The organism is Glutamicibacter sp. FBE19 (assembly GCF_015524875.1).
Lineage (GTDB): Bacteria > Actinomycetota > Actinomycetes > Actinomycetales > Micrococcaceae > Glutamicibacter > Glutamicibacter halophytocola.
In genome coordinates, this window is record NZ_JACKQN010000003.1 from 57,672 (window position 1) to 115,342 (window position 57,671).

General features: G+C 53.2%; 44 protein-coding genes and 2 tRNA genes (1 of these 46 only partly in view). 37 read left to right on the forward strand and 9 right to left on the reverse strand.

Annotated elements, in window-relative coordinates; all coding sequences use genetic code 11:
• Window positions 1-545 precede the first annotated feature (545 nt).
• The 5 genes from H6F58_RS06095 to metG all read left to right on the forward strand — a co-directional run bounded on the left by H6F58_RS06095 (window position 546) and on the right by metG (window position 11,550).
• Complete coding sequence (locus H6F58_RS06095) at window positions 546-3,077, forward strand: glycosyltransferase (protein WP_195181339.1); 2,532 nt, start codon at window positions 546-548, stop codon at window positions 3,075-3,077.
• 196 nt (window positions 3,078-3,273) lie between these two features.
• Window positions 3,274-7,104, forward strand: coding sequence for a CDP-glycerol glycerophosphotransferase family protein (locus H6F58_RS06100; protein ID WP_195181340.1), 3,831 nt, complete (start codon window positions 3,274-3,276; stop codon window positions 7,102-7,104).
• An 85-nt stretch (window positions 7,105-7,189) separates the two neighbouring features.
• The gene (locus tag H6F58_RS06105; protein ID WP_195181341.1) at window positions 7,190-8,230 is read left to right on the forward strand and encodes an XcbB/CpsF family capsular polysaccharide biosynthesis protein; all 1,041 of its coding nucleotides are present in this window, start codon (window positions 7,190-7,192) and stop codon (window positions 8,228-8,230) included.
• A 704-nt stretch (window positions 8,231-8,934) separates the two neighbouring features.
• Window positions 8,935-9,942: an NYN domain-containing protein gene (locus tag H6F58_RS06110; RefSeq protein ID WP_195181342.1), complete on the forward strand. Its 1,008-nt coding sequence runs from the start codon at window positions 8,935-8,937 to the stop codon at window positions 9,940-9,942.
• 57 nt (window positions 9,943-9,999) lie between these two features.
• Window positions 10,000-11,550 carry a methionine--tRNA ligase gene (gene metG / locus H6F58_RS06115; protein WP_195181343.1) on the forward strand — a complete coding sequence of 517 codons (1,551 nt, stop codon included), beginning with the start codon at window positions 10,000-10,002 and terminating at the stop codon, window positions 11,548-11,550.
• Window positions 11,551-11,651: 101 nt separating this feature from the next.
• Here metG and H6F58_RS06120 read toward each other — a convergent pair whose 3' ends face one another.
• The gene (locus H6F58_RS06120; protein WP_195181344.1) at window positions 11,652-12,344 is read right to left on the reverse strand and encodes a response regulator transcription factor; all 693 of its coding nucleotides are present in this window, start codon (window positions 12,342-12,344) and stop codon (window positions 11,652-11,654) included.
• A 6-nt stretch (window positions 12,345-12,350) separates the two neighbouring features.
• Entirely contained in the window at window positions 12,351-13,427 is a 1,077-nt protein-coding gene (locus tag H6F58_RS06125; protein ID WP_244652384.1) for a histidine kinase, read from the reverse strand.
• Window positions 13,428-13,763: 336 nt separating this feature from the next.
• On the opposite strand from H6F58_RS06125, the gene H6F58_RS06130 reads away from it, so the two are divergent.
• The 10 genes from H6F58_RS06130 to thiL all read left to right on the forward strand — a co-directional run bounded on the left by H6F58_RS06130 (window position 13,764) and on the right by thiL (window position 24,730).
• Window positions 13,764-14,822, forward strand: coding sequence for a 3-isopropylmalate dehydrogenase (locus H6F58_RS06130; RefSeq protein ID WP_146274979.1), 1,059 nt, complete (start codon window positions 13,764-13,766; stop codon window positions 14,820-14,822).
• A gap of 114 nt (window positions 14,823-14,936) precedes the next feature.
• Window positions 14,937-16,031, forward strand: coding sequence for a branched-chain amino acid aminotransferase (locus H6F58_RS06135; protein WP_195181346.1), 1,095 nt, complete (start codon window positions 14,937-14,939; stop codon window positions 16,029-16,031).
• Between the two features lie 74 nt (window positions 16,032-16,105).
• Complete coding sequence (galE, locus tag H6F58_RS06140) at window positions 16,106-17,197, forward strand: UDP-glucose 4-epimerase GalE (RefSeq protein ID WP_195181347.1); 1,092 nt, start codon at window positions 16,106-16,108, stop codon at window positions 17,195-17,197.
• A gap of 15 nt (window positions 17,198-17,212) precedes the next feature.
• Window positions 17,213-17,977 carry a fumarylacetoacetate hydrolase family protein gene (locus H6F58_RS06145; RefSeq protein ID WP_195181348.1) on the forward strand — a complete coding sequence of 255 codons (765 nt, stop codon included), beginning with the start codon at window positions 17,213-17,215 and terminating at the stop codon, window positions 17,975-17,977.
• Between the two features lie 158 nt (window positions 17,978-18,135).
• Window positions 18,136-19,641, forward strand: a complete 1,506-nt coding sequence (gltX, locus tag H6F58_RS06150) for a glutamate--tRNA ligase (RefSeq protein ID WP_195181349.1) — start codon at window positions 18,136-18,138, stop codon at window positions 19,639-19,641.
• Window positions 19,642-20,009: 368 nt separating this feature from the next.
• Window positions 20,010-20,081 (forward strand) — tRNA-Gln (locus H6F58_RS06155).
• A 48-nt stretch (window positions 20,082-20,129) separates the two neighbouring features.
• Window positions 20,130-20,205: transfer RNA gene (locus H6F58_RS06160), tRNA-Glu, on the forward strand.
• A gap of 98 nt (window positions 20,206-20,303) precedes the next feature.
• A complete protein-coding gene (locus H6F58_RS06165; RefSeq protein ID WP_195181350.1) occupies window positions 20,304-22,073 on the forward strand; it encodes a GTPase in 1,770 nt (589 codons plus the stop codon).
• Window positions 22,074-22,138: 65 nt separating this feature from the next.
• Window positions 22,139-23,713 carry a GTPase gene (locus H6F58_RS06170; RefSeq protein WP_244652419.1) on the forward strand — a complete coding sequence of 525 codons (1,575 nt, stop codon included), beginning with the start codon at window positions 22,139-22,141 and terminating at the stop codon, window positions 23,711-23,713.
• A gap of 6 nt (window positions 23,714-23,719) precedes the next feature.
• A complete protein-coding gene (gene thiL / locus H6F58_RS06175) occupies window positions 23,720-24,730 on the forward strand; it encodes a thiamine-phosphate kinase (protein ID WP_348536377.1) in 1,011 nt (336 codons plus the stop codon).
• 27 nt (window positions 24,731-24,757) lie between these two features.
• Here thiL and H6F58_RS06180 read toward each other — a convergent pair whose 3' ends face one another.
• Window positions 24,758-25,483: an IclR family transcriptional regulator gene (locus H6F58_RS06180; RefSeq protein WP_060701426.1), complete on the reverse strand. Its 726-nt coding sequence runs from the start codon at window positions 25,481-25,483 to the stop codon at window positions 24,758-24,760.
• A 123-nt stretch (window positions 25,484-25,606) separates the two neighbouring features.
• On the opposite strand from H6F58_RS06180, the gene leuC reads away from it, so the two are divergent.
• The 6 genes from leuC to H6F58_RS06210 all read left to right on the forward strand — a co-directional run bounded on the left by leuC (window position 25,607) and on the right by H6F58_RS06210 (window position 32,210).
• Window positions 25,607-27,046, forward strand: coding sequence for a 3-isopropylmalate dehydratase large subunit (gene leuC, locus H6F58_RS06185; protein WP_195181556.1), 1,440 nt, complete (start codon window positions 25,607-25,609; stop codon window positions 27,044-27,046).
• A gap of 14 nt (window positions 27,047-27,060) precedes the next feature.
• Complete coding sequence (gene leuD, locus H6F58_RS06190) at window positions 27,061-27,666, forward strand: 3-isopropylmalate dehydratase small subunit (protein WP_060701427.1); 606 nt, start codon at window positions 27,061-27,063, stop codon at window positions 27,664-27,666.
• Between the two features lie 258 nt (window positions 27,667-27,924).
• Window positions 27,925-29,244 carry a UDP-N-acetylglucosamine 1-carboxyvinyltransferase gene (gene murA / locus H6F58_RS06195; RefSeq protein WP_060701428.1) on the forward strand — a complete coding sequence of 440 codons (1,320 nt, stop codon included), beginning with the start codon at window positions 27,925-27,927 and terminating at the stop codon, window positions 29,242-29,244.
• 17 nt (window positions 29,245-29,261) lie between these two features.
• On the forward strand, window positions 29,262-30,026 hold the full coding sequence (locus H6F58_RS06200) for a lysophospholipid acyltransferase family protein (protein ID WP_348536378.1): 765 nt from the start codon (window positions 29,262-29,264) through the stop codon (window positions 30,024-30,026).
• Between the two features lie 37 nt (window positions 30,027-30,063).
• A complete protein-coding gene (locus H6F58_RS06205) occupies window positions 30,064-31,098 on the forward strand; it encodes an NAD(P)H-dependent glycerol-3-phosphate dehydrogenase (protein ID WP_244652388.1) in 1,035 nt (344 codons plus the stop codon).
• The gene (locus tag H6F58_RS06210; protein WP_146274985.1) at window positions 31,098-32,210 is read left to right on the forward strand and encodes a D-alanine--D-alanine ligase family protein; all 1,113 of its coding nucleotides are present in this window, start codon (window positions 31,098-31,100) and stop codon (window positions 32,208-32,210) included. Before H6F58_RS06205 ends, H6F58_RS06210 begins: the two co-directional genes overlap by 1 nt.
• Before the next feature lie 81 nt (window positions 32,211-32,291).
• On the opposite strand, the gene H6F58_RS06215 is transcribed toward H6F58_RS06210, so the two are convergent.
• Complete coding sequence (locus H6F58_RS06215) at window positions 32,292-32,723, reverse strand: DUF3515 family protein (RefSeq protein WP_244652423.1); 432 nt, start codon at window positions 32,721-32,723, stop codon at window positions 32,292-32,294.
• 243 nt (window positions 32,724-32,966) lie between these two features.
• Here H6F58_RS06215 and H6F58_RS06220 point away from each other — a divergent pair, with 243 nt between their 5' ends.
• The 4 genes from H6F58_RS06220 to rsmD are packed head-to-tail and all read left to right on the forward strand — an operon-like array spanning window position 32,967 to window position 37,714.
• Complete coding sequence (locus H6F58_RS06220) at window positions 32,967-33,938, forward strand: LCP family protein (RefSeq protein ID WP_236995293.1); 972 nt, start codon at window positions 32,967-32,969, stop codon at window positions 33,936-33,938.
• Window positions 33,939-33,961: 23 nt separating this feature from the next.
• A complete protein-coding gene (locus H6F58_RS06225; RefSeq protein ID WP_060701432.1) occupies window positions 33,962-34,930 on the forward strand; it encodes a DAK2 domain-containing protein in 969 nt (322 codons plus the stop codon).
• Window positions 34,923-37,109: an ATP-dependent DNA helicase RecG gene (locus H6F58_RS06230; RefSeq protein WP_146274988.1), complete on the forward strand. Its 2,187-nt coding sequence runs from the start codon at window positions 34,923-34,925 to the stop codon at window positions 37,107-37,109. Before H6F58_RS06225 ends, H6F58_RS06230 begins: the two co-directional genes overlap by 8 nt.
• A 14-nt stretch (window positions 37,110-37,123) precedes the next feature.
• On the forward strand, window positions 37,124-37,714 hold the full coding sequence (gene rsmD / locus H6F58_RS06235; RefSeq protein WP_146274989.1) for a 16S rRNA (guanine(966)-N(2))-methyltransferase RsmD: 591 nt from the start codon (window positions 37,124-37,126) through the stop codon (window positions 37,712-37,714).
• Here the strand turns inward: rsmD and H6F58_RS06240 are convergent.
• Together H6F58_RS06240 and H6F58_RS06245 are read right to left on the reverse strand one after the other, a co-directional pair.
• Window positions 37,685-38,467: a fused MFS/spermidine synthase gene (locus H6F58_RS06240; RefSeq protein ID WP_146274990.1), complete on the reverse strand. Its 783-nt coding sequence runs from the start codon at window positions 38,465-38,467 to the stop codon at window positions 37,685-37,687. The two genes, rsmD and H6F58_RS06240, sit on opposite strands and share 30 nt — an antisense overlap.
• Window positions 38,464-39,675, reverse strand: coding sequence for an aminotransferase class I/II-fold pyridoxal phosphate-dependent enzyme (locus tag H6F58_RS06245; RefSeq protein WP_146274991.1), 1,212 nt, complete (start codon window positions 39,673-39,675; stop codon window positions 38,464-38,466). Before H6F58_RS06245 ends, H6F58_RS06240 begins: the two co-directional genes overlap by 4 nt.
• 112 nt (window positions 39,676-39,787) lie before the next feature.
• On the opposite strand from H6F58_RS06245, the gene coaD reads away from it, so the two are divergent.
• Together coaD and galU are read left to right on the forward strand one after the other, a co-directional pair.
• Entirely contained in the window at window positions 39,788-40,255 is a 468-nt protein-coding gene (coaD, locus tag H6F58_RS06250; RefSeq protein ID WP_146274992.1) for a pantetheine-phosphate adenylyltransferase, read from the forward strand.
• Between the two features lie 92 nt (window positions 40,256-40,347).
• On the forward strand, window positions 40,348-41,247 hold the full coding sequence (gene galU / locus H6F58_RS06255) for a UTP--glucose-1-phosphate uridylyltransferase GalU (protein WP_195181352.1): 900 nt from the start codon (window positions 40,348-40,350) through the stop codon (window positions 41,245-41,247).
• A 234-nt stretch (window positions 41,248-41,481) separates the two neighbouring features.
• On the opposite strand, the gene H6F58_RS06260 is transcribed toward galU, so the two are convergent.
• Window positions 41,482-42,201, reverse strand: a complete 720-nt coding sequence (locus tag H6F58_RS06260; RefSeq protein ID WP_195181353.1) for an SGNH/GDSL hydrolase family protein — start codon at window positions 42,199-42,201, stop codon at window positions 41,482-41,484.
• Between the two features lie 615 nt (window positions 42,202-42,816).
• On the opposite strand from H6F58_RS06260, the gene H6F58_RS06265 reads away from it, so the two are divergent.
• The 9 genes from H6F58_RS06265 (at window position 42,817) to H6F58_RS06305 (ending at window position 54,383) form a co-directional block, all read left to right on the forward strand.
• On the forward strand, window positions 42,817-43,887 hold the full coding sequence (locus H6F58_RS06265) for an LCP family protein (RefSeq protein WP_195181354.1): 1,071 nt from the start codon (window positions 42,817-42,819) through the stop codon (window positions 43,885-43,887).
• A 136-nt stretch (window positions 43,888-44,023) separates the two neighbouring features.
• A complete protein-coding gene (locus H6F58_RS06270) occupies window positions 44,024-44,872 on the forward strand; it encodes an ABC transporter permease (protein WP_195181355.1) in 849 nt (282 codons plus the stop codon).
• A 148-nt stretch (window positions 44,873-45,020) separates the two neighbouring features.
• Window positions 45,021-45,740 carry an ABC transporter ATP-binding protein gene (locus H6F58_RS06275; protein ID WP_195181559.1) on the forward strand — a complete coding sequence of 240 codons (720 nt, stop codon included), beginning with the start codon at window positions 45,021-45,023 and terminating at the stop codon, window positions 45,738-45,740.
• Window positions 45,741-45,747: 7 nt separating this feature from the next.
• Complete coding sequence (locus H6F58_RS06280) at window positions 45,748-46,785, forward strand: glycosyltransferase family 2 protein (protein ID WP_195181356.1); 1,038 nt, start codon at window positions 45,748-45,750, stop codon at window positions 46,783-46,785.
• Entirely contained in the window at window positions 46,782-47,603 is an 822-nt protein-coding gene (locus tag H6F58_RS06285) for a CDP-alcohol phosphatidyltransferase family protein (RefSeq protein ID WP_195181357.1), read from the forward strand. Before H6F58_RS06280 ends, H6F58_RS06285 begins: the two co-directional genes overlap by 4 nt.
• Before the next feature lie 85 nt (window positions 47,604-47,688).
• On the forward strand, window positions 47,689-48,534 hold the full coding sequence (locus tag H6F58_RS06290; protein WP_244652390.1) for a glycosyltransferase: 846 nt from the start codon (window positions 47,689-47,691) through the stop codon (window positions 48,532-48,534).
• Between the two features lie 241 nt (window positions 48,535-48,775).
• Entirely contained in the window at window positions 48,776-49,237 is a 462-nt protein-coding gene (locus tag H6F58_RS06295; RefSeq protein WP_060701445.1) for an adenylyltransferase/cytidyltransferase family protein, read from the forward strand.
• A gap of 48 nt (window positions 49,238-49,285) precedes the next feature.
• Entirely contained in the window at window positions 49,286-50,560 is a 1,275-nt protein-coding gene (locus tag H6F58_RS06300) for a CDP-glycerol glycerophosphotransferase family protein (protein WP_195181358.1), read from the forward strand.
• Window positions 50,561-50,858: 298 nt separating this feature from the next.
• Entirely contained in the window at window positions 50,859-54,383 is a 3,525-nt protein-coding gene (locus tag H6F58_RS06305) for a CDP-glycerol glycerophosphotransferase family protein (protein ID WP_195181359.1), read from the forward strand.
• 76 nt (window positions 54,384-54,459) lie between these two features.
• Here H6F58_RS06305 and H6F58_RS06310 read toward each other — a convergent pair whose 3' ends face one another.
• Window positions 54,460-55,674 (reverse strand): CDP-glycerol glycerophosphotransferase family protein, encoded by a 1,215-nt coding sequence (locus H6F58_RS06310; protein WP_195181360.1) that lies wholly within the window; start codon window positions 55,672-55,674, stop codon window positions 54,460-54,462.
• A gap of 136 nt (window positions 55,675-55,810) precedes the next feature.
• Window positions 55,811-57,046, reverse strand: a complete 1,236-nt coding sequence (locus H6F58_RS06315; RefSeq protein ID WP_195181361.1) for a CDP-glycerol glycerophosphotransferase family protein — start codon at window positions 57,044-57,046, stop codon at window positions 55,811-55,813.
• 432 nt (window positions 57,047-57,478) lie between these two features.
• Between H6F58_RS06315 and H6F58_RS06320 the strand changes: the two genes are divergently transcribed.
• Window positions 57,479-57,671 carry the start of a DUF177 domain-containing protein gene (locus H6F58_RS06320; protein WP_098945547.1) on the forward strand. It continues 329 nt past the right edge of the window, so 193 of the gene's 522 nt are visible here — the first part of the coding sequence; the start codon lies at window positions 57,479-57,481; its stop codon lies beyond the right edge, outside the window.

The following is a 57,671-nucleotide window of genomic DNA, read 5'->3' on the forward strand; positions in this document are numbered from 1 at the left end:
CAAACAACCAATCGTCGCCGACTCATTCGGGATATCGTGAAGTCGCGTGTGATCGCTGTTAGCCTAGCTGACTGCTGATTAGCGGACCTACATGGGGCACCTGTCGGAAGAATTCACTAACCTGTTGCCAGGGATCGGCTCGTGGAAACGCTAACTTTGAACGCAAAGTAGTCGGCCCAACCAGGTTGAGTGAAGATCTGGAAGCCATGGTTCAGAAAAATACTCACGGAACGCAGTTCTACTGGTGTAATCGGCTGGACACCGTGCAGATCGGATCACTAGAAACTTGAAGTTTTTAGTCTGGTACAAACCGGTGACAAGGCAATAAATCATGTTCTTCGTTACAAATAGCGTTCCTTGTACCCTGGGTAATGGTCGTTGTACCGCGGGGATTACGTACTTTGATTATACTTGTAGGACGAGCCACCGATTTGAGATAAGGCGAAGAGGACCTAGAAGCGATTTGGCGACAGCTTGCTATCTACTCGACAACTTACTCGGACCGGACTGTAGGACATGAGCAGGGGAACTAGCAATTGCCAGATATGACAGACCTTAAAAACCTATCGCGACGGATCAAAAATCTGTCTAAGCGTGAGGTTCAATCGTACTGGAGAAGTCTTCCTGTTCAAGATAAAACCGTCTTGTTTGAGTCGTATTCTGGCAATGGAATGTTATGCCATCCGGAAGCCATATTTCGCTATATGGTGCAAAATCCGAAGTATTCTGAATATAAGTTCACGTGGGTATTAAATGACTTGCAGCGTTACAAGACAGTTGTTAATGAGTTTCAAAAAAACTCAAACGTAACGTTTGTTAAATATGGTTCTTTAGATTATCACCGTAAACTATCCACCTCTAAATATTTGATTAATAATGTCAGCTTTCCCGCACCTTTTTCTAAGCGTGAAAATCAAATTTACCTAAATACCTGGCATGGGGTCCCCCTGAAAAAAATGGGGTATGATATTCCGAATCGCCCCGAGGATGCTCGTAACATTGTTCGTAATTTTCTAATGGCTGACTACTTATTATCGTCATCGCCATCCATGACGGAAGAGATGTACGCGCAAGCCTTCAAGCTTCGCAATATTTTCGAAGGCGAAATCATTGAAGAGGGAAACCCTCGAACGGATCGTCAGAGCATCGAGACCAATCCGGGTCGTGATTTTCGTGCTGCAATGGAAGAAAATGGGCTCAAGGTCGACGAACGCGAGATTATTCTATACGCGCCAACGTGGAAGGGTGAATCCTACTTTAGTCCCCACAATGATGCGGCAAGCCTGAAGAATCTTGTAGCAAGTGTTGAAGCGGGTATTGATACAGATAGGTATCAGGTACTGCTCAAAGCTCATCAAGTCGTTTCAGCGGCTGTAAGTGAGGACGCAGATCTTAGGAATTATCTGATACCTAACAGTGTTCCTACTAATCTCGCTTTGGGCGCATCAGAAGTACTCATTACAGACTATTCGAGTATCTTCTACGACTTCCTGAGTTCCGGAAAACCGGTTATTTTCTATATACCAGACTTGGAAGACTACAAGCGATACAGGGATCTCTATATTGATCCTAAGGATTTGCCCGGGGAAATAACTAAGTCTCCCAACGATCTAGTAGGGGCAATTATTAGGTCTCTTGGGTCTAATGTAGCCAACGCTAAGATCGCGGAGGCCTATGCCAAGAGCCGTCAGAAATATGTTCCATTCGATGATGGGCGCTGCACGGAGCGGGTTGTAGGTGCCGTCTTCGGTTCTGGTGATGCCCGTAAGGTGCGGATTTCTAATAAGGAAAAGAAAAAAATCCTTATTTATGCGGGTGGCATGATCCCAAACGGTATTACTACTTCAGCACTCAATCTGTTGGACAACATTGATTACTCAAGGTTTGATGTAACGGTTTTGTGCCCGTACAACGCAAAAAGCGCAAGAGAACATATATACGGCCAGATAAATCCCAATGCTCGCGTTCTCTTCAGATTTGGGACCTTTATTGGTGGATACGCCGCAAATGCACTTCGACTGCGAATTCTTAAACGAGGTAGCGACGTCTTCGGTGCGAAGTTTAATTCGCAGAGGAAGCTGTGGGAAACAGAATGGAATCGTTGCTTCGGTAACGCCAAATTTGATCACATGATCGATTTCAGTGGCTATACTGCGTTCTGGGGAATGCTCTTTTTGCACGGTCCGGATTCAAAGAAGTCTATATGGCTGCATAACGATCTGGCCTCGGATGCCTTGAGGTCCATCGAAGGTAATATGCCGTTGAAGGACGGACTATATTCTACTTTTTCGATTTATCACAAGTTTGACAACTTGGTGTCCGTGTCCGAAGGTTTGAACGAGATCAACCGAAACTCTCTTGCCAAGTGGGCGCCTCGATCGAATTTTTCTTGGTCTTCAAATACCGTAAACGGTAAAAAAATTCTCGCATTGGCGCGATTGAAGGGCCAGGGGGAGTTGAAAATCAACAGCTTGAATCGATACCAAAAGAGCATGCTCTTGGGAGAGATCGTTCGTTCGCTTATTGATCCTGGATACACCGCCAATCTTGAGGTTCCTCCGTACAACGATTCTTCAGTACCCTTTTTCACGTTCTTTTCTGCTGGTCGATTGTCACCGGAAAAGAACCATAGCCGACTAATCAATGCATTTGCACGTGTGCACAGGCAAGACCCGAATACTCGATTAGTAATAGCTGGTGACGGGCCGCTCAGACAGCAACTTCAAAGGGAGATCGTAGCGTTGGGTCTAAATGAGTCGGTCAAATTGATCGGCCATGTTAAGAATCCTTATCGCATCATGTCCTTGTCGGATACTTTCGTATTGTCGAGTGATTACGAAGGACAGCCGATGGTCCTGCTTGAAGCGCTTGTTTTGGGAGTACCAGTAATAACTACGTCATTCGGTTCAGTAAAGGGAGCATTGCCAGAAAACGTAGGCAAAATAGTCCAGCCGACAGTAGCAGATCTGGCAACCGGAATGATTGAGCAGATAGATGCAGACAAGGCCTTGACGCACTTTGACGTAGAAGATTACAACCAAAGAGCCATTGCCGAATTTGAGAGGGTAATACTTTGACTGGTGCAGAGTGTGAACGTGGAGTGTGGCTTTTGCCAACTTCATATGTTTGGGATCTCAACAAATAGCTTTTTCGTTTATCACTCAGTACATTAGTAGGTTTCCTTTCTTCGGCTTGGGAACTTTAGGGTGGTGAATAGTGAGACTTAACTTCAGTCGTATTTCATTAGGCAGTTGCCTTCTCAGGAGGAAAATCATGGTTATTAAAGACTTGTTCGCGGAAGCCACTATTAAACGAGGGCAGCTCTTAGGTAAGAGCGGGCGATGGGAGGACGCCGTTGATGAGTTCTTAAGAGCCGAAAAGATTATTGGCAAGTTCGATGGGCGAGTAAATTACCTAGTCGGTAATGCCTATTTTCAGCTGAAAAATTTGCCCGAGTCTTTGCTCTGGACAAAAAAGGCGATATCTCTGGTTTCAGATAATTATTCATGGCACATTCGACTCGGCGCACTGTACGAGCAGACTAAACGCCACGATGACGCAGCTACGGCCTATGAGCGGGCTGTTGCACTTCAGCCAGGAAATAAAGACGGCTTGCTTCGGCTTGCCCGCGCGTATTCAAGTTCAAAGAAATACGCTGAAGCGCGCGAGGTCTTGGCCAACGCTATCCACATGGATTCAGCCGACAAATCTATTTCAGCTGCTTACGTAACGAATACACTTAAAAACAGTCCTACCTGGCAAAAGATCGAAGCTTTGGAATATGGGCTAGCGCTTGAACCAGCGAACGCAAGTTGGTTGGAACGACTAGGAGCCGAGCTTTCGTCGCTTTGCCGATTTAAAGAGAGCGCGGAAGCTCATGCTAAGGCCATCGCTGCGGGTTCGGAGAGTCTCGCCAATGCCTGTGGACTAGTTCGGTCCGGGCGTGAGAGCGGTCAACATGCTTTAGAAGTTCGTGGTTTGAAAGCAATCACAGCGATGAAACCGGGCGTTGAGCCCAAGCTAGTTGTTGGTCAATATTTCCAAAATAAAGGAAACTGGCCAGAAGCTTATAGGTTCTACAAGGAAGCAATTGGCAACGACAACGTCTTCGCCGATAATTTGTATAGTATCGGTCTTGCAGCCGATCGAAATAACCTTTGGCAAGATGCCTCTGCTTGGCTCAGGAGCGCAGTTGAAGAGAATCCTGAGAAGCCGGCCTGGCATTACCGGTTGGGGCTGACGCTTGAACGACAGAAACGATTTGACGAAGCTGCGTCAGCGTATGACGCAGCTATTCGGTTCCAATCTAAAGAGCAGCCGTACTGGCAATTCAGATTGGCCTACACCTTAGTTTCGGCCGGACGCATCGATGAAGCTCTGGAAGCATTTTTGCGGAGCTTGCCGGCACAAGCCGATCTAGTCCAACAAATTACTGCTCTTGAGGCACAAGAGGCGAACGAATATGACCAAGAGCTGTTCCGTGCCAATCTAGTTAGATTGGTAAATAGGAATGATGTTGGTGCCATGCACGCCCGTGGACTAAAGCTTTTGAAGTCAGGGCAATTTGATGTAGCGCTGGAGTTCCTAACTGAGGCGTGCCAACGAGATTCTGAACAGGCCGGCACTTGGTATTTCCACAAAGGCTTGGCAGCTTTCTGCCTGGGGGACAAGGCTACTGCCGTGTCCTCCTTCATGAGTACGCGAGTATTTCTTCGTCCCGACGGTATCGCTCCCGAACAATACCTCAAAACTAAATGGCGCCGCGACATCATGGAGTATGTTGAGTTTCAAGAGAGTCTTGAACTAGATGAGGAAGCGGTTCTATACGAAAGTTACTTTGGCGGGAAAGTATCTTGTAACCCACTCGCGATTTATCGTGAACTGGCTAAACGCGACGAATATTCGAGCAAGCGTCACTATTGGGTTGTCACGCCTGAAGTTAAGGTTCCGGATGATGTGAAATCGAATCCGAACGTTGTGCTCGTTCAGCGAGGAAGTCGCCTTTACTTGAAGATGCTGGCGTCTGCGAAACACCTCATTAATAACGTGACGTTCCCTTATTACTTTGTGCGACGTGACGGTCAGAAATATTTGAACACTTGGCATGGTACTCCGATCAAGACTCTTGGCAAAGACATACAAACTGGGTTTATGGAACATGCAAACGTCAGTCGCAACTTCCTCCAGGCCACTGACTTGCTTTCGCCTAACGAACACACGGAAAACGTGCTCATTGATCGTTATGACATTGCTGGGATCTACTCTGGGAATTTCCTGCGTACGGGTACGCCACGAATCGACCGAATGCTTACCGAGAATGAAGAGACCAAACTTGACCTGCGTCGAGAGCTTGGTGTCAAAGACGGAAAACGCGTGATTTTCTACGCCCCCACTTGGCGAGGATCACTCAATACGAAGCATTTTGATACGGATACATTGGTGCGAGATCTTGGAATCATGGGATCGATTGACGATACCGTTTTGCTTTTCCGAGCTCATCATATGACAGAGTCGATCTTGGCCAAGATGGAGCTGCCTGCTATTACTGTTCCAGAGCACATTGCTTCTGAGTCAGTAATGGCGATTTCAGATGTTTTGATTACGGACTATTCGAGCATCTTCTTCGATTACCTGCCGATGAACAAGCCAATTATCTACCACGTTCCAGACTTAGAGGATTACCAAGAAGAACGAGGCCTGTACTTCGACATCGAAGACATGCCAGGTTTAGTGTCGCGATCGCCATTAGAGCTTGAATCTTGCATCAATTCGGCCTTATCGCAAGGCATCCAGAACGAAGACGCCTATTTGTCCGCCATCGCTAAGTTCTCACCACGAGAAGATGGACAGGCTTCACAACGTACTGTTGATGCTTTCTTTGGTACAGCCACGGATAAGATGGAAGCATACCCACGAGACACCAAGAAAGTCCTTCTCTTCCACCAGAGCTTATTGCCAAATGGGATTACCTCAGCGTTCATTAATTTGCTGAATGCGATTGATACCGAAGAATATCGGGTGGTGTTCCTCTTTGATCCGACTCCATTTAGCAAGGAACCATTGCGAATGGAGAAGTTCAATTCGCTACCTGAATTCGTCCAAAAGATTGCTCGCGTAGGTGCACATCTAACGTCTCTAGAGGAGCGATGGGTGATTGACAAGTTTAACGGTTGGAACGAATGGGGATCGTCAGAACAAGAAGAAATCTATGCAAATGGTTTCAAGCGCGAGTTTATCCGAATCTTTGGACAGGCCAAATTCGATTCAGTTATTGAATTTGACGGTTATGCACCTTTCTGGTCGGCATTGTTGGGGGCTGCACCAGAAACTGGGAAAAAAGTTGCATTCATGCATAACAGGATTTATGCGGAGTGGACGACTAAATATCCTGAATTAGCCGGAACGATGAAAATTAATAAGTGGTTCGACAAATTGCTTTCGGTGTCCGAAGCCACCAATGATATTAATCGCGAAGAACTCGGAGATATTTTTGACATAAATCCGTCAAACTTCCGACCAATCAATAATCTGATCAATTACGGACAGCTTTATGCTGACTCTGAAATGGACGTTGACCAAGATATTAGTGATTTTGTGTCATCGGCTTCGGAGACCTGGGTCAGCATTGGGCGAATGTCGCCGGAAAAAGCACATTTAAAACTTTTCAAAGCCTTCAGCAAACATTTGAAGATCAAGCCAGATGCGAAACTAATTCTGCTGGGGGAAGGCCCGCTACGTGTTGAACTAGAAGCTTTCATTTCTTCCAATTCGTTAGGATCCTCAATATTATTGGCCGGACAACGTTCGAATCCGTTCCCAGTTATGCGGGCGGCCGATGCATTTGTCCTAGCATCAGATCATGAAGGTCAACCGATGGTTTTGCTAGAAGCTCTAAGCCTTGGGCTGCCGGTCCTGGCAACTGACATCGTCGGTAACCGAGGAGTTCTTGGTCCAGGCTTCGGACTTTTGGTAGAAAATTCCGTCGACGGTCTAGCTCAGGGCTTCATCGATACTCTCGACTCCGGTACGGAATTCGTCAAGTTCGATGTGGCCGCTTACTGTGAGAGGTCCTTGAACACGGCGTTATCCGAGTTTGTTGGGTAAACGTCGTTCCATCGACTATGTAGCAGTCCCTATCCGGTGTGCTTTGTAACTTGCAGAGCACACCGGCTGTTGAAAGGTTTTTCACTTGGAACGTACCGGTAATGTACTAAAACTCGATTCCCCTGAAGTACGCGACTTAGTCGAGCTGTTGAACAGTGATTCAACTCTGAAATATATCCATGTTGATACGGCGACCATGAATCTTGATCAAACATTTTCACGTATTGCATTGACGAATGAGGAGATGAGGCAAGGACTAGTGACGTTGGCTCGTCATGGTTATTATTCGTACGTCCAAAGAGAGACAATAACGAGCTTTGTCCATGAAAGTCGAGTCAGTGCGCTATGGAACCCTTTAAAAGACGGAACGTACTCGAAGACTGACGATGGCATAGTTTACTCAATCGAGAAACCTCAGCAGAATCCGGGCCGCCCAAGATTGCTCGTACTATTTTCTTCGATGCCTCCGTATTTGTTTACATCTAGTTTAAGTCGATATTTTACAAAGAACTATAATTCCATATCAAAATTTAGCAATAAAGAAACATATGTTCTTCGTATTGCCGACTTAGGAGGAGTCATTGGTAATTTCTACCTAGATACCTTGACGCATCCAAATAATTCAAAAAATATCGAAAAATTGATCACATCAATAATGAAGCAGTACGGCATCGATGCTGGCGACGCCGTCCTGCTGGGATCTTCTAAGGGTGGCACCGGCGCGACATTCTACGGAGTATCACTCGGGTTGAAATTTGTTGCCGTGGACCCAATTTTGTCCGATGAGCATTATTGGAACAATCACAATGATATTCATTTTACGAATAATGAAATTTTTTCTAGTAAGAAGTCTGATATATTTTCCAGGTTATTCGCTGATGACAAGTTGGAAAAATCTCCAGAGGGTACTCAATGTGTCATTTATTCCAGCCGTTCCCCGCAACACAAATACATAGATGAACGAATTTTGTCGAATACCGATAATGGAATTTTTATTGACGTCGACAATCCGGACATTCATGATCATCCGGATGTGTCTCCAAATTCCATCCATGTGACGACTTCAATAGTTTCCACGATGCTGGCTGGGATCAGTCTGAAGAATGGTCGCTCCGTCGTGAAGTAGTTGCATAGCTGGAGTTCACTGAGGTGAATGAGCGATGCCAGATTTTCTTTGCGAGGACCTTAATTGCCGGAAATTGTTCAAAGTGCTGGACAATTTTTCGGCTGTTCTGTTATTCAGGAGACGTGCCGGTTATTCGTAAAATAGGTCAATCCTTGTTTCATGCTTGTTTTTGTGTTTACCTACGTGATTGGGTTGTCTGCCCGCGAAATATAAGAATTGAATATTCATAAGGACGCGGTCAGAATTTAGATCAACACTTTCAATACTCAAATTTGCATATAGATATTTCGATTAGTGAAAACGGGCAATGGACCCGCGAATATCTAACAAAATCGAGTCTCCGATTTTGAGTGTAAATACTCGGTTTGTTCATCGTCTGTGTTGTGCCGCTGAGTCTTGTGGAGCCGTTTATCGGTAGATCTTTCTATGGAGCTCGTACTTCTCGTTCGCGAGTTATAGATCTGAAGCGTCGGCCATGTATTTATCTCAGATTCTGTATGAAGCTGTTGGGATGGTGTGGTGAATCGGAAGAGCTAGGTCACTGACTGTGGCTTCTTCGAACGAATGGCTAATGGACTGGGAAAGCCCGGAACCGCTAGTGTCATTCTCAATATACACATGATGTTTTGGCGTTTTTGCGGACCTCTAATCTGTCCGATTATTCGTAGCCAACAATTGATGAGATTAACCGCTAGGCTGTAGTCATGATGAACCATACTGCCATATTTATCGATGCCGGATTCTTACTTTCACTAGGTGGTCATCGCGCTGCTGGTACAACCTTGCGGTCAGCCTTCACAACTCACTATGAGTCCTTGGTCCGAGGCATAGTTCAAACGGTCAAGAAAAATACCGGGCTTAATAACTTACGCGTTTACTGGTACGACGCATCTAAAGACGGACTGTTTACCGAGCAGCATAAGCGTATTGGACTAATACCAGGCGTAAAGGTGCGTTTAGGTCGTATTTCTTACAACGGTGAGCAAAAGGGCGTCGATCTTCGTCTTGCATTAGATCTTGTCGGAGTGGCTAGGAACCGTTCCGCGTCGATCGCTTATCTCGTTTCCGGGGATGACGATCTTGCGGAAGCAGTAGAAGAAGCGCAAGATCTTGGCATGAAAGTTGTTCTTCTGGGTGTTGCTAAAGCCGACAGCAGGCTTGGTGTTGCCTCGGTTGCGGAACATTTGGCTTTGACGGCCGACTACATTGAAACCATTCCTAATCAACTGCTGGACAGTGCCTTCACCAAGGTCTTGGAGTGGGACCAGCACCACTCGGAGAAAACGTCAATTATTGCCAATGCCCCCGCGGAAGCGCCAGCCCCAACTACAGCTAAGCCCTTTGCCCCGACACCTGCGGTGATGGCTCAAAAGACGACTGCCAAGGCGATGACAGTGACCGAGTCCAACGCTGAGGTTGTCTATTCCAGTGGTGGCGAGCGCCCAGGATTCAAAGGCAACGCCGCCTACGAACAGCAAGAACTCAAAGTGGCTGAAGAAATCGGCGCCAAGGTTGCAGAATCATGGCTTGCGTTCACCACGCAATCAGAAGTTGTCGAGCTCATGGCAGACAAGCCCCAGCTTCCACCAGAAATCGATAGGACGCTGCTCAAGGACTGCGCCCAGGTCCTGGGGGAGTGGAAAACTGATCAGCAGACAATCCGCAGAACCTTGCGAAGCGCCTTCTGGGAGTATCTAGCAAAGATCATGTGACGAGCTAGCAACGACTTGAAGAACTCCAACCGGCGCGAGCTAAGGTAAATTTGTAACGTGACTTCTCAGCAGAAACCTTTTTACATCACCACTGCCATTTCATACCCGAACGGCACTCCGCACATCGGCCACGCATATGAAGTCGTGGCCACGGACGTCATGGCGCGGTTCAAGCGGCTTGACGGACATGACGTCTTCTTCATGACCGGCACCGACGAGCATGGTCAGAAGATGATGCAGACGGCTGAAAAGCTGGAAATCACGCCAGCTCAACTAGCTCAGCGCAACTCGGATGCATTCCAGGCCATGAATGATGAGCTGGGCACGAGCTATGACCGTTTCATCCGCACCACTGACGCGGATCACCATGCAGCTGCCCAAGAATTGTGGCGCCGCATGGAAGCCAACGACGATATTTACCTCGATAAGTACGCCGGTTGGTATTCAGTACGCGATGAAGCGTTCTACACCGAGGAACAGACTGAAGTTCGCGAAGACGGCATCCGCTACGCAACCGAAACTGACACCGAAGTGACCTGGACTGAAGAAGAATCGTATTTCTTCCGACTGTCCAAGTACCAGGACAAGTTGCTTGCGTACTATCAGGACAATCCTGAATTTGGCGCGCCACGTTCCCGTTTCAATGAGGTCGTGCGATTCGTTGAAGGTGGGCTCACCGACTTGTCAATTTCCCGCACAACCTTTGACTGGGGAATCCCGGTACCAGGCAACGAAAAGCACGTTATGTACGTGTGGGTGGATGCCTTGACTAACTACCTCACTGGAGTCGGCTTCCCAGACGTAGAGTCCGAATCTTTCCAGAAGTACTGGCCTGCCGACGTTCACGTTATCGGCAAGGACATTTCGCGCTTCCACGCTATCTACTGGCCGGCATTCCTGATGTCTGCCAAGCTTCCGCTGCCAAAGCGCGTCATGATCCATGGATTCTTGCACAACAATGGCGTAAAGATGTCCAAGTCCTTGGGGAATACTGTTTCGCCTGATGACTTTGTGAATCGATACGGCTTGGACCAGGTCCGTTACTTCTTCCTGCGAGAGGTACCTTTCGGAGCTGACGGTAGCTACAACCACGAGACCATCGTCGCTCGCATTAATGGTGACCTCGCCAATAACTTCGGCAACCTTGCTCAGCGATCGTTGTCGATGGTCGCAAAGAACTGCGGCGGGGTAGTGCCAACGCCGGGTGAATTGCTAGAAGCAGACCAGCAGATTCTCAATGCCGCTGGACAGCTTCTTGAGCTTAATCGGGATGCCTACTCGCGTCAGGAATTTAGCAAGGCTCTCGAAGCTGTGTGGCATGTATTGGGCGATACCAATGCTTACTTCGCGGAACAAGAACCTTGGAAGTTGAAGAAGACTGATCCGGAACGCATGGCTACGGTGTTGTATGTGACCATTGAAATCGTCCGCAAGGTCGCTCTGCTTCTGCAGCCAGTTCTGCCTCAGGCCATGACCGCCATGCTCAACTCGCTGGCAATCGGCGAAGGATCAGCACGGACCTTCGAATACTTTGATACGGCATTAGTGCCTGGCACCGAGTTGCCGGCACCGTCGCCAGTATTCCCTCGGTACGAGGAAGAAAAATAACAGAGGCTGCTTAAGCCAAATTTGCCTGCCGCGCAGAGAACCTGAGTTCTCAGTGCGGCAGGCAAATTTGTACCTAAATGTTGGATCCACCTAAAAGAGACTTAGGGGCTGACGACTCCGGTCTGGTAGGCAATGACCACTGCCTGAACTCGGTCCCGCGCTTCCAGCTTCGCCAGTATGTGGCCAACATGGGTTTTCACCGTTGCCTCTGAGAGGAACAAATCCTCTGCAATTTCTGGATTGGATCGTCCCAGAGCAATCAGTCCGAAAACCTCCCTCTCACGTCGCGTGAGGGAATCCACGAGCTCTGATAGTTCCTTGTTTCCCTGGGTGCTCTCTTTCTTCAGCAGGGGAGCCATGTGATCCAGGAGTCGGCGAGTGGTCGAGGGGGCAATGACCGCATCGCCCTTGTTTACAGTGCGAATGGACTCCAGCAATTCCTCGGGTGGTGCATCTTTCAATAAGAAACCACTGGCGCCAGCTTGAATCGCGCTCAAAGCGTATTCATCCATGTCAAAAGTTGTCAGAACGATGACTTTAGGCCCTTCGGCTGCAGTCTTGGAGGGATCGAGCAAACGCTCTGTTGCTTCGATGCCATCCATTTCCGGCATGCGCACGTCCATGAGGATGACATCGGCTTGGCTCATCAGGGGAGTGGCAACGGCTTCACGGCCATTGCCAGCCTCAGCAATCACATCCATGTCTTCTTGTGAATTGATCAGCATTCGGAAGCCACTTCGTACCAGCAGCTGATCATCCACCAGGGCGACCTTGATGACGTTGTTATTTTCCATGTGAATTTAGTCCTCGGAGTATGGAATGAAAACTGCGACGGTGAATCCGCCGGAAGATTGTGGGCCAGCGGTGCATGTTCCTTCATATAACGCTACGCGTTCTTTCATGCCTTGCAGCCCTTGGCCGGCTCCCTCAAGCTTGATTGCGCCTGCTCCGCGTCCGTCATCTTTGATCCGCAACTCCAGTCCCCGGTAAGTCCAATTGAGGAGAACTTCTGCCACCGCGTTGGAGCCAGCGTGCTTGAGCACATTGGTCAGCGATTCTTGAACGCACCGGTAAGCCGTCAGTTCCGCGCCAGCGGGTAGTTCCTTGCGTGGCGTTCCAAGGGTTTGAAGTTGTACATCCAACCCTGAGTTCGTGGCGATCTCTACCAAATTGGGGATATCTCCGAGAGCAGGCAGCGGCCTGTTTTGCAGTTCTTCGTCCTTCCTGAGGACTCCGAGAAGACGGCGCATCTCCTTGAGCGAAGCACGCCCGGTATCAGAAACCGTCTTGAGCGTATCGATGGCAATTTGCGGATCATTGACTGCTGCATAGCGGGCACCGTTTGCCTGCGTAATGATCACTGATAGAGAGTGGGCAACAATGTCATGCATCTCGCGGGCAATATGGTTTCGTTCATCGGACGCGGCCAGTGCCCTTTCCATAATGCGCTCTTTTTCAAGGCGTTCAGCATGTTCCTTCAACGACTTCATGGCCAGCCGGCGTGTGCGCGCCAAGTCGCCGAACGTCCACGCGACAGTGACCACGAGTGCCAAGCCGACAAACGAGACCAACATGTTGAACGACATGGACGGACTCGGGTCTGTGGCGTAGCGGAACGGGTTGAACATGCTGAAAGTCGCCAGCACCGCTCCTGCCAAGCCGAGTGAGAGCGTGCCGAAGGACTGCCACCGTTTCCCATAAACAGCCATGGTGTAAACCATGATGGGGACCGAGAACTGCGAAGGGAGCAAAAGGCCGTCGAATCCAAGCTGCATGAGATGCCCAAAAGCGACAACCAAGGTGACGGCCCACGGGTATCGCCGACGAACCATCAGCGGAGCCGATTGCAGCGTGGCGATCGCCATAATAGACAACATGGCGGGAGCGGACATGGCGCCAGCCAGACCGATGGTTCCCGGGACACAGAATAAGGTGTAAATCAGACCGGTAATGAAGTCTATTCGTCGCGGATTCGCTCGGATCCAACCGTCAATTCGACGGTGGGGGTTGGCAAAAATCAATGCTTCCTTCAATTCAATGGTGTGTGCTGCAGGCTCGTGAAGCAGAGTTAGCCTCGGCCGGTAAGTCTAGAATATCGACTCCAACAGCACGTTTACCTCATGCCTGGGATTGAGATCTGAAGACGCTTAATTTCACGTCCAATATATGAGACGAACTCTCACATGTTGGACTAAGATCGCTAAAGTTGAAGCATGGCAAATGAAATTGATATTGCGGTCATTCCAGGCGACGGTATTGGCCCTGAAGTTGTAACTGAAGCGGTCAAGGTACTGAAGTTCGTCACCAATGGTGGCAAGCAAGAACTCAAGCTCACTTACTACAAGCTTGGCGCTGAACACTGGTTGGAAACTGGCGAGACGTTGCCGGAGGAGACCCTCTCGGCTATCAAGCAGCACGACGCGATTCTTTTTGGCGCAGTGGGGGCAGCGCCAGGGGATACCCGAATTCCGTCAGGGATCATTGAACGCGAAATGCTTTTGAAGTTGCGTTTCTCCTTGGACCATTTCGTGAATCTGCGCCCGTCCAAGCTCTACGCCGGCATTGAAAGCCCTCTTTCCAACCCCGGGGCTATTGATTTCATTGTGGTGCGCGAAGGCACCGAAGGCCCATATGTTGGCAACGGCGGTTCGGTCCGAACCGGAACCGCGCATGAAATCGCGACCGAGGTATCAGTCAACACGGCCTATGGAGTAGAACGCGTGGTGCGAGATGCTTTCCGCCGGGCCTCCGAGCGCGAACGAAAGCATGTGACGTTGGTTCACAAGCACAACGTCCTGGTGCATGCCGGACACCTGTGGAAGCGCACTGTCGAAGCTGTCGCAGTCGAATTCCCAGAAGTGACCCATGATTACCTGCACGTAGATGCGGCCACTATCTTCCTGACTACCGATCCATCCCGCTTTGATGTCATCGTTACGGACAACCTCTTCGGCGACATCCTGACCGACCAGGCTGGAGCAATTACCGGTGGCATCGGCTTGGCAGCGAGTGGCAACATCAACATGGACCGCACCTACCCATCGATGTTTGAGCCGGTGCATGGTTCTGCCCCTGATATTGCCGGGCAGCAGAAGGCAGACCCAACGGCGGCCATCCTCTCGGTAGCGCTGATGCTGGATCATCTCGGAATGTCAGAAGAAGCACGCGCTGTTGAGCAAGCTGTTGAAAAAGAGATCACTTCACGTCAAGAATTGACCGATAATCGCACCACCAGTGAAATCGGCGATGCAATTGTCGCTTTACTGGCATAAGCTGAAAGTGACGTTTCCGATTAGCTTCTAATCGGCAGCAATTCCACGAACGGGTGTTCCGCTTTGGCGTGGAGCACCCGTTCTTTGTTTATTGAGCTAGGAAGTCCAAGGTAGATGGAATTCACCGAAAATCTTTCAACGAGTCGCAAGAGCGATCAAGAGCGCGCCAGCGTTTTGGCCAACCCTGGTTTCGGGGACTTCTTTACTGACCACACCTCCGTCGTTGACTGGAGCGCCAATGAGGACGGCCATGGCGGGGAATGGCATGATGCCCGCATTGAGCCTTATGGTCCCATTGCGATGGATCCAGCTGCCTCGGTGTTGCACTATGGCCAGGAAATCTTTGAAGGCCTCAAAGCCTACCGCCATGAGGACGGCTCGGTGTGGACCTTCCGTCCGCGCGCAAACGCAGCCCGCTTGAACAAGTCCGCCCAGCGACTGGCCCTGCCCCAGCTGGACGAAGATGTTTTTGTCGAGTCACTGAAGAAGCTGGTAGCCACCGACATCGATTGGGTTCCCAGCGGCGAGGGTGAAGCGCTGTACCTGCGGCCATTCATGATTGCCACCGAAGCTTTCCTCGGAGTGCGTGCGGCGCGCGAAGTTTCCTATCGCGTCATCGCCTCGCCAGCGGGCAACTACTTCGGTGGAGAGCTCAAGCCGGTAGCCATTTGGGTATCGAAGAACTACGCCCGCGCCGGCCGCGGCGGCACCGGTTCTGCCAAGTGCGGCGGCAACTACGCAGCGTCACTCGTAGCGCAGCTGGAAGCCGAGGAAAACGGCTGCAAGCAGGTACTCTTCCTCGACGCCTTCAATGACAACGCTGTTGAAGAACTGGGCGGCATGAATGTTTTCTTTGTCACCAAGGACAACAAGCTGGTCACTCCTGCGCTGACCGGAACCATCCTTGAAGGTGTTACCCGTTCATCGGTGATCCAGCTGGCCAAGGACCGCGGCATCACGGTGGAAGAACGAAAGATCACCCTCGACGAATGGCGTGATGGCGTTGCTTCCGGTGATATCACGGAAGTATTTGCCTGCGGTACCGCCGCAGTAATCACTCCAATCGGCCTGCTCAAGAATGGCGATGAACTCATCGGAGACGAGAACGCTCCTGCCGGTGAAGTGACGATGTCCATCCGCGAGGAACTGCTGGGCATCCAGCTGGGCACCGTCGAAGATCGACACGGCTGGCTGGAGCGTTTGGCCTAGACGCCAATCCAAACGACTACGATGGTCTCGGGGCTAAAGCCCCGGGGCCATTGTTGTATGCGAAAAGGAATGAAATGCACGTACTGGTAACTGGCGGTGCAGGCTACATAGGATCACACGCCGTGCTCTTGCTGCTCGAAGCGGGCCACAAGGTTTCTGTCTTCGACAATCTGAGCAATTCATCGCCCGAATCCCTGAGGCGCGTACGCGACATGTCCAATTCGGCTCCCGAGCTTTTCATTGGCGACTTGCTGGATAGCGACCGGCTGGATGCCGTCCTGAGCCAGACCAAGCCGGACGCAGTCATCCACTTTGGCGGTTTGAAGGCCGTAGGAGAGTCCGTTGAAAAGCCGATTTCCTACTACCAGAACAATGTTGTTGGCACCTTGAACCTGGTATCAGCGATGGAAAAAGCTGGCGTAAAGCGACTGGTTTTCAGCTCATCAGCAACGGTCTACGCCGAGTCCACCCAGTTGCCACTGGTTGAAGATGCACAGCGTGCCGCATCAAACCCCTACGGGCGAACCAAGCTGCATATCGAGCAAATCCTCGAGGACCTTGCGGTTTCCGACTCCTCCTGGTCCATCGCCACCTTGCGCTACTTCAATCCAGTTGGCGCTCATCCTTCGGGAAACATCGGTGAAGATCCGCAGGGTATCCCGAACAACCTCATGCCGTTTATTGCACAGGTAGCGGTCGGCCGCCGCAGCGAAGTTCAGGTCTTCGGCAATGATTACCCAACCTACGATGGAACTGGCGTGCGGGACTACATTCACGTCATGGACCTTGCCCAGGGCCACCTGGATGCATTGGACTTCTTGAACACCCACACCGGCCAGTACGTCTGGAATCTCGGAACCGGAAGCGGAACGAGCGTCCTGGATGTCATTGGCGCGTTCTCGCGGGCCTGTGGCCGGCAGCTTCCATACAAGTTGGTAGAGCGTCGCCCGGGCGATATCGCCGAGTACTACGGTGATCCGACAACAGCCCGTTTGGAGCTCGGCTGGAAGGCCGAACGAGGAGTCGAGGAAATGGCTCGGGATATGTGGGAATGGCAGTCGAAGAACCCCGCTGGATATCCGGATTATGATCTTGACGGAATTTCTGAAGAAGAAATCAACGAGTTTATCCGTGGAAGCCGCGCCACGATCGCTAAACAAGACTAGACAAGAGAAAACCGAATGAAAATTGCAAGATTTGTAGTAGACGGTGATCCGCTGTACGGAGTCGTTGATGGCAACGACATCCACGTCCTGACAGGAGACCCGTTCTTCCAGGGAATCAAAACCACAGGGGCGACCCACAGCCTGGATGATGTTCGCCTGGTGGCGCCAATCATTCCACGTTCAAAGGTGGTCGGGTTCGGGCGCACCTACCGTGAACACGCCAAGGAACTGGGCAATGAAGTTCCGCAGGAACCCATCATGTTCTTGAAGCCCAATACCTCGGTGGTTGGCCATGGGGATCCTGTCACCCTTCCAGCGTTCTCTGATGAGGTTTCCTTCGAGGGTGAACTAGCTGTCGTCATTGGGCGTATTTGCAAGGATGTCCCTGCCGACAAGGCCCAAGACGTCATCTTCGGCTACACCGTAGCCAATGACCTCACCGCGCGCGATGCGCAACGCAGCGATCTGCAGTGGGCCCGCGCCAAGGGGTTCGACGGATCCTGCCCGCTGGGTCCGTGGATTGAAACTGAATTGCCGGATCCAGACGACGTCGGCATTGTTACCCGAGTCAACGGTGAAGTTAAGCAAGATGGCTCCACCAACGAAATGATTTGGCCAGTCAATGAACTGGTGGCGCGAGCTTCGGAAGCCTTCACGCTGTTGCCAGGCGATGTGATTATGACTGGAACACCTGCAGGGGTTGGGCTGGTCAATGCTGGGGATGTCGTTGAAATCGACGTCGAAGGAATCGGTTCATTGCGAAGCGTATTCCGGCGCTGAGTTAGTTGAACTAATCTTTATCTGGGTACAATAGTTATTAACACCAACTTGCCATCATCATTTTGGTGGAACCGCACTGGCTCTCGATCATTTATGTGATCGGGAGCCTTGCGGTTTAAATGCGACTTTCGGCGCGAAAGGCATAGAATGAAGTCATCATGACTGATCTATCGCTGATTCCCGAAGTAACCGAAGATACCCCGGTACGCGTTCGCTTTTGCCCATCACCCACTGGAACTCCACACGTTGGATTGATCCGTACGGCCCTGTTCAACTGGGCTTACGCTCGTCACACGGGCGGCAAGATGATTTTCCGCATCGAAGATACGGATGCGAAGCGCGACTCGGAGGAAAGCTACAACCAGGTGCTGGACGCCTTGAACTGGTTGGGCATCGACTGGGATGAAGGCGTTAATGTCGGTGGGCCGCACGAGCCTTACCGCCAGTCTCAGCGAGGCGAGATCTACCAAGACGTCATTGCCAAGCTCCGCGCGGCCGGACACCTCTACGAGTCATATTCGACCCCCGAGGAAATCGAAGCGCGCCACAAGGCTGCCGGCCGGGATCCAAAACTTGGCTATGACAACTTTGACCGCGAGCTCACTGACGAGCAGAAGGCAGCGTTCAAGGCAGAAGGCCGCGAGCCTGTGCTGCGTGTTCGCATGCCGGATCACGACGTCACGTTCAATGACCTGGTCCGTGGCGAGATCACGTTCAAGGCAGGCAGCGTGCCGGACTATGTCGTCGTTCGCGCCAACGGACAGCCCCTGTACACGCTGGTCAACCCCGTTGACGACGCCTTGATGGGCATCACCCATGTGCTTCGCGGTGAAGACCTGCTGTCTTCCACGCCACGCCAAGTTGTCTTGTATGCGCTCCTGCACGATATCGGTGTTGCAAAGTACATGCCGCGCTTCGGCCACTTGCCATACGTGATGGGCCAGGGGAACAAGAAGCTTTCCAAGCGTGATCCAGAATCAAGCTTGTTCTTGCACCGCGACAACGGGTTCATCCCAGAGGGCCTGCTCAACTATCTGGCATTGCTCGGCTGGTCATTGAGCGCCGATGAAGACATCTTCTCCAGCGAGCAACTCGTTGAAGCCTTTGACGTTACCGATGTCCTGTCCAACCCGGCACGATTTGATGTCAAAAAGGCAGAAGCCATCAACGGTACGCATGTGCGCATGCTGGAGCCGAAGGACTTCCGGGATCGCTTGGTCCCATATCTCCAGGCCGCTGAACTCGTTGGTGACGAGCTGACCGCTCGCGAAAATGAAATCCTTGATCAGGCAGCTCCACTGGTCCAGGAACGTATCGCGCTCTTGGGCGAAGCTACCGACATGCTGGAGTTCCTCTTCAAGTCGGACGATGAGATTGTCATCGCTGACAACGCCCTCAAGGGCATGCCGGCGAACCTCGCAGAGGTGGTTGATGCGTCGGTTCAGGCGCTGGAAGGCTTGTCGGACTGGAACGCAGAGACCATCCAGGCAGCGCTTCGCACCAAGTTGGTTGACGAGTTGGAGCTCAAGCCGCGCCAGGCTTTCGGCCCTGCCCGTGTCGCAATTTCGGGTAAGCGCGTATCGCCACCGCTCTTCGAGTCCATGGAAATCCTGGGCCGCGAGTCGAGCTTGAACCGTCTTCGTGCTTTTGGCGAATCCCGGTAGGGTCATTCCCTAGCACTAGCGGTACATGCAGAGCACCTTGGATGTTTGCAACATTGAATGATGTTGGCATCCAAGGTGCTCTTGCTTTTGCCGGCTAGTGAGCGTTTGTGCGGGGGAGTTCAAGTGAAGCAGCCGCGATTCAGGCTGAATGCTGGGGTGCGTCAATTCACAGTGGCAATTTGCGGCGGAAGCGGAACCCCTGCAAGGCCAAAAAGCTATTTTCCAGCGATTCTGCGCGGAAATTGGGAGTAGCCATGTGCCGGCCCCTCGATTTGTGTAGTTCTTGGCTGGACGGTATAGTTTTATCTCGTGCTACGGAAGTGGCCTGGAATAATGCTTGACAGGATTCCTAAACTCCCAAGTCACAATGGGATATGGTGTAATTGGCAACACAACGGTTTCTGGTTCCGTCATTCTAGGTTCGAGTCCTGGTATCCCAGCGCTTCACCAAAGCAATTTGGTGAGCTGAAGATTTATCTTCAGCATACGGCCCCATCGTATAGCGGCCTAGTACTCCGCCCTCTCACGGCGGCAACACGGGTTCGAATCCCGTTGGGGTCACCATATGAAAAACCACGGAGAGATCCGTGGTTTTTCTTTTGCATGGAAAATGTGCCTCTATCTCTCAGCAATCACCGTCGCCATAAGGCAAGATGGTGCACATGGAGTCGAACTCAGATCAAATCAAGCCTGCATTGAGCGAGGCTGCTGGTGACGGGCAAATCAGCATCACCACCATCAAGAGCCTCATCGAATTGCGTGGCATTCTCAGTGATCTAGTTTTTGTCGGCAACTCGTCTTCTGCAACCTCTGAAAGTGATCAGTTGCGCGAGAAGACAGTGCATCAAATATCAGACTATCTGATACCAAGAGTCTCCAACCTCGGCGCACCGCTGCTAGCGGTGATAGGCGGATCAACTGGATCCGGCAAGTCCACTCTCGTTAACTCGTTGGTCGGTGAGCAAATCAGCATTTCGGGTGCTGTCAGGCCGACAACCAGAACGCCGGTTCTCGCCTTTAATCCCGTGGACCAACCATTCTTTGAATCCGACCGCGTTCTGCCCGAACTCACTCGCGTTTCCGGCGGCGGGTTTGCAGTAGCCGGAGATTCTTCCCGTCACGATGCTCTGGTCATGAAACCACATGGAAACGTTCCCCAAGGGCTGGCAATCCTTGATGCGCCAGATATCGATTCTGTTTCAGACGATAATAGGGCTCTAGCAGGACAACTGCTCAACGCCGCCGATTTATGGATTTTCGTGACAACAGCCAATCGCTACGCAGATGCTCTGCCATGGGAGCTGCTCACGGACGCGGGCGTTCGGGACATTACTGTATGCGTAGTCCTCAATCGGGTTCCTCCAGATGCCGAGCGCGACATAGTCCCAGATCTGCGCCGTTTACTGATTGAAAAGAACTTGGATCCCGCTTTATTGCATGTCGTCAATGAGACACAGCTCAATGAACAAGACATATTGCCGGGGGAGCACCTCGAGCCGCTCATGGCCTGGCTTAATGCCTTGGCCGCGGATTCATCCAAGCGCCAGCAGGTGGCAGCGCAAACTCTTGCAGGAGCATTGAAGCGCACTACTGCCGACGTAGGCGAGCTACTGGCTGAATTGCAAGATCAAGAAGCACAACTCGACGACTTGCGACGGCTGACCAATGAGAGGTTTGCACAAGCCCAGGAACGGATTAATGCCGCACTCAATGATGGCTCGTTGCTCCGTGGGGAAATCTTGTCGCGTTGGCAGGATTTTGTTGGCGCTGGAGAACTCCTTCGGGGCATTGAGGGCGCAATCGGCCGGGTGAGAGATCGAGTCGGAGCGTTCTTCTCGGGGCGGCCGCCAGCCACGCATCGCGTGGAACAGGCAATCGAGTCAGGATTGCATACAGTCTTTATCGCAGAGATCACCAAGGCTTGCCATGACGTGGACAGGTCGTGGAAGAATACTCCGCTCGGGCAGGTGCTCCGAGACGGGCTAGAGGCACCGCGGCCTTCCAATGATCTCAGCGAGCAAGCTGCAGAGAGTATCCGTCTGTGGCAGAAAGATATTCTTGAGATGATCCGCGAAGAAGGCGCTGGCAAACGCAAAACCGCCCGCATGGCTGCCTTCGGAATCAACGGAGTCGCGGTCATCTTGATGGTTGTCGTCTTCGCCTCTACCGCAGGGCTAACTGGTCTGGAAATTGGCATCGCTGGTGGATCCGCGGTCGTTGGGCAGAAGCTTTTGGAAGCGATATTCGGCGAGGACGCAGTGCGCAGAATGGCGATGAGAGCCCGGAAAATGCTGGATACGCGTGCCCAGGGGTTGATTGCGAAGAGCTCCGAGCCTTATGCCAACGGAATTGGCCGTGCGGCCCAACCCGAGATTGCTCAGGCATTGAGCCGCGTCACCGAAGGACTGAATAGCAAAGGGGCCAAGAAGTGACAGAACGAAAAGTCGTCCGTGCTGTTAATGGCCTGAACCAACAGATTGACAGTGTTGTTGAAGCCATGCAGCTTGCTGAGCCATATTTGGATTCAGAAAGCATCGACTTGGCAGCATCGGTCATCAGAAAATCCGAATCTCGGCGAAAACTGTCTTCGGAACACGTGGTTGTCGGGCTTTTTGGCGCCACGGGAAGCGGAAAGTCGACGCTATTCAACGCCTTGGTTGGGCGTGAACTGGCATCCACAGGGGTGATACGCCCAACGACCACGAACACTGTGGCCGCGATTTGGGATACGGCGGGCGCCAATGAACTTCTGGATTGGCTCGAAGTCAACGACCGCCATGTCATCGAGGCATCAGCGGAACCGAAGCGAGGGTCTTCGAAAAAGGACTTTGATTCTGGTTTGCTGCTCTTGGATTTGCCGGACATGGACTCGACGCGGGTGGAACACCACCAGATTGCTACCCGGCTTGTTGGCCAAGTTGATTTCCTCGTCTGGGTTCTCGATCCTCAAAAATATGCTGACGCGTCTATTCATCATGGATATTTGAACTCCTTGCGCAGCCAGCAGGGGAACATATTGATTGTTCTGAATCAGATAGATCGAGTGGCCGCGTCCGATAGAAATAGCATCGTTAATTCTTTGCGCGAGATCCTGGCTTCCTCGGGGCTGGAACGACTTCCGGTGGTGTGCGCTTCGGCTTCCACGGGAGAAGGGCTGGCGGAAGTCCAACTGCAAATTGCTACGGCCGCGAAAAACAAGGCGATATCTACCCGCAGGTTGCGGGCAGACGTTGATCAAGTGGTTCACCATCTCAAAGCCGAGCTGAATGCTGAAAAAGTGCGTCTGCCGGATCAGATGCAGCAGTCCGAGCTGGAGCGGGCTATAGCCAATGCCCATGGGGCGCAATATATTGCAGATGCCGTAGAGACTTCCTACAAGCTCCGCGCCGCGCGACGCACGGGATGGCCCGTGACTACCTGGCTGATTCGATTGCGCAACGATCCGCTACAGCGAATGAACTTGGGAAGAAAGCGGGAGGCAGCCGAACTGTCCATCACCTCGCGCCCTGAACTTTCTGTTGCCGAATCCGCGGCCATCGACCATGCCATCGACAACTACGTGCAGGAAGCCACGCAGGAACTGCCCGACAGCTGGATAGAACCGGTCCGGGAAGAAGTTGGCAGCAACGTGCAGCATCTGGACGGTGCCGTGGATGCCGCCATCGCTGGCACGGCCTTGGGCGTGGAAAAGTCGTCCTGGTGGTGGCCGGCAGTCAAATTTGTCCAGTGGGTCTCTTTGCTGGCAGCGCTGGCCGGGGCACTGTGGCTGGCTGCCTACCCTGTGGCCGGCTACTTCCAATTCGACCTTCCCGCAGCACCTCGTGTCGAAGGCATAGCTGCTCCCACGCTTGTTTTTGCCATCGGGGTGTTGCTGGGTATCGTGCTGGGAATTGCGTGTTCATTCGTCAATCGAATAGTGGCTAAAGTTAAGCGTAGGAAGGCATTAAGAAATATAGAACGTTCAGTATCTGGGCAGGTTCGCGCTGCGGTGGTTGAACCCGTCGACCACTATCTGAATACCTACAACAGCTATGCCGCCATTATTACCTCAGCAGCAAAGAAAGCCGAATAGAACTCTGTGACTATTAATCAGCCTGAAGCAACCGTCGGAGACCTTGGCGAACAAGGAATACTTGATACTATTCTTCCGCTCCTTGACTCGCGCACGGCAAACCTCGGTCCAGGCGATGATGCTGGCGCACTGAATGTCCAAGGAACAGAGATCCTGGTTTCAGTCGATACTCTTGTCGAAAACCAGGACTTCAAGTTGATCTGGCCAAGCGGTCTTGAACACCGCGCTTACGACATTGGCTGGAAATCCATTGCGCAGAACGTTTCGGACATCAACGCGATGGGTGGCCGTTCCACCGGTGCGGTGATTTCCTTGTCGCTGCCTCCAACAACGTCTCTTGAATGGGTCAAGGATTTCGCCCAGGGGATTGCCGACGCAATCAATGCGCTGGGGGCCAAGGAGCTGACTATTCTCGGCGGAGATCTCGGAAAATCAACGGAAATCTCGGTGACGACTACCGTACTGGGAGAAACCGCGCATGGAAAGATTCTGCGCAGCGGTGCCAAACCAGGCGACGTGATCGCGGTGGCGGGGCGTCTGGGTGATGCCGGAGCTGGCCTGTCGGTTTTGGAGCATGGCAGCAGTGCAAGCACGTGGAGCAGGGCGGTGCGCCGTATAGCTGAAGCGCAATGCAAGCCGGTCCCGCCTCTTGGTTCTGGCCCTCGTGCCGCAGAAGCAGGTGCCCACGCCATGATGGACATCTCTGATGGCCTCGTGCGCGATACAGCGCGACTGGCCAAGAGCAGCGGTGTCAGCATCGATTTCGAGCGCCAGGTATTGCAGAAATTTGCAGCGCGGCTAGCCCCCGCCGCACAGCTGACCAAGACCGATCCGATGGATTGGGTGCTCCACGGCGGTGAAGACTTCGGACTTCTTGCTGCTTTCCCGGCAGATGCCGAGGTACCTGAAGAATTCACCGTTCTCGGTGTCACCAAGGCACGCAGCGGCCGACGCTCCCTAGTCACCGTTGATGGGAAAACCGTGACGGCAAACGCCGGCTTTGACCACTTCAGCTAGCCGATTGCTGACGTTGCAGCGCGCTTTCTAGGCGTGATCGTTCTGGACCCGAAGCAGCTCGGATAGTTCATGGGCTGCGCTGGTGACGGCTTCATGATGGATCTTTCCGGGCTGCCGGGTGAGGCGTTCAATGGGTCCGGATAATGAGAGCGCTGCGATGACGCGGCCAGACTGTCCACGAACTGGAGCGGAGACAGAAGCGACGCCAGGCTCACGTTCTCCCAGAGACTGGGCCCATCCACGACGGCGCACGCCGGCCAAGATCGTTGGAGTGAAGCGTGCGTGGTGCAGCCCTTCGACCATCCGCTCATTGTCTTCCCATGCCAGAAGGACCTGAGCAGCGGAACCCGCCTTCATTGACAGCTGGGTCCCAACAGGAATGGTGTCGCGCAAGCCAATGGGGCGCTCCGCGCTGGCAATGCAGACGCGGAAGTCGCCTTGCTTGCGGAAAATCTGGGTGCTCTCGCCGGTGAGGTCGCGCAGCTTGATGAGGATCGGTCCTGCCGCGCTGACCAACCGGTCCTCGCCGGCAGCGCTTGCCAATTCCACGAGACGGTTTCCGAGTTCAAAGCGGCCATGCATATCCCTGCCTACCAGCCCGTGGTGAACGAGGGACTGCGCGATGCGGTGCACCGTAGGGCGCGAAATATCGGTCAACTCCACCAGCTGTGACAGGGATGTTGGACCGTTTTCCAGTGCATTGAGAATGGCTGCCGCTTTATCGAGAACACCTACACCGCTACCTATTGTCATGGTTCCAGTATCACGTCTCATTATTTGAGATTCAAGTCCGCATACTGGAAATGACTATCTGTGAAGTGTCAAAGTTGAACTACCACAATTTACGTAGCTTGAGGAGTGTGTCGCATGTCCGCCATGCAGTCGCCCCAGACATTGGCAGAAAAAGTTTGGAGCGCACATGTTGTGCGCCAAGGTGAAGGAAATGGAGAGTCCCGCCAGCCGGACTTGATTTACATTGACCTTCACCTCCTACACGAGGTGACCTCCCCGCAGGCCTTCGAAGGCCTGCGCCTGGCCGGTCGACAGTTGCGCCGACCAGACCTGACCATCGCGACGGAAGACCACAACACTCCCACGCTCGAAATCGACAAGCCCATTGCCGACTTGACCAGCCGCACCCAGATTAATACTCTGCGTGAAAACTGCAAGGAATTCGGTGTTCGCCTGCACTCCCTGGGCGACAAGGAACAGGGCATCGTCCACGTGGTCGGTCCGCAGCTGGGCCTGACCCAGCCGGGCATGACCGTGGTCTGCGGTGACTCGCACACCTCAACGCACGGAGCCTTCGGCGCCTTGGCCTTCGGCATCGGCACCTCAGAGGTTGAGCACGTCATGGCCACCCAGTCCTTGAGCCTGAAGCCATTCAAGACCATGGCCATCAACGTCGAAGGCACGCTGAAGCCGGGAGTGACGTCCAAGGACATCATCCTGGCCGTCATCGCCAAGATCGGCACCGGCGGCGGCCAGGGCTATGTGCTGGAATACCGGGGTTCGGCAATCCGCTCGCTGTCCATGGACGCGCGCATGACCATCTGCAACATGTCCATTGAGGCAGGCGCCCGCGCCGGAATGATCGCCCCGGATGAGACGACCTTTGAGTACGTCAAGGGCCGCCCGCACGCGCCAAAGGGCGAGGATTGGGACGCGGCAGTCGAAGACTGGAAAAAGCTGCACTCCGACGAAGGCGCCCAGTTTGACGCAGAAGTGTTCTTGAACGCTGATGAACTCGAGCCATTTGTCACCTGGGGGACCAACCCGGGCCAGGGAGTCTCGCTGTCCCAGAGCGTTCCTTCGCCCGAAGACTTCGAAGACGAGAATGACCGCAAGGCCTGTGAGCGTGCGCTGAACTACATGGGACTAACCGGCGGTACCCCGATGAAGGATATCCGTGTGGATACGGTCTTCTTGGGTTCTTGCACCAACTCCCGAATGGAAGACTTGCGCGCCGCAGCAGAAGTCATCAAGGGCAAGGTCAAGGATCCGGCGATCCGGATGATTGTTGTGCCAGGATCCGCGCGTGTCCGCCTGGAAGCGGAAGCTGAAGGGCTGGACCAGGTGTTCAAGGACTTCGGGGCCGAATGGCGATTTGCCGGTTGCTCCATGTGCTTGGGAATGAATCCCGACCAGCTGGACGAGCGGGAGCGCTGCGCATCGACCTCCAACCGCAACTTTGAAGGCCGACAGGGCAAGGGCGGGCGCACCCACCTGGTTTCACCACTGGTCGCGGCAGCAACCGCAGTGCGTGGAACCCTGTCCTCGCCAAGCGACCTGGCCAACACTCCGGCCGCAGTCTAGAAAGGATTACCACGATGGAAAAGATTATTACCCACACCGGCATTGGTGTTCCGCTGCGGCAGAGCAACGTGGACACGGATCAGATCATTCCTGCCGTGTACCTCAAGCGCATCACCCGCACCGGCTTCGAGGACGCCTTGTTTGCCGGCTGGCGCCGCGACGAGAACTTCATCCTCAACAAGGAGCCGTTCAATGCCGGATCCGTGCTGGTCGCGGGACCTGACTTCGGTACTGGCTCATCGCGCGAACACGCTGTCTGGGCACTGAAGGATTACGGCTTCAAAGCCGTGATTTCAGCCCGATTTGCCGACATCTTCCGTGGCAACTCCGGCAAGCAGGGATTGGTGGCAGCCGAGGTTGCGCAAAGCGACATCGAATTGATCTGGAAAGAGCTGGAAAACAATCCAGGCACGACCGTGACCGTGGATCTTGAATCCCGCACCGTTGCCTGCGGTTCGATTTCGGCACCCTTCCAGATCGACGACTACACCCGCTGGCGCTTGATGGAGGGCCTGGATGATATTGGCCTGACCCTGCAGCAGGAAGAGGCCATCACGGCCTACGAAGCCCGGCGTCCGGCACACAAGCCCCAGACACTGCCTGCGCTGACTGCTGATTAAGAGATTCTTCTCCAAGCTGGAATAATAGGCCCGCTCTTCTCCGTTCTTATAGCGGGAGAGCGGGCCTTCTGCTCTTCCTGGGACGCACGCGCCGCTCAGTGTCGTGACGTGGCTGAAAGCATGCTCACAATGTGTGCGCCACGGGATGAACTGAACATACCAGCGGGTATATAAGCGGTATGCTTGCTTAGTCCTGCCAGTTCGAAAGCTCAGAAGCTTCGGCGGGCGATAACGACTACGCGATGAGGTAATTCATACATGGGTAAGATCTTGACGATCCATGGTGGTGTTCCACTTGAGGGCACCGTACGAGTCGGCGGAGCAAAGAACCTAGTGCCAAAAGCCATGGTCGCAGCTCTGCTTGGTGGCACTCCTTCGGTTCTGCGCAATGTGCCGGAAATCAAAGACGTCGTCGTAGTACGAAGCTTGCTTGAAATACATGGTGTCAAGGTTGACCAGGACCCAACCACCGGTGATCTCACCATGGATCCAACCGAAGTCAAGACAGCCTCCAACCAGGCCATTGATGCCCATGCAGGCGACTCTCGCATTCCCATTCTTTTCTGCGGACCGCTGATCCACTCGCTGGGCGAAGCGTTCATCCCTGATCTTGGTGGCTGCCGCATTGGCGACCGTCCAATCGACTTCCACCTGGAGGTCCTGCGCGAATTCGGCGCAGTGGTGGACAAGGCTCCAGACGGCATCCGCATCTCTGCTCCCAACGGATTGACCGGTGCCAAGCTCTCCTTGCAGTACCCAAGCGTCGGCACCACCGAACAGGTACTGCTCTCGGCCGTTCGCGCCAAGGGCGTCACGGAAGTCAGCAACGCAGCCATTGAGCCGGAAATCCTGGACCTCATCTCGCTGCTGCAGAAGATGGGCGCCATCATCTCCGTGCACCGTGACCGCGTCATCCGCATTCAGGGCGTTGACCAGCTCACCGGTTTTGACCACACCGCCCTGCCAGACCGCAATGAGGCCGCGTCATGGGCTTCAGCGGCACTGGTCACCAAGGGAGATATCTTCGTGCAGGATGCGCAGCAGCGCGACTTGACTGCCTTCCTTCACGTCTACCGCCAGATCGGTGGCGAATTCGAGGTCAAGTCCAACGGCATTCGCTTCTACCACCCAGGCGGAGACCTCAACCCGCTGATCCTGGAAACCGACGTTCACCCGGGCTTCATGACTGACTGGCAGCAGCCGCTGGTTGTCGCGCTGACCCAGGCCAAGGGCGTATCCGTGATCCACGAAACCGTCTACGAGAACCGTTTCGGATTCACTGACGCACTGGTGCGCATGGGCTCCACGGTCCAGGTGCACACCGACTGCCTCGGTTCCACTCCTTGCCGTTTTGGCCAGCGCAACTTCAAGCACTCCGCTGTTGTCGTAGGCCCTGCCAAGCTCACCGGCGCTGACATTGACGTTCCAGACCTCCGTGGCGGATTCTCCCACCTGATTGCAGCACTAGCTGCCGAGGGAACCAGCCGTGTCACCGGTATTGAAATCATCAACCGCGGATACGAGCACTTCATGGACAAGCTGCAGAGCTTGGGCGCCAATGTTGAGTTGAGCAACTAAAAAAGGGGATCTTGTCCGTGGTTAAGATCCTGGCTCCGGGGGAGTCTGCAAAAACCAAGCGAGTCTTTTCAGTCCTGGCAGGAATTGTCCGGCCAGTGATGAACGGGCTGATTGGCAGGTCATGGAAGGGTTTTGAAAACCTTCCGCAAGGTGGCTACATCGTCTGCCCCAATCACCTGACTGAAATTGATCCGCTGGTAGTTGGACACGCGATTTACAGCAATGGCAGGCTTCCCCGTTGGCTTGCCAAGGAGTCGCTCTTCAAGCCGCCGGTACTCGGCTGGTTCTTGCGCACCACCGGGCAGGTTCCGGTTTCCCGGAGCTCAGCTAGCGCTGCTGAATCCCTGAAGCAGGCCCAGAAGGTCCTGGATGCCGGTGGAGTAATCGTGATCTATCCCGAAGGCACGCTCACCAGGGATCCAAACCTTTGGCCAATGATTGGCCGCACCGGTGCCGCACGTCTTGCCTTGCAGACTGGCGCACCGGTTGTGCCCATGGCCCATTGGGGCGATCAGGAGCTATTGCCGAGATATTCCAAGAAGATGTATCTCTTCCCGCGCAAGCACGTGACCGTATCTGTTGGGGCGCCGGTAAACTTGGATGACTTGCGGGAAGGACCTCGAACTCGCACCGTGCTCCAGGAGGCCACCAACCGCATCATGGATGCGATCACTGGTTTGCAGGCTGAATTGCGTGAAGAAGAACCGCCAGCCAAGCGCTGGGACCCCAGCGAACACGGTCAGGCGCAAACTGGCCGCAGCTTCGAAAAACCGGATAATTAATCATTACTCCACATCATCACTTTCTAGAGGACTGATAATGACAAAGCCGCTTCCACGTAAGATCGCCGTGATGGGTGCCGGCAGCTGGGGTACCACCTTTGCCAAGGTATTGGCTGACTCCGTTGCGGACCAGGGCATTCCAGTGCAGATCTGGGCGCGCCGGGATGACGCAGCCCACGAGATCAATGAACGCCACACCAATTCCCGGTACCTTCGCGAGACCAAGCTTCCGGCCAACATTTCGGCTTCCTCAAACCAGCGCGAAGTCCTGGTGGGCGCGGACCTGGTCGTGCTGGCTATCCCATCTCAGTCGCTGCGCCGCGAATTGGCCGTTTTCAAGAAGTACTTTGAGCCAGAAGCCGTGCTGCTCTCGCTGATGAAGGGCCTTGAACGCGGTACCGATCAGCGCATGAGTGAAGTGATTGCCGAAGTTACCCAGTTCCCTGAGGAACGCGTAGCGGTGCTGTCCGGACCGAACCTCGCCATGGAAATCGCCCGCGAGCAGCCAACGGCTTCGGTGGTTGCCTGCACCGATCCGGAAACTGCACAGTGGATCGCTGAGCTTTGCTCTGCACCATATTTCCGCCCTTACACCAACGATGACGTGTTGGGCGTGGAGCTTGGCGGCATCGTCAAGAACATCATCGCCCTCGCTGTTGGCATGTGCGATGGCATGGGCATGGGAGACAACACGAAGTCCACGGTGATCACCCGTGGCTTGGCCGAGACCACCAGGCTTGTGCTCTCGCTTGGCGGGCGTTTGGATACCTTGGCTGGCCTGTCGGGCCTCGGCGACCTGGTGGCAACTTGCTCTTCTTCGCTCTCGCGCAACAACACCGCTGGACGGTTGCTGGGGCAGGGACTTTTCCTGGATGAAGTCAACGACCGCATGTCCCAAACTGCCGAAGGCATCAAGTCGGCCCGTGCAGTCTTCGATCTGGCTCGTGCCCATGAAGTCGAAATGCCAATTACCGAAGCAGTTGTCATGGTGCTTGAAGGCTCATTGAGCGTTGAAAACATGGCAGCGCGCCTGCTGTCACGTGAACTGAAATCCGAAGGGGAACTGAACTGATGACCGATCGCAAGCTTCGTGTCCTGCTCCTCTTTGGAGGACGCTCTTCTGAGCACTCGGTATCCTGCGTCACCGCGGCCGGCGTTATGCACGCCATTGACCGTGAACGCTTTGACGTCATTCCCGTGGGTATCACCCGCGATGGAGGATGGACCCTGTTGGACAAGGATCCGGAAGGATGGGCACTGGACTCCGGACAGCTGCCCGAGATTTCTTCCATTGACCACCCTGTACAGCTGTCTCCCGAACCGAATAAGACGTCGCTCCAGGCCTTCGGGAACGCAAAGATTTCTGAAATTTCAGAAGTGGATGTTGTCTTCCCGCTGCTTCACGGTCCCTTCGGCGAGGACGGTTCGATCCAGGGCATGTTGGAAACCGCTGGAGTGCCTTATGTCGGCTCGGGCATCGCCGCCAGCGCCATGGGCATGGACAAGCACTTCATGAAGGTGATTTTTGAACAGGCCGGATTCAACGTCGGCCCGTATGAAGTTATCACCAACAAGCAGTGGCTACGGGACAGCGAGGCGGCCCTGGCCCGTTGCCAGCATTTGGAATACCCGCTGTTCGTGAAGCCAGCCCGTGCCGGTTCGTCTGTCGGCATCACCAAGGTCGACGTTCCTTCTGGGCTTCGAGCTGCAGTGGAGCTTGCACGCGCCGAAGATCCCAAGGTGATTGTCGAGCAGGGAATTGCCGGTCGTGAAATCGAATGCGGAGTGCTGGAAGGCCGTGGCAGTTCTGCCGCGCGAGCGTCTTTGCCAGGCGAGATTGTCGTAGCGGATAACGGCCACACATTCTATGATTTTGAGGCCAAATATGTAGATGGCGCCGCTGCGCAATTGAGCTGTCCTGCAGAACTCAGCGAAGAGGCCACCGCGGAAATTCGCGAGCTTGCAGTCAAGGCTTTTGACTCCTTGGATGCCGAGGGCCTTTCGCGTGTTGATTTCTTCTATACGCCGGATGGCCAATGGATCATCAACGAAATCAACACCATGCCAGGCTTTACGCCCTCAAGCATGTACCCGCAGATGTGGGGCAAGACCGGCATTGACTACCGTGAGCTGATCAATGAGCTCATTGCCCTGGCAACTGAACGAAACGTCGGGCTGCGGTAAGTTTTCGATAGCCAACTAATAATGGTGTGGTGCTCCATTCGGAGCACCACACCATTATTAGTTGCGTATACAGCCTGTTGACTACAGCTGCTCTGATTTATCCACGCTGACGCAGGCCTTCTGCGCCGGAATTTTTGCTGCGGCATCAGCGAGTGACGCGAGCACTGTGCTTGAAGGAATGACATTCGGATCAAGGACTACTTCGGTCGCCGGGGTACGGCCGTACGTCGTCAGCGTCCATATTCCGGTCTTGTCGTCTTCGTGGGCAACCCAATCAACATCATTGACCGAAACACATGGGTCAGAGGTGGGTGTCGGCACTTGAACACCACAACGCAAAACCACTTTGGATGGATCGCCCCACGCGGAGGTCGACTGTGACGTAGTGGTGCGGCGATCAGCATCACCGATAACGTCTGGAAGAACTACCATCATGTCTGCGCAGAGTGGATTGGAAGCATCCGGAGCCGCATCCACAGCTGCCACAGATGAGCATGCGGTGAGAAGAGGCAAAAATAGCGCTCCAACTATGGCGCTGCGGACTAATTGGCCTGCTTTTGGATTAAGTTTTGGTGACAGTCGGGCTGTGACACTGATTTTAGACACGTTATAAGCGTACATCGGCTATCTGAAAGATAAGATGTATTGAGTTGAAACTGTGAAAGGTAGCATATGTCCTTCGAAGAGCAGCCAGCAAGGCAGCATACAAAGAAGAAGCGCACTGGGCGTGTAGTACTTTTAAGTGTTCTATCCGTAATGGTGATCGCAGCGCTGGTTGCCGGGCTCTACGCCTGGAACCTGGCGCGCACCTTTGATGAAAACAGCAACAAGCTTGCTGATGCTTTCCCGGCTGAGGAAACTCGTCCCGAGGTCAAGGACGAATCCAAGGATGCTATCAATATTCTTTTGCTCGGAACGGACACTCGTGAAGAGCGCTCCGAAGATGAGCAAGGCGATGATTTTGCAACGCTTCCCAACGGCGGCCGTTCCGACACGATGATGCTGGTTCACATCCCGTCAGATCGAAAGAACGTGTTTGTCACTTCGATCATGCGCGATACCTGGCTGGACATTCCGGGCGTTGGAACGGCCAAGATCAACCGTGCATTTGCCAGTGGTGGCGTGCCGAAGGCCGTAGAGACCCTCGAGGGGCTTTTTGGCATCCGCATCAACCATGTGGCTTCGATTGACTTCGAAGGATTCAAGGGACTGACTGACGCCGTTGGCGGCGTGACGATCGATAATCCGATCGCTTTCACTCCGGTACACGCCAAGGGATATTACTTCCCGGAGGGCGTTCAAAAGCTCGATGGCGATAACGCCCTGGCCTTTGTTCGCGAGCGCAAGGCCTTCACCGGCGCCGGCGGCAGCGATTACCGCCGCGTGAAAAACCAGCAGCTGTTCGTCAAGGCCCTGATCGGTCAAATACTGTCGAAGGAAACTTTGACGAGCCCGTCAAAGATCCAGAATGTTGTTAGCGAGATCGCGCCGTATGTCGCAGTTGATGACACCTTGGATTCGGCTAAGATTGCGGGAATCGCCTCGTCAATGCTTAATATCCGCTCTGACGACATGACGTTCTTCACCCTTCCGAACAATGGCCCGGGGCGTTCCGCTGATGGCCAGTCGATTGTGATTCCAGATATGGAAACCATCAACAAGTTCGGCGAGGCGCTTCAGAATGACACTGTGGACGAGTTCGTAGCGTCAACAGACCTGTCACAGTAATACCACTTAAGGACCAACTTTCCATGACCCCCCAGAAGCTCGATACTTCCGTGCGTGCCATTAACGAATGGCTTGCGAGGAGCGTCAAGAGTCTCGGGAACCATTCTGACCGGCTCAATGCCATCAATGTTTTCCCGGTGGCCGACGGCGATACAGGGAGCAATCTCTACCTCACCGCGCGGGCGGGCCATGATGCTGTCAGTGAATTGGAAAGTGACGACATCGGTGGTTTTCTCGAAGTTGCCGCGCGAGCCTCAATGGAATCAGCGCGCGGCAACTCCGGCACCCTTTTCGCCGTATTCCTCAGCGGCCTGAGCGAACCGTGGATTGGGCACGAGCGCTTGACGGCTCCATTGCTTGCCCTCGGCCTGGAGCGGGCAAAAGTCCGTTCCTGGTCCGCGTTGAGTGAACCGGTGGAGGGCACCATGCTTTCGGTGATCAATGCGATCGCTTTGGCCGCTGGGTCTACGCTGGCCCATATCAAAACCGACCATGAAAGCCGTGCCGCACTGGACACGCTATTGGTTCAGATGAAGCAGGCCGCGCAGCTTGCGGTCAAAGGTACCGAAACTGAGCTTGCGCCGTTGCTTGAAGCAGGTGTTGTAGACGCCGGTGCCGTGGGCATGCTGATCATCATTGATGAATTATGCGCTGCAATCCGCAACGCGGACACCGACTTTACCTCTTATGAGGATTTCCACGGCTATAAGATCCAAGACCCCCATGTGCATCTGAATCGCGAGGCAGAATCGGGCGTAGAAGTAATGTGCACCGTTTCGCTGGACGCGCTGGGCGCAGCGACCTTGCGCGGCCAGCTGGATGCCATGGGCAACTCGGTGATCATGTCTCCGGTGAATCAGCTGGAAGAAGATACATATCGATGGCGTGTGCACGTGCATGTCGATGAAGCCCAGCCCGCGCTTGAACTCATTGGCAAGTATGGTGAACCGGTGAATGTCAGCGTAACCGACCTCTGCACTCACGATGACTAATCAGTCTTCTGTGCAATTCGAGGATTCAGAGCTTGCCAGCTACCTGGGCAGCAAGAATGCCCAGGCCTTGGAAAAGGTTTTTGGCTACACAACGGTGGGGGATTTCCTCTGGCACTTTCCGCGTCGCTACGTTGAGGTGGGCGAACTTACCCCCATAGCGGAGCTGCCTTTCGATGAACATGTCACCGTCGTCGCGCAAGTAGTCGACGTCAGCCAGCGACAGATGCACTCCCGCCGCGGATTCATTTTCGAGGTGACGGTCAGCGATGAGCTCAGCTCAGGCGGGCAAGAACTGAAAATGACGTTCTTCAACGGCTACCAGGCACGCACGGACTTGACCGTTGGAACGATCGCCATGTTCAGCGGAAAAGTGGGCTGGTACCAGGACCACCTCCAGTTGAGCCAGCCGGACTATGCTGTTCTTGACGAAGCCTCGCAAGCTGATCCTCGTCCAATCCCGATTTATCCGGCTTCAGCGAAGATGCCGAATAAGCGGATCCGCGATTTGATGGGTCTGTTGCTCCCACACCTTTCAGAAGACAACCTGCCTGAGTTCCTTCCCGAGGAAGTCCTGGGCTCCCATCGTTATCCCGAACGCCACAGGGCCTTTTTAGAACGCCATGCACCTCGTGAGATCAAGCACGCCTACATCGCGAGGCAGCGATTTGCTTTTGAAGAAGCATTCATTCTCCAGCTTTCACTGGCTGAGCGCAGCCGCCAGCTGGGCACACAGCCAGCGATTGCCCGTCCCCGGGTTGCCGGGAGGCTGGCCGAGAGATTCGAAAGCCAGCTGCCCTTCGACCTGACCGTGGATCAGCTCCAAGTCGGGGATCAAATCGCTGCTGATTTGTCACAGGCCCACCCGATGCATCGCCTGCTGCAAGGTGAAGTGGGTTCGGGAAAGACCATCGTTGCGTTGCGAGCGATACTCCAGGTCATTGATGCCGGCGGCCAGGCAGCCCTCTTGGCCCCCACCGAAGTGCTCGCCGCACAGCACTTTGCATCCATCAAGAAAATGCTCGGTGCGCTGGCGGAGCCAGGCCTATTCGGCGAAGGCGAAGGCACCGGAGTTGCGCTGCTGACGGGTTCGGCAAAAACAGCTCAACGACGCGAGGCACTGCTGGGCATAGCTAGCGGGGAAACCGGCCTCATTATCGGTACGCATGCCCTATTGGGTGACCAAGTCCAATTTGCCGAACTTGGGCTGGTCGTTGTTGATGAACAGCACCGATTCGGGGTGGAACAGCGCGATGCCTTGCGGGCAAAATCAGGCGATGCCCTCCCGCATACGCTGGTGATGACTGCGACCCCGATCCCTCGAACGGTCGCCATGACGGTCTTCGGCGATTTGGATACATCAACTATCAAGCGCCTGCCCGCTGGCCGTGCCCCGATTCAAACGCATATTGTTCCCATGCAGCTTTCCGGGTATCGCCAGCGGTTATATTCGCGGATGACCGAAGAAGTCTCCAAGGGACATCAGGTCTATGTGGTGTGCCCGCGGATTACGGATACTGCTGCAGAGCAAGGCGTGCTTCTTTCAACCTATGATGAGCCATCTGGCCAAACCATGAGCGTCGAGGCGATGACAGAGCAGTTGGCTGGCATGCCCGAGTTTGCTGGTATCCGCATAGAGGCCTTGCATTCGCAACTTGATTCCGTGCAGAAACAACAAGTCATGGATTCCTTTGCCCGAGGCGAAATTGACATACTCGTTTCGACAACGGTAATTGAGGTTGGCGTTGACGTGCACAACGCGACACTGATGGTCATCATGGACGCAGAGAGATTCGGGATCTCGCAGCTCCATCAGCTGCGCGGGCGTGTAGGACGAGGCGGGTTGCCGGGTACCTGCCTGATGTCGACCTGGCTCGATGCTGACCATGCTTCCGTCTTGCGCTTGAAAACGATTGAGTCCACGATGGATGGTTTTGAACTGGCGGAGGCAGACCTGGCAGAACGGCGGGAAGGGAACATCCTGGGCGTCCAGCAGTCAGGCAGACAATCGTCCCTGAAGGAACTGAGCATCATCAAGGACCGTACGCTCATCGAGCAAGCGCGCAACCATGTCGATGCGCTGATGAAGATGCCGGATTGGGAAGAAAAGTATCCGCGTCTTGTGGAAATAGCCGGAGCATGGGCCGACGAGTCAACCAAAGAATTCTTGAACAAGAATTAGCAGGGGAGAGTGGAATGAGCCGAATTATTGCTGGTGCAGCTGGCGGTCAGCCGCTGAAATCGGTTCCCGGGGACGCGACTCGACCAACAACGGATCGGGTCAAGGAGGCGCTTTTTTCCCGCCTTGAAAGCTGGGACCTTCTTGCCGGGGCACGGGTCCTGGACCTCTTCGCGGGTTCGGGCGCATTGGGAATTGAATCCGCTAGCCGGGGAGCACGACAGGTAGTTCTCGTTGAGAAGGCGCCCAAAGCGGCCAGCGTCTGCCAGCAAAACGCGGCACTAGTCAATAAGGTGCTGAAAACGACAACGGTTTCTGTTCAACGAGGCTCGGTTGATGCCGTATTGGACAGCTATGTGAATGCTGCTTCTGGTCTGCCCAGCCGAACCTTCGACTTGGTCCTGCTGGATCCGCCGTATCCGCTGACCGAATCTGAGCTCGCGGTAACTTTGCAGAAAATCTCAAAAATCCTGGCCGAAGACGCGACCATCGTCATTGAACGTTCGAGCCGTTCCCCAGAACCGCAATGGCCAAGCCAGTTGGTGAATTTCTCCGACAAGAAGTACGGAGAAACTCACCTATGGTTTGCTGAACCTGTCGAGGTCTAGGCCAGAGCGAACTTCTGCAGGATAGGGTCCGGCGTCTTGGCAACGCTGGACCAGATCCTCGGAAATCTCTTGCCTTGAAGCGGTGAGGATGAGATTGCCCGGGTATCTTTGCGTAAACATCTCCGGGGTTGAACTGAGCATCACAAAGTTAAAAGCAGAGCGTGCCGCTGCAACTTGTGATTTTGTGAATCGCAAGGGGGGATCGTCGCCGACGTTGACGAAGAGCAACCCGTCGGCAACCAGTGATTCCCTGAGTTCGGTGTAGTACTCGGGGACTGTTAGATGCTCGGGCGCCTCCGGCCCGGAGAAGATGTCGAGAACGATTACATCGAATTTTTCTCCGGCAAGTTCCTCAGCCAAAACCGATCGGGCATCGGCCACGAGTGGTGTGAGCTTGCAGTTGGCAGGCAGGGGCAATTGCGTGATGACAAAATCGAGAAGTTCTCGTTCAATATCGACCGCCACGTGGCTGCTCGCTGGGTAAGCAATGCTGGCCCAGCGCGCCAAAGTTAGTGCTCCTGCACCAAGATGAAGCATCCTCAATGGCTTTTCGGGACTGCGCAATACCTGCAGGTGATTGGCAATGCGTGCCAAATATTCGTAGAAGACATCCTCAGGGTGCGCCAAATTGACGTGTGATTGCGGGGCATCGCCAATAGCCAGGATTTTTGAACCAGGGATCAGGTCGTCATCGTAGATCGTGGCATGTTCCTGCACGAATCCCAGCCAGCGTTTTGGTGTCTTATTGCTCATCGGTTCAGGACCTCGGGAAGCAGCTGCAGTTTCCCAACCGCAGCGGAGAGGACCTCGGGTTTCTTGCAGAATGCGAAGCGCAGCAACCCTTGGTAGCTGGATACGTTTTCTGGATGCACGAAAACTGACAAGGGAATAGCAGCAACTCCCACCGATGCCGGCATTTTGCGAGCGACCTCAATGGCGTCGCTATGCCTGAAGCTATTGATATCTGCCACAAGAAAGTACGTGCCTTTGGGCCTGATCACCGGAATACCCGCGTTTTCAAGTCCGTCGGCAAGAATTTGCGCGCCATCTGCCAGTTCAGAGGCGAAACCTTCGAAGAAGGCCACCGGCAGGTCCAGGGCCTTGGCGACAGCAGGTTGAAAAGCCGGGCCTGAAGAATACGTGAGGAATTGCTTTACGGTGCGAACCGCGGTGATCAAGTTCTTTGGACCGGTTGCCCAACCGACTTTCCAGCCGGTAAATGAAAACGACTTGCCGGCGGAAGATATTGTAATTGTGCGTTCGAAGCCGCCGGGCAAGCTGGCGATTGGCACATGTTTGGTACCGAACGTCAGATGTTCATAGACTTCGTCGGCAACAATGATGCAGTCATGCCTGTGCGCCAGGGCAATGACTTCATTGAGGACCTGTGTTGAGAACACCGTTCCTGTTGGGTTATGCGGATTGTTGATGAGTATGACCCGCGTTTTGTCTGTGACGGCTTGACGCAGTTCCTCTATGCTCGGCTCAAAAGCCGGAGCTTTCAACTGAACGACTTTGTGTTGCGCATTGGCCAAGCCGATCATTGCTGCATAAGAGTCATAGTACGGTTCGAAGGTCACCACTTCATCGCCGGGTTCCAAGAAGGCCAGCAACGCCGCCGCGATGGCTTCGGTTGCGCCGGTGGAGACGACTACTTCGGTCTCGGGATCAATATCCAATGAGTAGAAACGGTTCTGGTGCTCCGAGATGGCTTGGCGCAGTTGGAGGATTCCGGAACCGGGCGCATATTGATTTGCGCCGGAAAGTATTGCGTCAACGGCGATTTGCCGAATCTCGGCTGGGCCCTCCGTATCCGGAAATCCTTGACCCAGGTTGATGGCTTCATGCTGATTGGCAAGAGCGGTAATCTCTTCAAAGATGGTCACCCCGGGCTGGCCGGATGCGTCTAGCAAATTCGCGCCGTGTGCTGTTCTCTGCCAAGGAGTCATGGAAATGCTCATAGGTTCATTATGGACGTGCCACAGTTAAATGTTATTCATTGAGTCGACGAATCGTTACGGGACATTCACCGAAGTTCCAACAATCGGCGCCAATCCTTGATAAGTTCAATTCATGCGAAGAGCAGTATGTCCCGGTTCCTTTGACCCTATTCACAATGGTCATGTCGAAATCATCGCGCGCGCGGCCAGCCTTTTTGACGAGGTGATCGTAGCGGTATCCACCAACTACTCGAAGAAATACCGCTTTAGCGAAGATGAGAGAGTGGCCATGGTCGAGGAAACCGTGGGCGGACTGCGCGGCGTCAGCGCAATTCCGATGGACCAAGGACTATTGGCCGAGTTTTGCAAAGAGCACGGAGCCGAGGCAATCGTGAAGGGGCTTCGAAGCACGGTCGACTATGCCTACGAAATCCCAATGGCCACGATGAATCGGCACTTGACCGGTGTCGAAACCGTATTTCTGCAGGCTGATTCCCGGTATACGCACTTGTCGTCGTCGCTTCTCAAGGAAGTGCAATCGCTGGGCGGAGATGTCGCGGAGTACTTTCCGCGCGCCGTCATGAAACGGCTGCTGCGCTGATCGCATCTCAATGTAATTTGTAATTACACAGGGTAGATATAAGATGAGACCCTTGAAAGTTCCCTCAAACCAACTCGGACGGTTTTCCTAATATGAATCAACGGGCCATCACCAAGGCAGTCATTCCAGCCGCAGGACTCGGAACTCGATTCCTGCCAGCTACTAAGGCAATGCCGAAAGAAATGCTGCCGGTAGTCGATAAACCTGCAATTCAGTACGTCGTGTCCGAGGCAGTAAAGGCAGGATTCACTGACTTGCTGATGGTTACGGGTCGTAGCAAGCGAGCATTGGAAGACCACTTTGACCGTGTTCCTTCGCTGGAGTACTCGCTGGAAGCCAAGGGTGACAAGAAGAAACTGGACGCAATCCACGAAGCTACTCACCTCGGCGATATTCACTACGTTCGCCAGGGAGATCCCAAGGGGCTCGGTCACGCAGTCCTTTGCGCCAAGCAGCACGTCGGAAACGAGCCATTTGCAGTGTTGCTCGGTGACGACCTGATAGACGAGCGCGATGAGCTTCTTTCAATCATGGCCGACGTGCAGCGGAAGACGGGTGGCTCGGTCATCGCATTGATGGAGGTGGAGCCGCAGCAGATCAGCGCCTATGGTTGCGCTGATGTTTCAGCTGTCGAAGGCGAAGAATTCGTCAAGGTCAATGGTCTGGTAGAAAAGCCTGCCGTAGACGAGGCGCCTAGCAATTTGGCAATTATCGGCCGCTACTTGCTTCACCCGCGCGTCTTTGAAGTTCTGGAGCACACCGCCCCAGGTCGTGGCAACGAAATTCAGCTCACTGACGCTTTGCAAGTATTGGCTTCCGCTGAAGGGGAAGGCTCCGGCGTTCACGCAGTTATATTCCGCGGTCGCCGCTACGACACGGGCGACAAGCTCAGCTACCTGCAGGCCAACATCACCCTCGCAGTAGATCACGAGGATCTTGGCGCCGGCCTGAAGGCTTGGCTGAAAGATTTCGTTGCTAAGATCGACGATTAATTAGGCGCGGACTGCTTCGCCGGACGTTCTGGCAGCCTTTGTCCCCAAGCTGTTTTTGCGGTTTTTATTAAGTGATGGCGACCTAGTTCTAGGACTAGGTCGCCATTGTTGTCTCGAAACGAGTCGTTCTGCTCTGGATTGAGATCATCTTCGATCATCTTCAAGAATCGGTGTGTCGGGTCCTACGCGAGCGGGATGCCCTCTGGTGACATCAGAATTGTGCCCGCCCTTAATTTAGGATGCGGGCAAGGATAATTCCTTGATGATTTTTTTGGCTATAGCCAAATGCCCTTGCGTGTTGGGGTGGAACAAGTCGGACTTCCCCTTCCACGTCTTCGTTCCTCGTGGCCCGCGATTCTGGGTATTTGTGTAAAGGTCTGACAACGGAATGAAGATTCCACTGTTTTGTGCGCAGGTTTCTTTGATGACGGTATCCAGATCCTGCGCGATTTTAGTTTCTGGACGGTACCAGATTCCCAAGCAGACGAATTCTACTGAAGGGGAGTGGGCCTTGATCCTTTTCAGATAATTCTGGTACTCCTTGCGAAAGGCAACGGTCGGTGTATTGCCACCGGCGTCATTTGTGCCCAGCTCGATGATTGCGAGATCAAGGTCCTTGGGCATGGCTTTGCTATGGGCGATGTAATTCAACTTCGCTCCAGATTTGGCCACGGTTGTGATGGACTGGGTTCCGGTCGTCCTGAGCCTCCGTGACGTGATGGCGCGGAAGCTTTGAGGTAGTAGCCGTGCGTCGCGGCCAACACTGATCGAGTCCCCTGCAAACAGCACCCGGTCAAAATTATTTGCCCCGGAAGGATGTGTGGGTGATGCGCTCGGAGTTGCATCGACAGCGTGGCTGTTAGCCGAGACGATGCCTTGGATAGCGGGAATAAGGGCGACAGCCAATACAACGAACAGCACAAGTGCAAATGCTGCTTTTTGTCGGATTGACATTTTTCTATCCCTATTTACGTCAGGCACGTTCGGATCTCGCTTCAAGATGTATGGGTGTTTGTCGATTGCTCAAAGTTTAACGGGTGGACCTGCTAATCCGTGGCCGGCTGTGAAGTCCTAGGTGTGAGTCCCATCGCTGAAGAGTCAGACTGCATATTCTTGAATCCAACTCGTCGAAGTTTGAAAATGGCGACTGACCAAGCAGACCAAGAATCTGCGACGTGGATCTCTGAAGCCATGCTCCGGTTACTATACTCGCCACTGTCGGCCGCAGTAGATGCTCCTCTTAGCGGACCGCGCGAAGTGGAAACTGCAGATCCGGGTTAGCAAGCCGGGTGGTTGCCCCTCGCATGGCTCCGGAGAAAATGTGCTCCCACTTATCGATTCTGATTCAATTGCGGATTTTACGAGGGAAAAGATTTCTGAATATATTCACCGAATTTAGCGGCACCATCTAACCTAATTTTCTATGCCTCTAATCGCGTGGCGCTTATCACTCTGGTTTCCGGTCAATGCACTCAGCATAATCACAAGTAGCCTATGTATGCTTGCTCTTTGCGTGAAGTCTCCCGGATAGTCCGTTGGCTTCAGTTTGGTAGCCCGGGTGGAGATGATTTGAAACACGAAGAACCTGAAGAATTCTTATTTGCGTCTCGAAGCGCGCGTAATGAAGTTGAGCGAAAGAGGAAGAAGCGAACGAGAAACATAGTTGTCGCCGTGGTGGCGGCAATGCTGGTTTGCGTACTTGGCGCTGGGTATTTCGTCTTTGACCTCCAGCGGCAGTTCAATTCCAAATCCAACTCGCTGGCCCTTGGATTCTCTGACGCTGATCAGGAAGCGCGCCCAGTGAAAGACCCCGACGATAAGTCGATGAACATTCTGATGCTCGGTGTTGACCATGCAGCGGATGACAGTGACGGTTCTGCCGCACTGAGCGGAGCCGTGGAACAGCGCAGCGATTCGATGATGCTGGTGCATATCCCAGAAGACCGCTCACAGGTCTACGTCATGTCCATGGTTCGCGACATGTACGTAGATATTCCTGGATACGGAAAGAACAAGTTGAACGCTGCCGTATCGCTGGGTGGGGTTCCGCTGTTAATGCGGACGGTTGAAGGCCTCTTTGACACCAAAATCGATCATGTCGCCATGGTTGATTTTGAGGGATTCAAGGAACTATCAACTGCACTCGGGGGAGTCACCGTCGAGAACGACATCCCGTTCACTGCTAACGACACCGACTATTTTTATCCGGCAGGAAAAATTGATCTCGAAGGCGACCGCGCACTGCGCTTCGTTCGCGAGCGCAAGTCGTTTACCAATGGCGATTATCAGCGAGTGGCAAACCAGCGTAAGTTCATCGCCGCCGCTGCAAATAAACTTCTTTCTTCTGACACCCTCACCAACCCAGTGAAGCTTTACGACATTGTCGACACCGTGTCGCCATATCTGACATTCGACGAAGACTTCGATGCGGCCACCCTCGTCGGGCTCGGAATGCAGCTCAAAAATGTCGATACTCAGAACATGGCAATGTTCACCATGCCCACCGCCGGTACCTCGACGACCGCTGACGGCCAGTCCATTGAATTGGCTAGCGAATTGGCGATTGCCCAAATTGGTGAAGCGCTGCGGACAGACACGATGCAAAAGTACCTGGAAGAGAATCCTCCCGAAACAGAGTAAGCCCTGTGATCGGTGTGACAAATGCGTGGATGCACCTGTCGAATCACGTGGATGACGGATCCTATCTACTAGACTTTGAACATCTGTGCTTGCTAACCAAGCGACAGTTGGCATTCGAGAATGAGGACTTTTGAGCATGACAGTTGCAGAGGAGGCCGACAAGTTCGGCTTGCACCGTGTAGGTGCGCGTCCGTCGTTGGGCGACTATCTGAGGCAAACTTGGGAGCGTCGTGAGTTCATTTATGAATTAGCGAAGGCTCGAGTTCAGAAGCAGAATCAGCAAAACCGTTTGGGAATGCTCTGGGTGATTCTCAAGCCAACCATGAACGCAATCATGTACGGCGTGATTTTTGGAGTCTTGCAAGGTGACAAAAAAGCTGCAGATTTCCCGGTTTTCGTGGTGATTGGCGTCTTCCTTTTTGAGTTTTTCACCAGCTCGATGAACGGCGGGGCAAAGTCGATCACTGGCAACTCTGCCTTGGTTCAATCCCTTTCCTTTCCGCGCCTCAGCTTGCCGGTTGCACAGATTACCCAGAACTTGTTGACGCTGATGCCAATGGTGGGCATCATGTTCATATATTCGATGATTCTGGGCACGACGCCAAAGTGGTCATGGTTCGGGATCATTCCGCTCATCGCACTATTCAGTGTTTTTAACATGGGTGTTGCACTCATTTGTGCCAGGATCACTGTTCACGTGCGGGACTTCACGCAGATTCTTCCACTGGTTACACGCATGCTCTTCTACACCTCCGGTGTTCTCTTCAGCGTGGATCGCATCCTCAGCCACTGGCCATGGTTGGTTACCGTCTTTGATTTCCACCCGTTGTATCAGACTCTGCAGCTAGCGCGCGGGATGATCATGGATAACACTGAGTACGATCCGATGGGTTGGGTTGTTGTGAGTGTTTGGTCGCTCGCGATTCTTGTCGTGGGACTTATTTTCTTCTGGAAGGCTGAGGAGCGTTACGGCCGTGCCAATTAGTTTTGATGATCTGATCAACCCGGAGCTGCACCCGGAGTATGAACCCGCACCGATTTTTTCTGACGATACGTCCTTCATCGATGTCGTTAAGCCGGAAGACATCAAGTCTTCCACGCTGACCGTTGATGAATCCCGTACGCCGGTCGTCATGGTGGACAACCTGCATGTTAAATACCAGGTGTTCTCCAGTGGCAAAGCGTTGGGCAATGCAGGCGCGCGGAGGCTATTGCAGCCAAAGATGCGTGGCGTGCGCACGGTACATGCCCTTAAGGGCGTTTCCTTCGTTGCCTACGAAAATGAATCCATCGGCATCATCGGTTCCAACGGCTCGGGTAAGTCGACGCTTTTGCGTGCAATCACCGGACTGACGCCTCCTGCGGCTGGATCGGTCTATGCGCGTTCGCGCCCGAGCCTTCTGGGTGTCGGCGCTGCCCTGATTCCGGACCTCTCTGGCGACAAGAACATCACCTTGGGCGGCCTGGCTTTGGGATACAACCGCGAGCAAGTCGAACATATGCGTGAGGAAATCACCAAGTTTGCCGAGCTGGAAGAATTTATCGACCTGCCCATGCGGACTTACTCCTCAGGAATGGCTGCACGTCTGAAATTCGCCATCGCAGCTTCCAAGGAACACGACATCCTTATTGTCGATGAAGCCTTGGCAGTGGGCGACGCGAAGTTCCGCAAGCGCAGTGAAGCCAAGATCCGTGAAATTCGCGAGAATGCCGGCACCGTGTTCCTGGTTTCGCACTCAATGAATTCAATCAAGGAAACCTGCAATCGGTGCATCTGGATTGAAAAGGGTGTCCAGAAAATGGACGGCGACCCGGACACCGTGATCAAGGCCTACCAGAAGCACAAGAAGTAAGAGACGAATGACTGAATTCCCCGGCGTATCCTACGTCATGCCAGTGCTGAACGAGGCCGACTACCTGGAAGAGGCTGTCAACTCGATTCTCACCCAGGACTATGACGGAGAGAAGGAGCTGGTTATTGCGCTCGGTCCAAGTACCGACGACACCGATACTGTTGCGCGCCGCCTGGCTGAAGCGGACTCCCGCATCACCCTGGTTGACAACCCGAAAGGCCGTACGCCGATTGCGCTGAATTTGGCAATCAAGGAGTCAATACATCCGATCATCATGCGCGTAGATGCGCACAGCGAGCTTCCATCCAACTACACCCGTCGTGGGGTCGAGACGCTGTATCGCGTCGGCGCCCACGACGTTGGCGGGCTGATGGACGCTCGGGGCCGTACAACAGTACAACGGGCCATCGCGGCGGCGTACCACTCCAAATTCGGTTTTGGTGGCCCCGCGTATCATTCTGGTGCTCCCGAAGGCGAAGCTGAGTCCGCTTATCTAGGAATCTTTCGCCGCGAAGTGTTCGACGAGGTCGGCTTTTACGACGAGAACATGTGGCGTGCCCAAGACTGGGAACTCTGCCTTCGTATTCGCCAGGCTGGCCACAAGGTGTGGTTCGACCCTGAACTGAAGGTCGGTTACTACCCGCGCGAGAACTTCAAGGCCTTGGCACGGCAGTCCTATGCTTCTGGCACGTGGCGCGGTGAAATCGCACGTCGATTCCCGGAAGGAAAATCGCTGCGGCATGATATTCCGCCCCTGCTTCTTGCCGGAGTGGGTCTCGGGTCGATTGCCTTGATCGTTGCGCCCTTGACCAAGCATCGCGCACCCCGTGCCCTTCAGTCCCTGATCAATGTTGCCGCTTCGGCGCCGCTGGTCTATGTGGCGGCAACGATGGCTGCGGGCTTTGCTTCCAAGGGCGAAGGGCTCAAGGAGAAACTCCTTACCGCTGGCGCGTTCCAATCAATACATCTTCCGTGGGCCGCCGGCTACCTCAAGGGGCGCATCTTTGGCGCCGGCGGAACTTTGGATAAAGGCCGGGTCAAGTGACTGTCGACCGCCCAAAGAATCCGACACTGGATCAGCTCCGAGCTGTCTGCCAGCCACCTGAGGTGAAAGCTCGGAAGAACGCTGAACACTGGACCGCCGAACTCTATCTTCGGCATATCTCCATTTACCTGACGGCAGTTTTGGTCAGAACACGCATCACGGCTAATGGAGTCACCGGTTTGATGATCCTTGCCGGCTGGTGCATGTCGCTTGCGCTACTCATACCGGGTATTTGGGGTCCTGTTCTCGCGGTTGTCTTGTCTCAAGTACAGCTGTATTTCGATTGCTCTGATGGCGAGGTGGCGCGGTGGCGCGCCTCCCAGTCGCCACGTGGAATCTTCATCGATATGGTGGGGCACCATACGACGGAAGCCTTGATTCCCATTGCGCTGGGTTACCGGGTGTTCAAAGAACTCTCGGTCGACGGCGCGGTGAGTGCACAGGCATGGCCTGTCCTGTTCATGGGTGCTTGCTTGTCTGTCCTGCTGGTGCTCAATCGTTCGCAGTCCCTGATGGTCCACGCTGCTCGGGGCATGGCTGGTTTGCCGAAGCTTCCGGATACTGCTGCCGCGCGAGCTGTCTCTACCGCGACTGCTATTGGACGTTTACGCGCGATGGCGCGATTCCTTCCATTCCACCGTTTGCTGCATGCTGTGGAGCTGAGCTTGCTCATTCTCCTGTGCTCCATCATTTCGGCCATTGCAGGGACGCCAGGGCTGGCGGAAAAGTGGATGATATGGATTCTGCTTCCCGCCTGCGTATTGGTGAATATCGGGCACTTCTTATCAAATATGGTGTCTTCGCGGTTGAAAGCGTAAAGCTTCGCTATCGCAACTAAACAAACGGAAAGGGCAGAGCATGGATAATCGACTCGCTCCAACAATCGGCGTTGTCGTATTGACCATGGGCAACCGCCCGGTAGAACTGCGTCGTGCGTTGGATTCGCTGCTCGCGCAACGGGACGTCGTCATCAATGCGGTAGTTGTTGGCAACGGTTGGGATCCAACCGATATCCCTGAAGGTATCAAGACCCATTTCCTGCCTGAAAACCTCGGCATTCCTGCCGGAAGAAATGCCGGCGTGGCTCAAGTCGAGGGGGAGTACCTTTGCTTCCTCGATGACGATTCGTGGTTTCTGGACGACGATTTCTTAATTACTGCCGTAAACCGTTTTAAGAAGTACCCAAGGATGGGGCTACTCCAGCCTCGCATCACCGATCCTGAACACAGTGATCAGAATCCGACTCGCTGGATTCCCCGGTTGAAGAAGCGCACCGCGGAAGAACCAAGCCGCGTCTTCCACGTCGGAGAGACCTGCCTCGTGACAACCCGCGAGCTGTTTGACCTCACCGGCGGTTGGGCCGGTGGGTTCTGGTATGCGCACGAAGGCATCGAACTGGCCTGGCGTATTTGGGACACTGGAACGTACGTCTGGTATGCCGGCGACATGCGTATCGGACACCCTGTAGTGGACCCGCGTCGGCATGAAGAGTTCTATCGCCTTAACGCCCGCAATCGTGTTTGGCTTGCTCGCAGGAATTTGCCTGCACCGTTCACGTGGATCTACCCGACAACGTGGATGCTCATTGAATGCCTGCGAATGCGCAAGAAACCCAACGCTGTCAACCAGTACTTGGCTGGTTGGAAGGCGGGCTGGAAGGGAAGCCCGTGGTACCGGGAACCACGCTCGAAGCTGCGTTGGATAACGCTGCTTCGAATGACACTTTCGGGACGTCCACCGATTATTTGACCGCTGCTGTTCAAGCGGAAAGGATGATCGCCGGAATATCGGTCGGTCAGAATCGGTTTAGCCGATCGAGTGGACTACCGCTAGGCTAGCTGGTAGGTAAATAGAAGATTAACGCTTATCGGACTACTGGCGCGATAATTAGTGTGTACCCACAAAGAACAGCGATTGCATTGTTCTTCCAGTACACCAGCTAGAGCGGCCATTCAATTGCCAGAAATAGACTTTGCAGAAGGAAATTCAAATGACTAAGACCGTGTTGACCTATGGAACCTTCGACTTGTTCCACATTGGGCACCTGAACATCTTGAAGCGTTTGAAGGCTAAGGGCGACCGTTTGATCGTTGGTGTCTCCACCGACGAATTCAACGCGATCAAGGGTAAAAAGCCGGTAGTGCCATTCGAACAGCGTCTTGAAATCGTCCAGGCCATCGAGTACGTTGACCTTGCTATCCCGGAAGAGAACTGGGAGCAGAAGCGCCTTGATATCAAGAAGTACGACGCCAAGGTCTTCGGAATTGGTGAAGACTGGAAGGGCAAATTCGATGACCTCGGTGACGAAGTAGAGGTCGTCTACCTTCCGCGTACTTCGGGAATCTCAACCACTGAGATGAAGCGAGTGCTGAGCGAATTTGATGAACGCCATGTCCAGTCCTTGAAGAGCACTTTGGATACGCTGAGCCAGATTGTCAAGGAACTGAGCTAAGCGAAGTTTCTGACTGCAAGCATTTGTAATACCTTATTGAAAGATCTCATGTCCAACGAGTACTTCAGCAGTTCAATCAAAGGCAGCATTAAGTCCCTATTGCGCATGGTTGGGCGTCAGCCCGGAGCTAAGCGACTTAATCGGGCCATGGGCTTTGTCAACCGACCCGTTGGAGCAAACGTTGGCGTGTCCAATATCCAGCTTCCTGGATCTGTTGCCGTGTACTTTGGAGACGGTGCCGACAAGATTTATCAGGTTGCCCAGTGGCTGCCCGTTCTTGAAGAGCTGCATCAAAAAGAAGAAGTTCTACTGGTGTTCCGCACGCTCGGCGCCTTTAAGGCTGCCGGAAAGCTGACTGCCCTTCCCAAGGTTTTCGTTCGACGATTCTCGGACCTCATGGACGTTTATGATGACAATGAATTAAAACTTGTTATTTACGTTAACAACTCTCGCAGTAATTTCCAGTCCTTGGATCACCCGCGACTGGTGCATGTACACGTGAACCATGGCGAGAGCGACAAGCTTTCGATGGTCTCCAATAAGGCCAAGGCTTATGACAAAGTATTTGTCGCTGGCCCGGCAGCTATCAAACGGCATCAGACCATGCTGATTGATTTTGATTACAACAAGTTGCTTGTGACAGGGCGCCCCCAACTTGATATTGACTTCAAGTTGGAGCTATCGCCAAGCGATAAATTGGATGTAATGTATGCGCCGACGTGGGAAGGCGAAAACGAAGATAATAACTATACTTCGTTGGATAAATATGGTGTCGCTATAGTCGAGGCGCTGCTTGAAAACCCACTGTGGCGGGTCATTTACAAACCGCACCCTCGCATTCAGTCCAGTACTACTCCAGGTATTGCTCAAGCGCATGCACGCGTTCTTGAGCTGCTCAAGACTGCGAATGATGCCGGGGCGAAACACGTAATTTCTGAGCAGGGCAATATCTTGGCCATGTTCGACTCGACTGATGCTCTGATTACTGATGTTTCAAGCGTTGGCCTGGATTATCTTTATCTTCACCCGGACAACCCCTTGGTCATTTCCGATCGTCGTACCAACCGGGAAATTCTTCACCGCGATGCTCCTGTCGCGCAGTCGTGCCATGTTGTAGACGCGGATAGTGTAAGAAATATTCAGGACTTGCTAACCAGTGCGCTGACGCATGACGTGCATAAGGAGCAGCGCCTTGAGATGCGGCAGTTCTATTTTGGAGATCTTAATCGAGGCGATTCAACGACGCGCTTCCAAAACGTGATTCAAGAATTAATCAGTGAACGCCAGGGCAAGCTGCAGAGCTTCCGGGGCTGGCATAGCTAGTTCGCACCTTGTACTACCGCCCAGGCTGATGATGATTTCACTTCCGCAGCTATTGGATCGCTACTCCGTTTAATCAAGTATCCCTGGAGTCGACTCCAAGACTATTTTCAGGTTAGCAGTGGCATTTCAACGCTGTTCGAGTGATGACGAGGGGTAATCTTGTTCAGTGGATCACATGGGCCTGTAGTCAAACCACTATGTTGTTGGCGACTTTCCCATGCTATTCGGGCAAGAACGCCAAGCTTCCTCCTGAAAGGTCATCCGGGAAAGAGCGGCTAAAATAATGAAGGATTTATTCGTGCCAGTTGAGATTCGATCTGTGCAAGATCTAGCGCAGTCTGCAATGCAAAGTTTGCGTACCCGTCGGTTGAAGCGCAAGAAGTACCGCTATTACCCGGGATACCAAGAACTGGATCTCTCTGTTCGTGGGGAAACACTTCATATCGACGCGCGCGTTGAGCATCGAGTGCGATCGGTATCCGTACTTCACGGCAACCACATTGTTTCTTCTGTTGAGCCACTTTCATCGGCTTTAGCCAACAAAGCGGACGGTGAATTGCGCCAGATCCACGCAGAAATGGATCTGGCCTCGCTTCTTGAACAATGGCATGAGTATCGCGAGCGTTCATCTGAGTACGAAGAGCCTGAATTCACTGAAACTGATATTGACGCTGATGACGACGAAGCCGAAGACAACTCGGTCACATTAGAAGATGACCGGTATTCCGGTACGGTTCGCCTTGCTCTTACTTTCAGTGCGGATTTTGATGCTTTGCCATCTGGCATTGCGTGGTTGCAGCTGTCTGAAGGCGGAGAACTAGTTCGCCGAAGAGAAGTTCGGAGGCAAATTGAAGCCGGCGAGGTCACTCTCAGCGGCCCGGTAATTGCTCATCGAATATTGGGGCGATTCGCATCAACCACGCTTGGTGACGACCCGGTATACATTTCGGGTGAACGCAGCGTAGGGCTATATATCAACAAGAAGGCCGAAGTGGCTTTGGGCCTGAACCGTCCACTAAGGTTTAATCACCGCATTCGCACTGACATCACCCAGGTTCGAGATGGCAAGTTGTCATTGGGCGGCGTTTTGGAAACCCAGAGCGATCGCCTTACTGAGGTGACTCTGCACCTTGTGGGGCGTAAGTCGGACTTCTCCGTTGAGTCGCCAGTTATGCTGTCTTTTGACGAAAAGCTTGCAGCAAAACGCTTTGGACGTGCTATTTATAATTGGTCTGCATCTGTGGATTTCAAGTCAGTCGACTGGAGCAAGATCGACCGCGGAGATAACTACGATCTCTATCTTTTGGCGTCATCCAATTCAAGCAGTGATGTCTCGCGAATACGCGTGACACGAACTCCCTTTGGCGTTCGGTCTACAACGCGTGCCGATACTTTGACGGTAGGCGACAAGACACTAGCCATATCTCCATATTTCACCTTCAAGGCCAAATCGACATCACTCATTCTGGAAGTTTTCGACAAGGATGCGTTCGCAGTGCTTGCCGAGTCCAAGCAACGCAGTTTCCCAGATGACCAGAGCCTAGGTTCCAAGCCAATATGGATCGTTGGCGAACTATCCTATAAAGCGCAGGACAACGGGCTGCACTTATTTAAGTATCTGCGAAGCGAGCGTAAAGACATTGATGCTTACTACGTGATCGATGAGAATGCTCCGGATCTGCGGAATTTTGACTCCTTGGACCACGTCGTATTCCATGGCAGCAAGGAGCATTTTGAACTAGCTATTCGTTGCCAGCGTTTTATTGGGACGCATCACGCGGATTACCTGTTCCCAACCAGGCACCATAGCTTCTCCTCGCGTTGCAGGGCCACACGAGTATTTTTGCAGCATGGCGTCATGGGGACTAAATGGATGGTTCCCAACTACGGAAAGAACTCTCCTGGTTTTGCCACGGACCTCTTCATGGTCTCGTCAGAACGCGAAAAGCAATACATTGTCAATGATTTCCTGTACTCGCCGGACGAAGTCAAAGTTACGGGGCTGTCCCGATTTGACGCGTTGCTTGCCAACGACTTTGCGATCAACGAAAACATGCTGCTGATAATTCCGACGTGGCGAGACTGGTTGCAGAATGAAGAAGTTTTTCTTGAATCAGAGTATCTAGATCAATGGAAAAACTTGCTGAATTCGCCGGAGCTTCAGGCACTTGTTGAAAAGCACGGATTAGAAGTCGTCTTTTGCTTGCACCCTAATATGATGCAATTCAGGGAACACTTCGATGGCGCCCCTGCTCGATTGATAGTCCAGGGTGAGATTGACGTTCAGGAGCTTATTAAGACTTCTGCGATTATGATTACCGATTATTCATCGGTGAATTTTGACTTTAGTTTCCTGCATAGGCCGGTTCACTACTTCCAATTTGATCGCGCGCGCTTCCTCGGTCCAAAAGGTTCCCACTTGAATCTTGATGAAGAATTGCCGGGGCGTATTGCCTTTGACGCTGAGACGTTGTTGGAGGATCTTGCGCAAACCTTGGAACGCGGCAAGAGCATGGAGGAAAAATACCGCAATCGTGCAGACGTCTTTATGACGTATCGGGATCAAAATAATTCGCAACGGGTAACAGAGGAAATTGAGAAAGCAGAGTTGCGGAAAAACTCTGGCATCGGCTGGCGCGCCGAATTACCGGTGAAGTTGAAAAACAGGTTCCGTCGAAACAAGCGCTATTTCGACGTCATGCGCAAGCTATTCAAGCTCTACAAGCTGGCTCCCATGGACGACGACCTGATCGTATTTGAGTCAGGACTTGGGCGACAATATGGGGATTCACCGCGATACATTTACGAGGAATTGATTCGACAAGGCGATACTCGTCGTAAGGTCTGGGTTTATTCAGGAAGACACCGATTCACGGATCCCTTGACCACCACAGTCAAGCGACTGTCTCCCGAATACTTCTGGTACCTAGCCAGGGCAAAGTACTGGGTGAATAACCAGAGCTTCCCGCATTACGTGCAGCGTCGTTCCAAGGGAGTGTTCTTGCAAACTTGGCATGGAACTCCACTCAAGCAGATGGCCCTCGACATTCGAGAAGTTCATGGTCGCGACGAGGGGTACCTAGAGCGAGTTACAAGGGCAACGCGTCAATGGACGCATCTCATTTCGCCCTCAAGGTACACCAGCGACATCATGCGATCTGCATATGCTTTCTCAGGTGAAGCTGTGGAGGTTGGGTATCCTCGAAACGATATCCTGACAAGCCAAGACGTTGTGGACCGTGAGAAAAATATTCGCGATGAGCTCGCTATACCGCCCGGGATCAAAACCGTCCTATACGCTCCGACGTTCCGCGACGACGCTGCCTCAGGCCGTGGCAAATTCAGGTTTGATTTGCCAATGGACTTGGATGAGTTTGATATGCGCTTCGGCGAAGACACGGTCCTCTTGCTGCGTATGCATGTGTTGGTATCGAACGCAGTTAGTATTCCGGAACACCTGAGGCATCGCATTATCGATGTTTCGCGGCATCCAGATATCCAGGAACTGTACTTGGCATCCGATGTGCTCATAACGGATTATTCATCGGTGTTTTTTGACTATTCGTTGTTGCGTCGACCAATAATCTTCTACGCATACGATTTGGAGAACTACCGAGACAACCTTCGCGGTTTCTATTTGGATTACGAAAGTGCTCTGCCGGGGCCAATCGTTGAAAACCAAAGTGACCTTTGGACGACACTAGCCTCGGCCTTGGCCGGTGAACCCCTAGCCGGCGTGGACCGTGAGGAGTTCATTAAGAAATTTGCTCCTCATGATGACGGGTTTGCGTCACAGCGTGTCGTGGAGCGTTTCTTTAAATAGGAGGGCTTGGCCAACTGCCAAAACGACGTGGTGCCGGACCTCTCAAAGGTCCGGAACCACGTCGTGTTAAAGCCGACTAGCGGCCAGCTTCGCTATGCTTTTCGACTAATGCAAGAGATTCGGAAATGAATCTTTGCATGCTGGCACCTGGAGTAATGTCGCCAAAGTAGTAATTGACCAGCTCCTGTTGCCACAAGCTTTGGTCGGCTAAGGCATCGCGTGCCGAGCTGGCGAAATCTTTTATTTCATTCGCCTTCAACGTTGGGACTTGTGCGAGCGCCGGAGAATCAACGAGGCTGGCATCCTCCGACACCGGTTTCGTTACGTACAGTAGTTTTCCGGTGGCCAAAAAGTCATAAGCAATGGCCGAAATATCGGTGACGCAGGCATCGGCAACCGACCATTGCCAACCCCAGTGGGCCGAATCGTCGAAAATGAACTGAGCTTGCGAGTCTTCGTTAGTTGTGCTCAGTTGCATTTTTATTCGTTCTAGAGCTTGTCGGTAAGCTTTTGAGTTTTGGCCCGAACGTGGGTGCGGACGAAAAATAATGTTGAATCCGCCGTCTCTGGTCAGCTCGTCAATCAGCTGTTCGCCATGAGAAAGCACCGATCCGTAATTCATAGACGGCCTGTCGCCTTCCCACGTTGGAGCGTAGAGTATCGTCGGCAGTTCGTTGTCTAAATCTATTGGTGACGCATAGTGAACATCAATTTGTGGACGGCCAACTAAGCGGCAGCGCGTTGACGCGTCGAAATTTCGCAAGTGCTTTTGCAAGCGGTCATGGGCAGCCTGGCCAGCTGAAAAAACGTAATCGTAGGCCTTGAGCTGGTTGGACCACATGTACGCTTTTTCGCTTTCACCATGGCAAATGAATACATGGTCAGGAGAATTGAAACGCATGATCTGGAAGTTGCGGATATTTTGATTCACATAGAACACCACACGCAGATCCTGGGACTGTACTAGTCGCTCAACATCCTCAATTTTTGGCGCAAAGTGAATCGGCAGAGGGCATTCTTTGAATAAATGCATGGCGGCGTCAGGATTTCGCACGATGATTACTACAGGAACAAACTCGGCTAAAGCGAGAAGCGGCTCGTACCATTGCCTGACCTGATATGCATTGACCATCGCATCGGGAAAGTGCAACGCAACTTTGTACCTGTCCGCACCGCCAGGAAGTTTGCGCAGCTCTGCAGCGTGATCGCGAATGAACTCCAGATGTTTTCGGGTAGCAAGGCTCGTATGGATTTTATTGATGACCCTATTGACGGTTCGATTTACGTTCATAAAAGTTCCTTCACCACGAAATTCGACGCAAGACTATGAATAATTTGCCGGAACTTATTTCTCGGGGCCCATGTTCTCAGTACTTGCGTAGGGTGCAGTCTAGTCAATATTTCTAATCGCCAATGAGGTCTTGGGATCAAGCAGCTTTTTTCAGCGGTAGCTGTTCTGCCTGTACATCCCCTACAACTAGCTTGAGGGACTCGGTGATGAATCGGCGCATGCTGGCGCCTGCAGTCACATCCCCAAAATAGTATGCAACGACTTCGCGCAAGTCCATATTACTTTCCGTGATAGCGGAACGAATGAGCGATGGCGCATTTTCAGAGGCGTCTGCGCTCAGAGAGGGTACTCTGGCCAAGGCCGGTGAATCCTGAACCGTGGCTTCGCTAGAAGCTGGTCGGGTGACAAACATTGGCTTGCCCGTTGCCAAGAAGTCGTATGCGACTGCCGAGATGTCGGTGACGCAAAAATCCGATGTGCTCCATTGCCAACCCCAATCAGTGGTGTCGTCAAAGAACAGCTGTGCGCTCGAAGTAGCATTGGCCTCTGCCAGCTTCCGGCGAATTCTTTCTACAGCCTTTCCATAGGCTGCAGAGTTCTTGCCAGACCGAGGGTGCGGGCGGAAGATCAAATTGAACCCGCCGTCACTGATGAGTGCATCGACCAGTTGCTCGCCATGCGAAACTACAGACCCGTACTGCATTGACGGGCGGTCGCCCTCCCACGTTGGCGCATAAAGCACCGTGGGTAAGGCTGGGTTTGGGGAAAAAGGAGCCACGTATGAAACGTCAATCTGCGGGCGTCCAATGAGGCGAGTTCGTTCATGGACATCGAAATTGTGCAATTGCGAGGTGAGGCGGTCACGTGCAGCCTGACCAGCGGAAAATACGAAGTCGTACGCCTTCAACTGGTTGGACCACATGTAGGACTTTTCACTCTCACCGTGGCAGATAAAGACATGCTTAGGTTCATTGAAACGCAACATCTGGAAATTTTGAATGTTCTGGTTTACATAGAACATCAGGCGCAAGTCTTGAGAATCAACGAGGCGCTCAAGGTCTTCAACCGTTGGGGCGTAGTACACAGGCAACGGGCATTCATCGCGCAAAGCCAAAGCGGTATCCGGGCGACGAGTGATGACAGCTATTGGCATGAAATCGGACAGCTGCTTCATCGGTTCGTACCACTGGCGGATTTGATACGCGTTGACCATCTCGTCTGCGAAATACAAGGCGGCCTTATAGCGGTCTTCGCCAACTGGAGCGTGGATTAGATCTGTGGCATGACGCTCGATGAATTGACGCTGCTGCTTATCAGCAAGACTTTGACGGGCACGCTTTGCCACCCTTTGCAGGGTATTCAATAGCTTCATCTCAGATCCTTTGCCGATAGTAACTGCACCGTTGTCACAAGCATAAGATCAAGATCTAGTTAAGGGCTGTTTACATGCCTTGAAACGCCCATGAACCTAGGTAATTTTAAGGTTATGACCTAAATTCGCACAGGTAAGCCCACTGGCAGGCGGTCAAAAACAGCTTTTCGGCCCTTCGAGCCAGATGTGCATGGACTTCATTTTGAATCGCGCTACGATATGTTGTGGTGAGTGCAACACCAACGGGAGGGTTCTATAACTGGTTTCAGTTTGGGATCTTGGGTTGTGGCAAGCTAAGATGAAATGTCGGACTATGTTTTAGTAGGAGTCATCATTAGCGAAAAGCGTTCTGATCGATCGTCACATGGCGCACTCGATCGCAACTCGCCTCTGGTTTTTTCAACCAGGGATCTCGGCCGTTCGCCGGGCTCAATGGAGATTCTCAACGAGCAGGTTCCGGCACCCGCAGATGTGGGAAATGCACTCATCGGCATTCGTGGAGGATCTGAGCTTGACTTAGATCTTCGCCTTGAAGCCGTGCATGAAGGAATTTTGGTATCGGGTACCGCTACAGCGCAAATTGCTGGGGAATGTGGACGATGCCTGGATTCCATCGAGTACGACT

Coding starts and splice junctions, on each gene's coding strand:
- H6F58_RS06095 (WP_195181339.1), top strand. CDS start 546: ATGACAGACCTTAAAAACCTATCGCGACGGATCAAAAATCTGTCTAAG.
- H6F58_RS06100 (WP_195181340.1), top strand. CDS start 3,274: ATGGTTATTAAAGACTTGTTCGCGGAAGCCACTATTAAACGAGGGCAG.
- H6F58_RS06110 (WP_195181342.1), top strand. CDS start 8,935: ATGATGAACCATACTGCCATATTTATCGATGCCGGATTCTTACTTTCA.
- H6F58_RS06120 (WP_195181344.1), bottom strand. CDS start 12,344: ATGGAAAATAACAACGTCATCAAGGTCGCCCTGGTGGATGATCAGCTG.
- H6F58_RS06125 (WP_244652384.1), bottom strand. CDS start 13,427: ATGTTGTCTATTATGGCGATCGCCACGCTGCAATCGGCTCCGCTGATG.
- H6F58_RS06130 (WP_146274979.1), top strand. CDS start 13,764: ATGGCAAATGAAATTGATATTGCGGTCATTCCAGGCGACGGTATTGGC.
- H6F58_RS06135 (WP_195181346.1), top strand. CDS start 14,937: ATGGAATTCACCGAAAATCTTTCAACGAGTCGCAAGAGCGATCAAGAG.
- galE (WP_195181347.1), top strand. CDS start 16,106: ATGCACGTACTGGTAACTGGCGGTGCAGGCTACATAGGATCACACGCC.
- H6F58_RS06145 (WP_195181348.1), top strand. CDS start 17,213: ATGAAAATTGCAAGATTTGTAGTAGACGGTGATCCGCTGTACGGAGTC.
- gltX (WP_195181349.1), top strand. CDS start 18,136: ATGACTGATCTATCGCTGATTCCCGAAGTAACCGAAGATACCCCGGTA.
- H6F58_RS06165 (WP_195181350.1), top strand. CDS start 20,304: ATGGAGTCGAACTCAGATCAAATCAAGCCTGCATTGAGCGAGGCTGCT.
- H6F58_RS06170 (WP_244652419.1), top strand. CDS start 22,139: ATGCAGCTTGCTGAGCCATATTTGGATTCAGAAAGCATCGACTTGGCA.
- H6F58_RS06180 (WP_060701426.1), bottom strand. CDS start 25,483: ATGACAATAGGTAGCGGTGTAGGTGTTCTCGATAAAGCGGCAGCCATT.
- leuC (WP_195181556.1), top strand. CDS start 25,607: ATGCAGTCGCCCCAGACATTGGCAGAAAAAGTTTGGAGCGCACATGTT.
- leuD (WP_060701427.1), top strand. CDS start 27,061: ATGGAAAAGATTATTACCCACACCGGCATTGGTGTTCCGCTGCGGCAG.
- murA (WP_060701428.1), top strand. CDS start 27,925: ATGGGTAAGATCTTGACGATCCATGGTGGTGTTCCACTTGAGGGCACC.
- H6F58_RS06205 (WP_244652388.1), top strand. CDS start 30,064: ATGACAAAGCCGCTTCCACGTAAGATCGCCGTGATGGGTGCCGGCAGC.
- H6F58_RS06210 (WP_146274985.1), top strand. CDS start 31,098: ATGACCGATCGCAAGCTTCGTGTCCTGCTCCTCTTTGGAGGACGCTCT.
- H6F58_RS06220 (WP_236995293.1), top strand. CDS start 32,967: ATGGTGATCGCAGCGCTGGTTGCCGGGCTCTACGCCTGGAACCTGGCG.
- H6F58_RS06225 (WP_060701432.1), top strand. CDS start 33,962: ATGACCCCCCAGAAGCTCGATACTTCCGTGCGTGCCATTAACGAATGG.
- H6F58_RS06230 (WP_146274988.1), top strand. CDS start 34,923: ATGACTAATCAGTCTTCTGTGCAATTCGAGGATTCAGAGCTTGCCAGC.
- rsmD (WP_146274989.1), top strand. CDS start 37,124: ATGAGCCGAATTATTGCTGGTGCAGCTGGCGGTCAGCCGCTGAAATCG.
- H6F58_RS06240 (WP_146274990.1), bottom strand. CDS start 38,467: ATGAGCAATAAGACACCAAAACGCTGGCTGGGATTCGTGCAGGAACAT.
- H6F58_RS06245 (WP_146274991.1), bottom strand. CDS start 39,675: ATGAGCATTTCCATGACTCCTTGGCAGAGAACAGCACACGGCGCGAAT.
- coaD (WP_146274992.1), top strand. CDS start 39,788: ATGCGAAGAGCAGTATGTCCCGGTTCCTTTGACCCTATTCACAATGGT.
- galU (WP_195181352.1), top strand. CDS start 40,348: ATGAATCAACGGGCCATCACCAAGGCAGTCATTCCAGCCGCAGGACTC.
- H6F58_RS06260 (WP_195181353.1), bottom strand. CDS start 42,201: ATGTCAATCCGACAAAAAGCAGCATTTGCACTTGTGCTGTTCGTTGTA.
- H6F58_RS06270 (WP_195181355.1), top strand. CDS start 44,024: ATGACAGTTGCAGAGGAGGCCGACAAGTTCGGCTTGCACCGTGTAGGT.
- H6F58_RS06275 (WP_195181559.1), top strand. CDS start 45,021: ATGGTGGACAACCTGCATGTTAAATACCAGGTGTTCTCCAGTGGCAAA.
- H6F58_RS06280 (WP_195181356.1), top strand. CDS start 45,748: ATGACTGAATTCCCCGGCGTATCCTACGTCATGCCAGTGCTGAACGAG.
- H6F58_RS06290 (WP_244652390.1), top strand. CDS start 47,689: ATGGGCAACCGCCCGGTAGAACTGCGTCGTGCGTTGGATTCGCTGCTC.
- H6F58_RS06295 (WP_060701445.1), top strand. CDS start 48,776: ATGACTAAGACCGTGTTGACCTATGGAACCTTCGACTTGTTCCACATT.
- H6F58_RS06300 (WP_195181358.1), top strand. CDS start 49,286: ATGTCCAACGAGTACTTCAGCAGTTCAATCAAAGGCAGCATTAAGTCC.
- H6F58_RS06310 (WP_195181360.1), bottom strand. CDS start 55,674: ATGAACGTAAATCGAACCGTCAATAGGGTCATCAATAAAATCCATACG.
- H6F58_RS06315 (WP_195181361.1), bottom strand. CDS start 57,046: ATGAAGCTATTGAATACCCTGCAAAGGGTGGCAAAGCGTGCCCGTCAA.